Source organism: Hahella sp. NBU794 (assembly GCF_050749805.1).
GTDB lineage: Bacteria > Pseudomonadota > Gammaproteobacteria > Pseudomonadales > Oleiphilaceae > Hahella.
Window position 1 is genome coordinate 918,377 of record NZ_CP192738.1, and the last position, 57,671, is coordinate 976,047.

The 57,671-nt window shown below is 51.8% G+C and carries 45 protein-coding genes (2 of these 45 running past the window's edge); 25 read left to right on the forward strand and 20 right to left on the reverse strand.

The annotated features are described in order from the left end of the window. Positions 1–1,031, forward strand: partial view of a DNA repair ATPase gene (locus tag ACQYWX_RS04110; RefSeq protein ID WP_431687980.1) — the end only. Its footprint begins 4,222 nt before the window's first position; the window shows 1,031 of its 5,253 coding nt (coding positions 4,223–5,253); its start codon lies beyond the left edge, outside the window; the stop codon is at positions 1,029–1,031. A gap of 61 nt (positions 1,032–1,092) precedes the next feature. On the opposite strand, the gene ACQYWX_RS04115 is transcribed toward ACQYWX_RS04110, so the two are convergent. From ACQYWX_RS04115 to ACQYWX_RS04140, 6 genes are all read right to left on the reverse strand, one after another. Beyond that, the gene (locus tag ACQYWX_RS04115) at positions 1,093–1,644 is read right to left on the reverse strand and encodes a zf-TFIIB domain-containing protein (RefSeq protein WP_279504322.1); all 552 of its coding nucleotides are present in this window, start codon (positions 1,642–1,644) and stop codon (positions 1,093–1,095) included. Positions 1,645–2,811: 1,167 nt separating this feature from the next. Next, on the reverse strand, positions 2,812–3,183 hold the full coding sequence (locus ACQYWX_RS04120) for a hypothetical protein (protein ID WP_431687981.1): 372 nt from the start codon (positions 3,181–3,183) through the stop codon (positions 2,812–2,814). A 117-nt stretch (positions 3,184–3,300) separates the two neighbouring features. Then, positions 3,301–4,965 carry a pyridoxal-dependent aspartate 1-decarboxylase PanP gene (gene panP, locus ACQYWX_RS04125; RefSeq protein ID WP_431687982.1) on the reverse strand — a complete coding sequence of 555 codons (1,665 nt, stop codon included), beginning with the start codon at positions 4,963–4,965 and terminating at the stop codon, positions 3,301–3,303. Between the two features lie 229 nt (positions 4,966–5,194). After that, complete coding sequence (locus tag ACQYWX_RS04130) at positions 5,195–5,476, reverse strand: DUF503 domain-containing protein (RefSeq protein WP_279504324.1); 282 nt, start codon at positions 5,474–5,476, stop codon at positions 5,195–5,197. Positions 5,477–5,505: 29 nt separating this feature from the next. Next, entirely contained in the window at positions 5,506–6,567 is a 1,062-nt protein-coding gene (locus ACQYWX_RS04135; protein WP_431687983.1) for a DsbA family protein, read from the reverse strand. Between the two features lie 212 nt (positions 6,568–6,779). After that, on the reverse strand, positions 6,780–7,433 hold the full coding sequence (locus ACQYWX_RS04140) for a TetR/AcrR family transcriptional regulator (protein ID WP_279504327.1): 654 nt from the start codon (positions 7,431–7,433) through the stop codon (positions 6,780–6,782). Between the two features lie 298 nt (positions 7,434–7,731). Between ACQYWX_RS04140 and ACQYWX_RS04145 the strand changes: the two genes are divergently transcribed. The 3 genes from ACQYWX_RS04145 to ACQYWX_RS04155 all read left to right on the forward strand — a co-directional run bounded on the left by ACQYWX_RS04145 (position 7,732) and on the right by ACQYWX_RS04155 (position 13,077). Beyond that, a complete protein-coding gene (locus ACQYWX_RS04145) occupies positions 7,732–11,475 on the forward strand; it encodes a DUF1631 family protein (protein ID WP_431687984.1) in 3,744 nt (1,247 codons plus the stop codon). 273 nt (positions 11,476–11,748) lie between these two features. Further along, complete coding sequence (locus ACQYWX_RS04150; protein WP_279504329.1) at positions 11,749–12,018, forward strand: hypothetical protein; 270 nt, start codon at positions 11,749–11,751, stop codon at positions 12,016–12,018. Positions 12,019–12,282: 264 nt separating this feature from the next. Then, positions 12,283–13,077 carry a DUF3592 domain-containing protein gene (locus ACQYWX_RS04155; RefSeq protein WP_279504330.1) on the forward strand — a complete coding sequence of 265 codons (795 nt, stop codon included), beginning with the start codon at positions 12,283–12,285 and terminating at the stop codon, positions 13,075–13,077. A 79-nt stretch (positions 13,078–13,156) separates the two neighbouring features. On the opposite strand, the gene ACQYWX_RS04160 is transcribed toward ACQYWX_RS04155, so the two are convergent. Beyond that, positions 13,157–15,343, reverse strand: a complete 2,187-nt coding sequence (locus ACQYWX_RS04160; RefSeq protein WP_431687985.1) for an FAD-dependent oxidoreductase — start codon at positions 15,341–15,343, stop codon at positions 13,157–13,159. A gap of 184 nt (positions 15,344–15,527) precedes the next feature. On the opposite strand from ACQYWX_RS04160, the gene hemB reads away from it, so the two are divergent. From hemB to ACQYWX_RS04175, 3 genes are read left to right on the forward strand one after another with little or no spacing between them, the layout of a single operon-like run. Further along, complete coding sequence (hemB, locus tag ACQYWX_RS04165) at positions 15,528–16,535, forward strand: porphobilinogen synthase (protein ID WP_431687986.1); 1,008 nt, start codon at positions 15,528–15,530, stop codon at positions 16,533–16,535. Positions 16,536–16,563: 28 nt separating this feature from the next. Further along, complete coding sequence (gene ppk1 / locus ACQYWX_RS04170) at positions 16,564–18,702, forward strand: polyphosphate kinase 1 (RefSeq protein WP_279504334.1); 2,139 nt, start codon at positions 16,564–16,566, stop codon at positions 18,700–18,702. Positions 18,703–18,735: 33 nt separating this feature from the next. After that, positions 18,736–19,770, forward strand: coding sequence for an AI-2E family transporter (locus ACQYWX_RS04175; RefSeq protein WP_431687987.1), 1,035 nt, complete (start codon positions 18,736–18,738; stop codon positions 19,768–19,770). 11 nt (positions 19,771–19,781) lie between these two features. On the opposite strand, the gene ACQYWX_RS04180 is transcribed toward ACQYWX_RS04175, so the two are convergent. The 4 genes from ACQYWX_RS04180 to ACQYWX_RS04195 form a co-directional block, all read right to left on the reverse strand. Further along, a complete protein-coding gene (locus ACQYWX_RS04180) occupies positions 19,782–20,336 on the reverse strand; it encodes a hypothetical protein (protein WP_216736511.1) in 555 nt (184 codons plus the stop codon). Between the two features lie 236 nt (positions 20,337–20,572). Next, on the reverse strand, positions 20,573–20,830 hold the full coding sequence (locus tag ACQYWX_RS04185; RefSeq protein WP_127968577.1) for a YfhL family 4Fe-4S dicluster ferredoxin: 258 nt from the start codon (positions 20,828–20,830) through the stop codon (positions 20,573–20,575). Between the two features lie 112 nt (positions 20,831–20,942). After that, the gene (coaD, locus tag ACQYWX_RS04190; protein ID WP_279504342.1) at positions 20,943–21,428 is read right to left on the reverse strand and encodes a pantetheine-phosphate adenylyltransferase; all 486 of its coding nucleotides are present in this window, start codon (positions 21,426–21,428) and stop codon (positions 20,943–20,945) included. A 157-nt stretch (positions 21,429–21,585) separates the two neighbouring features. Continuing rightward, positions 21,586–23,031 (reverse strand): coniferyl aldehyde dehydrogenase, encoded by a 1,446-nt coding sequence (locus ACQYWX_RS04195; RefSeq protein ID WP_431687988.1) that lies wholly within the window; start codon positions 23,029–23,031, stop codon positions 21,586–21,588. A 161-nt stretch (positions 23,032–23,192) separates the two neighbouring features. Between ACQYWX_RS04195 and ACQYWX_RS04200 the strand changes: the two genes are divergently transcribed. After that, entirely contained in the window at positions 23,193–23,852 is a 660-nt protein-coding gene (locus ACQYWX_RS04200) for a TetR/AcrR family transcriptional regulator (protein ID WP_216736514.1), read from the forward strand. A 19-nt stretch (positions 23,853–23,871) separates the two neighbouring features. On the opposite strand, the gene yihA is transcribed toward ACQYWX_RS04200, so the two are convergent. Further along, positions 23,872–24,540, reverse strand: a complete 669-nt coding sequence (yihA, locus tag ACQYWX_RS04205) for a ribosome biogenesis GTP-binding protein YihA/YsxC (RefSeq protein ID WP_431687989.1) — start codon at positions 24,538–24,540, stop codon at positions 23,872–23,874. A gap of 282 nt (positions 24,541–24,822) precedes the next feature. Between yihA and ACQYWX_RS04210 the strand changes: the two genes are divergently transcribed. The 3 genes from ACQYWX_RS04210 (at position 24,823) to ACQYWX_RS04220 (ending at position 27,155) form a co-directional block, all read left to right on the forward strand. Then, on the forward strand, positions 24,823–25,428 hold the full coding sequence (locus ACQYWX_RS04210; RefSeq protein WP_279504348.1) for a c-type cytochrome: 606 nt from the start codon (positions 24,823–24,825) through the stop codon (positions 25,426–25,428). 223 nt (positions 25,429–25,651) lie between these two features. Next, a complete protein-coding gene (locus tag ACQYWX_RS04215) occupies positions 25,652–26,257 on the forward strand; it encodes a thiol:disulfide interchange protein DsbA/DsbL (RefSeq protein WP_431687990.1) in 606 nt (201 codons plus the stop codon). Between the two features lie 109 nt (positions 26,258–26,366). Beyond that, complete coding sequence (locus ACQYWX_RS04220; RefSeq protein WP_431687991.1) at positions 26,367–27,155, forward strand: endonuclease/exonuclease/phosphatase family protein; 789 nt, start codon at positions 26,367–26,369, stop codon at positions 27,153–27,155. A 74-nt stretch (positions 27,156–27,229) separates the two neighbouring features. On the opposite strand, the gene rpmG is transcribed toward ACQYWX_RS04220, so the two are convergent. The 3 genes from rpmG to radC all read right to left on the reverse strand — a co-directional run bounded on the left by rpmG (position 27,230) and on the right by radC (position 28,524). Continuing rightward, entirely contained in the window at positions 27,230–27,385 is a 156-nt protein-coding gene (gene rpmG, locus ACQYWX_RS04225; RefSeq protein WP_011394978.1) for a 50S ribosomal protein L33, read from the reverse strand. An 11-nt stretch (positions 27,386–27,396) separates the two neighbouring features. After that, positions 27,397–27,633, reverse strand: a complete 237-nt coding sequence (rpmB, locus tag ACQYWX_RS04230; protein ID WP_127968585.1) for a 50S ribosomal protein L28 — start codon at positions 27,631–27,633, stop codon at positions 27,397–27,399. A gap of 216 nt (positions 27,634–27,849) precedes the next feature. Then, positions 27,850–28,524, reverse strand: coding sequence for a RadC family protein (radC, locus tag ACQYWX_RS04235; protein WP_127968586.1), 675 nt, complete (start codon positions 28,522–28,524; stop codon positions 27,850–27,852). A 160-nt stretch (positions 28,525–28,684) separates the two neighbouring features. Between radC and coaBC the strand changes: the two genes are divergently transcribed. The 7 genes from coaBC to argA all read left to right on the forward strand — a co-directional run bounded on the left by coaBC (position 28,685) and on the right by argA (position 38,317). Further along, the gene (coaBC, locus tag ACQYWX_RS04240) at positions 28,685–29,905 is read left to right on the forward strand and encodes a bifunctional phosphopantothenoylcysteine decarboxylase/phosphopantothenate--cysteine ligase CoaBC (protein ID WP_431687992.1); all 1,221 of its coding nucleotides are present in this window, start codon (positions 28,685–28,687) and stop codon (positions 29,903–29,905) included. A gap of 16 nt (positions 29,906–29,921) precedes the next feature. Continuing rightward, positions 29,922–30,380 carry a dUTP diphosphatase gene (gene dut / locus ACQYWX_RS04245; protein WP_431687993.1) on the forward strand — a complete coding sequence of 153 codons (459 nt, stop codon included), beginning with the start codon at positions 29,922–29,924 and terminating at the stop codon, positions 30,378–30,380. Between the two features lie 150 nt (positions 30,381–30,530). Continuing rightward, a complete protein-coding gene (locus ACQYWX_RS04250; RefSeq protein ID WP_431687994.1) occupies positions 30,531–33,179 on the forward strand; it encodes a phosphomannomutase/phosphoglucomutase in 2,649 nt (882 codons plus the stop codon). Between the two features lie 68 nt (positions 33,180–33,247). Beyond that, positions 33,248–34,156: an acetylglutamate kinase gene (gene argB / locus ACQYWX_RS04255; RefSeq protein WP_011394984.1), complete on the forward strand. Its 909-nt coding sequence runs from the start codon at positions 33,248–33,250 to the stop codon at positions 34,154–34,156. A gap of 131 nt (positions 34,157–34,287) precedes the next feature. Further along, on the forward strand, positions 34,288–35,574 hold the full coding sequence (locus ACQYWX_RS04260) for a hypothetical protein (protein WP_431687995.1): 1,287 nt from the start codon (positions 34,288–34,290) through the stop codon (positions 35,572–35,574). A 57-nt stretch (positions 35,575–35,631) separates the two neighbouring features. Beyond that, positions 35,632–36,777, forward strand: a complete 1,146-nt coding sequence (argE, locus tag ACQYWX_RS04265) for an acetylornithine deacetylase (protein ID WP_431687996.1) — start codon at positions 35,632–35,634, stop codon at positions 36,775–36,777. A gap of 166 nt (positions 36,778–36,943) precedes the next feature. After that, positions 36,944–38,317, forward strand: a complete 1,374-nt coding sequence (gene argA, locus ACQYWX_RS04270; RefSeq protein ID WP_431689496.1) for an amino-acid N-acetyltransferase — start codon at positions 36,944–36,946, stop codon at positions 38,315–38,317. A 14-nt stretch (positions 38,318–38,331) separates the two neighbouring features. Here the strand turns inward: argA and ACQYWX_RS04275 are convergent, their stop codons facing one another. After that, positions 38,332–39,501: an aminopeptidase gene (locus ACQYWX_RS04275; protein WP_431687997.1), complete on the reverse strand. Its 1,170-nt coding sequence runs from the start codon at positions 39,499–39,501 to the stop codon at positions 38,332–38,334. A 121-nt stretch (positions 39,502–39,622) separates the two neighbouring features. On the opposite strand from ACQYWX_RS04275, the gene ACQYWX_RS04280 reads away from it, so the two are divergent. Next, complete coding sequence (locus tag ACQYWX_RS04280; RefSeq protein ID WP_431687998.1) at positions 39,623–43,504, forward strand: DUF1631 family protein; 3,882 nt, start codon at positions 39,623–39,625, stop codon at positions 43,502–43,504. A gap of 65 nt (positions 43,505–43,569) precedes the next feature. Here the strand turns inward: ACQYWX_RS04280 and ntrC are convergent, their stop codons facing one another. The 4 genes from ntrC to glnA all read right to left on the reverse strand — a co-directional run bounded on the left by ntrC (position 43,570) and on the right by glnA (position 48,376). Continuing rightward, a complete protein-coding gene (gene ntrC / locus ACQYWX_RS04285) occupies positions 43,570–45,006 on the reverse strand; it encodes a nitrogen regulation protein NR(I) (RefSeq protein ID WP_216736525.1) in 1,437 nt (478 codons plus the stop codon). Next, entirely contained in the window at positions 45,003–46,082 is a 1,080-nt protein-coding gene (gene glnL / locus ACQYWX_RS04290; RefSeq protein WP_431687999.1) for a nitrogen regulation protein NR(II), read from the reverse strand. The genes ntrC and glnL overlap by 4 nt, the downstream gene beginning before the upstream one ends. A 251-nt stretch (positions 46,083–46,333) precedes the next feature. After that, positions 46,334–46,861: a DUF4124 domain-containing protein gene (locus tag ACQYWX_RS04295; protein WP_431688000.1), complete on the reverse strand. Its 528-nt coding sequence runs from the start codon at positions 46,859–46,861 to the stop codon at positions 46,334–46,336. Positions 46,862–46,969: 108 nt separating this feature from the next. Next, on the reverse strand, positions 46,970–48,376 hold the full coding sequence (gene glnA / locus ACQYWX_RS04300) for a glutamate--ammonia ligase (protein ID WP_216736528.1): 1,407 nt from the start codon (positions 48,374–48,376) through the stop codon (positions 46,970–46,972). Positions 48,377–48,831: 455 nt separating this feature from the next. Here glnA and typA point away from each other — a divergent pair, with 455 nt between their 5' ends. The 6 genes from typA to glnE all read left to right on the forward strand — a co-directional run. Continuing rightward, entirely contained in the window at positions 48,832–50,649 is a 1,818-nt protein-coding gene (typA, locus tag ACQYWX_RS04305; protein WP_127968598.1) for a translational GTPase TypA, read from the forward strand. Positions 50,650–50,748: 99 nt separating this feature from the next. Next, entirely contained in the window at positions 50,749–51,708 is a 960-nt protein-coding gene (locus tag ACQYWX_RS04310; RefSeq protein WP_431688001.1) for an alpha/beta fold hydrolase, read from the forward strand. Positions 51,709–51,801: 93 nt separating this feature from the next. Beyond that, a complete protein-coding gene (gene dtd, locus ACQYWX_RS04315) occupies positions 51,802–52,242 on the forward strand; it encodes a D-aminoacyl-tRNA deacylase (protein WP_431688002.1) in 441 nt (146 codons plus the stop codon). A 747-nt stretch (positions 52,243–52,989) separates the two neighbouring features. Continuing rightward, positions 52,990–53,985: a porin gene (locus tag ACQYWX_RS04320; RefSeq protein WP_431688003.1), complete on the forward strand. Its 996-nt coding sequence runs from the start codon at positions 52,990–52,992 to the stop codon at positions 53,983–53,985. Positions 53,986–54,095: 110 nt separating this feature from the next. Further along, positions 54,096–55,025 carry a CYTH domain-containing protein gene (locus tag ACQYWX_RS04325; RefSeq protein ID WP_431688004.1) on the forward strand — a complete coding sequence of 310 codons (930 nt, stop codon included), beginning with the start codon at positions 54,096–54,098 and terminating at the stop codon, positions 55,023–55,025. Between the two features lie 118 nt (positions 55,026–55,143). Then, a protein-coding gene (gene glnE / locus ACQYWX_RS04330; RefSeq protein WP_431688005.1) for a bifunctional [glutamate--ammonia ligase]-adenylyl-L-tyrosine phosphorylase/[glutamate--ammonia-ligase] adenylyltransferase crosses the window boundary here: on the forward strand, positions 55,144–57,671 show its 5' portion. Its footprint extends 364 nt past the window's final position; only the first 2,528 of its 2,892 coding nucleotides appear in the window; it begins with the start codon at positions 55,144–55,146; its stop codon lies off the right edge, out of view.

The following is a 57,671-nucleotide window of genomic DNA, read 5'->3' on the forward strand; positions in this document are numbered from 1 at the left end:
CGGAGAGCGGTGAAACGTTCAAAGTGCCGGATATGCTCGCCAACCGGGCTGACATCTATAACCTTGGCGACGTTCTTGGCGGCATGGAAGACGCCTTTGCGATGAGCTATATCGAGAACGCGATGACGTCCAACCCCGTCTTGGCGCCGCTGGCGACCCGGGATATGGAGGATTTCTACAAGTTCATTGATGCTGCGAAGGGCCGTGAAGTCGCAGCGACGGATATGAAGCACACCTATAGTGGCGCTGAGTTCAAAGAAGTTGTCGATGTTTTGGACAAGCTGATGGATGTGCAAAAAGTCGTGTTGCGGGTTAATCAGGAATACATTCGCAGCAGCGCCCAGGCTGACGCTTACCGCTCCGAGCCAACATTTAAGTTGCAGGGAAGTTATCGCAACATGAATAAGTTGGCGGAAAAAATCACCTCGGTGATGACTGGGGATGAACTACAACAACTGTTGGAAGACCACTATCAAGGAGAGTCTCAGTTGTTAACCCAGGGGGCGGAAGAGAACTTGCTGAAGCTGGCGGAATTGCGTGGAACTCTGACGGCTGAGCAGCAAACCCGTTGGTCAGCGATCAAAGAAGAGTTCGCTAAAAATCGGGGCCTGAAGGACATGGATGCGTCACAGCAGGCGGTGCGCCAACTGCGCGAAATGACGGATGGATTGAGTCGTCTTACTGAGGTTGTCGGTCAAAGGAATGAACCTGCTTTGCCGGTGGAAGCGCCCAAGGATCATTCCGCTGATGTGGTCAAGCAACTGGCCAGAATGGTCAAGGCCATGAGCGAGTTGAAAGACGCTGCGCCAAAAGTGGATGTGGCGCCCAAAGTGGAAGTCTTCAACCAGCCCATGCCTGGACTGGATAAAATTCTCGCGACTCTGGCTGACACCATTCAAAACAGTATTTATCCCCTGGTAAAAACGATGGATGGTAAGCTGCAGTTGGACCTGGAGACCCATAAGCGCATGGCGGACTTGAACGCAAAAATAGAGAGTCTGCGACTTGAGCTGAAAAAACCGGAAGCTTAACAGGCGGGAAAGACGGATTCTGTTGATAAACAAAAGCGGGCGTTAAGCCCGCTTTTTTGTGCTATCGGTTGGCGGAGTAAGGATCTTTCGCCAGTAGATAAGCGATCATTGATTTCTGTTTGGACTGTTTGTCCAGCCACTCGCGAATTTCTCGTAGTTTGGCGTATTCTTCTTTGCCGAACTCTTCTTCATATAACGCTTCGAAGACATCGCGAGCTTTGCTTTCGCGAATCTTGCGCTGCCAGGGATCGGTGAAAATCGCATTCAACTTGGTGGCGAGTCCTTCCCGCTTCAGCAGTTCCCATTCGCCTTTATCCAACCACATGGCGAGAATTTCAGGGCTGAGGTCGAGTCGGTGATCAGTATTTTTTGAAATACGATATTTCAGCATCAGGCGACCGGTTTTGGGGCAGAGCAGCGCTTTTTTGGAGTCTTCCGCATTAACTGCGAGATCAAAGTCCACTTCGCTTAAAGAATGTTCCGAGTTTAACCAGCGAAGGTAATCCTGCAGATAAATCAGGGTTCCGCCGCAGCTATCGCAGATATGGCAGGCCAGTAAGTCTTCGAGGAAACCGGGCTTTAGTGCGCCTGAGTTACAGCTTGTGCATTTCATGGAATGGTCTTCCTATAGTAGAGGCTGTCTTGAGGAAAAGCATAAATTGGCGGCTTTTCACTCTGCGCCGCGACAGGATACGCGCGGACGCCTTTATATTGGAGCGCGGTTAAAAGAAGGGACTCAAATGCGATCTTTTGATCGTTCTGTATTCCTGAATGGCGCTCAAATACGAAACGGTATTGTATTAACTCAGGGCAGGAAACGACAGGGCCAAATGGCTAAACGTCGCTGGAATCGAAGCGTTCGGTCACCAGGGGAAAAGTATTATCAATAAGCCGGGAGGGAAAGCCGCCATGAAAGCGGAATATTGCGTTAGCCCTGACTTCGCCTGCAACTGGCGGATACTGCTGCCAGTGTTAGAGCAGGCGTAAAAGGGGCGCTGATCACAAAAACCTAATTGGTTTCGTTGTTCAGCACTAACGTTCTTTTCCTTTTCACAACAACCTTCGGCGTGTGGGCCGGGGCTGACCTGCCGCCATAATAATGGCCTCGGTCTTCTGTCCTTGCAGTACTTTCAATGGCGGATTTAGACTCGCGTATAAGTTGGCATACTTGAACCGGCGACAGGTGCTTGGGTACCTGGATAGGTCTCAGCTCCACAATTTCCCCGTTCCGTAGTTCAAATGCCATTTCGAAACCACTTATATGACGAGCTATATTGAGTTTTGAATCAATGTTCCATTCCATGTGATTCACGCTCCGTAGTTTTTCTGGTTATCTAGGGTGTTGCCGGTAGACGAGGCCGCCTCCATACGATTTAAGTGGGCCTTACCAAACCTGGAAGGCGTCCTTTGCTGGAAAGTCGAAGAGGGCGTGAGAGCCTTCCACGATACTCCAAACAAGACCTGGATGATCCCGCAAGGGGGCGTCCACGAACTGGCCGGAACGGCTAGTATAGACACTTACGCGGCGAATAATAACAACGACTGTGTAACAGGATGTATCCCGGCAAAAGCGGCGCCAGGATAATTAGGTGAGCGGCGTTCAGTTTTACTGTGACGCGCCAATGATTTGTACGACGGGAAAATCGTCGATATGGCTGTTATCTTAGCAGGAATATCTTCTTTGTGTGTGTGGCTAATGTAAAAACATGTCAAAACCCGTCGCCGCCAGATTTGCCTGCGCCGGGCGGCAGTGGCTGCTAATCGCCGCGTCGGGGCATGGTTAAAAATAGACGTCGTCAGGATTGAATCGGTAGTCGCCCATGTTTTGCTTACGCTCTTGACGCAGCTTACGTACTTGCGCCTGAGCTTGCAGGCCCCAGATGCTGACGGTGTTCTCAAGCAGATCAAAATTGATGTTCAGCAGTGACCCCGCTATTGCGTTCATCGCGGCGCGGGCTTGCATGAAGCTGTGATAGGGACCTTGCAGTTTCACCTTTACTGCGGGTTTGCTTTCCTGCCCCGCCAGTGCGATCAGGGTGTAAGTGGCGTCGCCTGTATCTTTGATAAATAACTCTACCCGTTGCCGGTCATTGCCCGAGAGGGCGCAGAATTTGGCGTCGTCAGCAAGAGGGGAACGGTAATCCAGACGCATAAGCTTCTCCCATAGTGATACTGCCGGGAAGCCTTTAATGTGCACTGAATTATTAGCGGGCGCAATGACCTTGATCGAATTTTGCGCTGTTTTACCGTTTTTCAGGAATGCGGCGTCTCAGGACGCCGCTGCTTTGGCCTTTGAAATGGCGCAGAGATGTCTCAGTTCATCCATGCGATCAGTGAGAAGATCCTCTGCGGCGATAGCCCGTTGCTCCTCAAGAATGTCCTGCAGAATTTCCGCTGTCGTCAGCGGATTCGCCAGCACTACCCTGAAGACGACGCAGGCCTGCCCATCATAAGCGGCGGGATTGAGCCGCGTACGGGAAACGAACGCTTTGCCCCGCGCCCGCTGGGTTTTCTGAATGCCTTTGGTGATTCGGCTCAGGCAGTCGTTAATGGCCTGCTGGCGTTCTTCATCGGCCAACTCCAGGGCCTGCCTCACCCAGGCGGGACAATAACGATAGGTGAGTATGTTAAGTTCTGGCTCACTGATGAGTTCGAAGTCGTCGGCCTGATTGATCATCGACGCGAAGGCTTTGGCTTTTTCGATGCCGAGGTCGATCAGAATCTCGTAACCCGTGCGACCAATGATTTTCAAGCCGGACTGGATGAGCATGGCCATGCCGGGCCGCGAACCTTCCAGTGTTTTACTGCCGAGGTCGCGAGACCCCTGACGAATGATGTACTGGGCGTGATGCTCAATGGCGTTGCTGGTGGATGGGTTCTTGAACACGACCAACCCAGCGCCCATTGGCACATAAAGCTGTTTATGGGCGTCCATAGTGACGGAGTCCGCCAACTCGATGCCCTTCAGTAAATGCCTGTAATTATTGGAGAATAAAGTGGGACCGCCCCAGGCTGCGTCAACATGGAAGTAGGTGTTGAACTCTTTGGCGATGGCGGCCATTTCTTCCAGCGGGTCAATGTTACCGGTTTCCGTTGTGCCGGCGATGCCTACCAGACTGATAATGCGCACTTTGGCGTCCCGCAGCTCTTCGCAGGTGGCGCGCAAGGCTTGCAGGTCGATTTTGTTATTGGGGCCGGTCGGGATGGCGATGATATTGTCGCTGCCCAGACCGAGCAGATCGGCGGACTTACTGAGAGAATAGTGACCTCGCTTGGAGACCAGCACCGCCGCGCCTTCATAACCGTAGTGCTTCAGGGCCTTGAACATGCCTTCACGGCGTACGCCTTTGAAGACGGAGTCGGTAGGAAAGCACAGGTTCCTCGCTACCCAGAGCGCGGTGATGTTGGCCACCGTACCGCCAGAGCACATACTGCCCAGCGCCGCGCTGCTATTGTGCATCCACTCTTGGTAATAGGCGTCGTCTCTGTCATAGACAAGCCGATGCATCATCCCAATAACCTGACGCTCTAACGGCGTAAATGCCTTAGAGGTCTCCGTTTTCACCAGATTCTGGTTCAGCGCGATCATGATTTTCGACAGCGGCAGCATGAAATAAGGCAGCGCCGACGTCATATGACCAATAAAACTGGGGGAGGCTGTGTGCACGGACTGGGAAACGAGCTTATCCAGTAGGAACTGGGTTTGCTCGGAGACGAACACGGGCTCTTCCGGAATGCGGGACTCGGCGAAGTCTTTTTCCATTTCGCTGAGATCTTTTTCCACCGCCACAATGTGATCCTGTAGGAATCCGGCCAGATTCTGTGAGATTTTCTGGTCGATTCGACCCAGTGTGGAATTCGGCGCCTCGGGAATGGTGAACACCCGATACATGGTTTCCAAACTGGCTTTGGCGATTTTTTTGGTCTTCGACATAGGACCCCGCTACCGCTTAATGGCGCTTTCGGGACGCGCGGAGTCGCCCCCGCGTGTCCAGCAACAATATTCCTGGGCTCTGGTCTGGCCGCAGGGGGCGGACCGAGCCGACGCGCAAGTATAGAGGTTGTCAAATACAAGCGCCAGTCGCCCGATATTACACCAGTTAGCTGCTGTTTTGCATCAATCCGGCATCCAGTCGAGCCCACCGATATGGGGCTCGGTCGCCTTACAACGGCTCTTGTTCGAAAAGCGTAATGCGCGCGTCCAAACTTTGCGCCAGTGTTTGCTCAAGTTGCGACAGGTGTCTGTCCGCTGTCGCCCGGTTAGGCGCCAGCAGAATTAACGTCCACTCGCCAGTTTGCAAGGCGTCTGTCTGTCCGGACTCGATAATCGCCAAGTGCGGTTGTCGCCCCAGTTTCTCGCGAACGCCGCTGGTGCGCTGGCGTTTTTCTTTTAGCGACGCGCACCCTTGTAGCTGAAACTCTAACCTGATGACGAAACCGTGCATGACGCGACCCGTATAATCTTGTTATTGCCTCAGCCTGCGCGGGAGCGCGCCACGGCTGCATTGACGGCTTCTTCCAACGCGGCTTCCAGGTTATCTCCATGGAATGGGAGGCCATTGATGAAGATTGCAGGCGTGCCGCGCAATCCCAGCGCCATCGCCTGATTTTGTTCTTTTTCCACGAACTGCACGGCTTCTGGGCTGGAGGCGCACTCTTCGATTTTAGCTCCGTCAAGACCAAGATTTTCAGCAACGCCAGCCACGGAGGCCTCGTTTAGTTTACCTTCATAGTCAAAGAAGGCGTCATGGAACTCCCAGTATTTGTCCTGCTTGCCGGCGCAGTAGGCGACCTGAGCCAGATACACGGACGTTTTTCCGGTCACCGGAAAGTCCACCATGGTCCAGCGTACGCTATCGCTTTGTTTCTCAAGTATTTTTCGTAAGGTATGCGAAGCGTGCTTGCAATGAGGACAACGAAAATCCGCAAACTCAACAATACTGACGGGAGCCTGGGCGGCGCCACGGACGGGGTAGCCTTCCAGTTGCAGGTCCGCAATGGGAGCATTGGGCTCAACCAAGTGCAAACTCAGCTGTCCCTGCTTCTTCAGGCTTGCGATGAGGTCTTGTTCTGCGCGTTGCAGGCGGTCTTTTTGCAGGGCGTCCTTGATCGCGTCTTTGATTTCGTAGAAAGGGCGCTGAATTTGCTGTTTGTTGGCTTCAAAAAACTGTGAGACTTCTTCGTCAGTGACAGGCTTGATTTCAATCAGCTCATTACGAATCTGCTCTTTGGAAACATTCCGCGCCTTCGCCAGGTTTTGAAAATGCACCTGAAGCGCAGCGTTTTCCAGAATTTGTGACTTACGTTCAAAAACCTGCTGCTCAAGCTCGAACAACGCGGCGGCCTCGGCATACGGCAGTTGCTCAGGCGTATATTCCTCGCCCTGTAGTGTGAACAACGAATCGCCTGCCGTTGGGGCTGACAGGGCGCCTTGAGAGAAACGGGCCGAGTGCAGTAGCGTGGCGATCAAGAGACCAAGCGCAAACATAATTACGCCGATATAAAGAGCGGGAACCGGTTTTTTCTGAGTAGCCATGAGCGTTTTTGGTGGGGTCTAGTCTAATTGGTTGATATTAATATGCCATCGATTGCGATAAATAATTGTTGATCCGCGTCAGGACCTTACTTGAGAGCCATGGCATTCTGACAGACCTGTCAGGCCTGCGCCAGTAGCGTTCCGGCTTGTTTTAGGCGATCATTGCGCCCCTCCAAGGGCATTGTTTAAAACATGACGGAGAGTTTTTGTTATCAGCGCTTTGGAATAGGCCCGACTGCATTAATGCAGAATTCTGCAATATCCATGACGATCGGGTGGTCTGCGGTGATGGGCGGTTGCATGTCGCTGCTTAGGCCGGGGACGTAGGACTTGATCTGTTCGGCGAGGGGGCCGATCAGGGATTCCGCCAAAGCGCCAACCAGCGCTGCGCCGCTGACCTCCGGGTTCTGTGGACGTAGCGCCGCTGACTTGACGCCTTCCGCTATGGTTTGGCTGAAGAGTTCTGCGTAAGCCTGGCGGTAGTTCAGACGTTCTTGGTCCAGCACCGGGTCCACGGGCTCTGCTATGAGCGCATAGGCCAGGCGTCTGCCGCGCAAGGCCCGGCGCGCGAAGGTGGCGATTGCAAGACGCAGACGGACATCAATGCCGCCCGGCGCGTTGAGAGAGGCGGCGACCTGATCCACTTCGCGTTGGGTGACATGGCGAAAGACTTCGGCGCAGAGCGTGGATTTGTCCGGAAAGTAGCGATACACAGTTCCTGTGGCGACGCCGGCGCGAGCGGCGATAGCCGCTACAGAGGCTCCTTTGAAGCCGGCTTCGGAAATGAGTTCCTCCGCGGCTTTGAACAGGCGCAATTTGATGGTTTCTTTGCGCGCCCGCACTTTCTCTGTTTCTCGGTAAGCCATGGGGCGATTGACGCGGTCTGTTGCAGTAAGGGAAAAGTAAGTGCGTGAAAGTATTACGAAGTTTCAATAAATATAAAAGAGGTTTCCTTCCCTGATGAGTTGTTCCCCGCAGTAAGCCGCGACGGATTTTCCCATGCGGCGTCAGATTGACGCTCCATCGGAAAATCCGTCGCCCAGGAATGTCCGGTGATAATCGACTTCTGTAAATTCGGCGGCCCAAGGGGCTGGCGGTTGCTGAATCGTGGGCGATGACTAAACTGATTTAAGGGAACCTTCATATGACGCCCGTATTGTTTTGATGCAAAACAACAAACGCCAACACCCCCGTTATTCGCTGCAACATGAGGCGCTTATCGTGGCCAAAGGGTTCACCCCTGCTTCCTGCGGGGTGGCCAACATTTGTGCTGGCGGTATGTTGTTGTCCGATATTGATTCGGAGAAGCTGGCCCATCATTTGAGGGAAAAGCCCGACTGCCGGGTGGAAGTACATATTTTCTGCCAATACAACGGTAGTGAGCATCATCTCCGGTTGCTGGCCGACACCCGCAGGGTGGAGGGGCGTAAAGTGGGGATTGAGTTTCTGCAGTCCCAGCCGCAGCTGGTGGAAATGATGCTCAAGATCCGGCAAAGCGCGCCCAACATGCCTTCCTATACTACCCGCAGCAAACGACAGAAGCTGAAGGAATGGTTTGAGAATGCGGCGGAACGCCTCATCGGCAACATGCTGGAAACATTCTTCACCAATATCGAAACTGAGTTGAATACCCGCATCGCCTCCAGCGCGGTGTTGCGTGACATCAATGCGTTTCGGGACGCGAAAGTCCTGTTTACCCAGGGACGCAAAAAATTCAAAAAAGATTTCATCGAGCACTGGCATCAGGAACTGGATTTACTCTTTGGCGCCCGGCCTATGGGTGAATGGACGTCCAGCGAGCTGGAGTTAGTGGATAAGACGCAGTTCGAGGACTGGCTGGAAGTGCAGATGGTGGCGACCGCAGTGGCGAACCGACAGCGCACCCGTCTGTTCATGTTGAACCAGATGCTCAGTCAGGTATCCGGTAAGGATATTGATGACCGCTGGAACCCGATTGGACCGGCGGTGCTTTGTCAGTGCCTGCATTACGCTGTGAACTCTCTGCAGACGCCGGATCCAGCGAAGCCGGTGCTTTATCTGGCGTTTGAACGTTTGCTTTCGCGAGAGCTGGGAGATTCTTCCGACGAATTTATTGACATGTTCAAGTCGCATGGTCTTAAAGCCGTGCCCTTGGATCAGATGCGCACTAACTGGTCGGAAGGCCGCGCTAAACAGCGCTCGCCGGAACCAAAAGTCATCGAAGGCGCCGCTTCGGATCTGGATAGCTTGGATTTCTCTCAGGACGCCCCTGTCGCTTCTGCGCCTTTGCATCCCAGAATGCGCGCGCCTCGCGGCAGCATCCTCAGTCTGGTCAGGATGCAGCGTGGAGGGTATACGCCTTCACGAGGCGTGTCAGAGCCCGGTGCGGACTACGAGTATGGCGCAACCCAGCTTCTGCAGGATTTACAGCAAAACCAGCGCGAACTCTTAGGTTCTCTGGCGCAGCAGGATGGAACCATCCGGGAAGTGGTCGAAATTATGGCGGAAGGCGGGCGTGTGCATATGCCTTCCGATTCGCAGGAAGTCTGGGACCGCGTTGATCTGGTTGACCGTATTTTCGCGCCCCTTTCCTCGCGTAATATGCCGACAGAATTGAAAGGGCTGATCAACCAGCTGCGTATGCCGTTGCTGTTTTTGCTGCTGAAAGACAGCTCTTTCCTGGATGACAGCCGCCATCCCGCCCGCAGCGTGCTCAACCATTTTATGGCTCTGGCTTCCGCAGACCGGGTATCCAGCAAGAGCCTGGAAAAAGTACTCAATGAAGTCATTGATGAGCTTTCCGCTGGCCGGTTGGATGCGGCGTTGCTGGAGTCGGTCTCCACCCGGCTGGAGCAACTGGTGGAGCGGCAGGAGCGCGCCTTTGTTCGCAATGCAGAGCGCATTGCTAAAACCTGTGAAGGGCGCGATAGGCTGAAGCGGGCGCGGAAAGCGGTCTCTCGACGCATCAGCACTTTATTGGCGGGCGCCCAAGTGGCGGACGTTGTACTGGAGTTGCTGGCGGCGGGATGGGAAAACTTTATGGTGCTGGCGCTGCTGAAAGAAGGCGGCGATAGCGACAGCGTAGCGGACTACTTCGCCGTTATTGAGCAGTTGCACGACTGGCTTGGTAAAGATAACGACAGCGAGGACCTGGCGTTTGAGCGCGAGCTTGAAGGTCCCGCTATGCTGGATTTGATTGAAAAAGAACTGGCCAGCAGCCCGGACCCCCAGAAGGCCTCCGCCGTTTGCAAAAAGTTACGCGCCATATTTGCAGATGATTTGGCGGTTACTTACACTTTGGTCGCCGCTTACCCCACTACCGAGGAAGCCGATGAAATCGGCGCTGAGAGCGATTCTGACCTGGCGGAACGCTGGCAGGAAAGGGCGCACCAGTTGCAGGTGGGGGATTGGGTGGAAATGTGCGAGGCGGATACTTCTCAACGCATGCGTCTGGTGTGGGTTGGTGAGGATGCTTATAAATTTGTCTTTCTAACCCCCCAGGGTTTACATGAGGTGCACTTGGACTATAGCGATTTGGTGACAAAGATGGATCGGGGGCAGCTTGCGCGTGTGCAAGAGGGAGAAGTACCTTTTGTCGACCAAAGCCTTTACTCAATCGTCCAGGACCTCTACCACAAGATGGCCATTCAGGCCGTTCACGACCCACTTACCGGGTGCATGCACCGGCACGAATTCGAAAAGCAACTGCAGTATCTCTCCACCTGGGTGAAAAACAACGACGAAACTGCGGCGCTGATCGTTTTTGATATTGATCAGTTTGGCGCAATCAACAGCAACTACGGCAACGCCATTGGCGACCGGCTACTGCGCGACTTCAGCCTACTGGTCGATAGCTGGCTGGATGAGTTGCGTATTGAACTTAAGTTGGGACGTATCGGCGGCAATGAGTTCGCCCTTTTAGTTTCTCCCGCAAGCCAGGATGTCGCGTTGGACGCGGCGGAGCGAGTCTGCAAGCAGTTTTCCAAACATCGTTTTGAAGCTGGGGAAGGGCACTTCTCCGCAGCGCTCAGTGTCGGCGTTGTCATGATTAATGGCTCCAGCACTGACGCCAGCGCCTTATTGAATCACGCCAGTCTGGCGTGCCGCTCCGCCAAGCGCGCGGGCGGCAGCCGGGTAAAACTGTTCCTGGAAGAGGACCGCGATCAGGTATTCCAGCAGGAAGTCCTGCACTGGGTTTCCCGGATAGATCAGGCGATAGACGATTGCGATCTGTGGTTACGCGCACAGCGTATTCAGTCGATGGATAAATCCAGCGATGAGCATTTCTATGAAATTTTGCTGGGTCTGAACGATCAGAACGGCAAACCGATTTCTCCAGCCGCCTTTATCGAGGCGGGAGAGCGTTATAAGCGCTCCATATACATTGATCGCTGGGTGGTGGATAACGTACTGGCCTGGATGCGCGCCAATCCCGCCAAGCTGGAAAACATGGGCGGTTTCACCATCAACCTGTCAGGACATTCGCTCAGTGACGACGGCTTCCTGGAGTTTCTTGAAGGCCACTTCCGTAAAGGCGGTTTTCCTGCGCAGAAAGTGTGTTTCGAAATCACTGAAACCGCTGCGGTCGCCAGTCTGCATTACACCGCTGACTTTATCCGTGAGCTGAAACGCACGGGCTGCCGCTTCGCCCTGGATGATTTCGGTACGGGCTTCTCTTCCTACGCCTATTTGCAAAGTTTGCCCGTAGACTTTCTTAAGATTGACGGTGTGTTTGTCCGCGATATACACGAGAACATGACCAACTACGCTATGGTGCGCTCCATTAATGAGCTGGGACGTTTCATGGGCATGGCGACAATCGCCGAGTGCGTGGAGAGCGTGGAAGTGCTCGAAGCCTTGAGTGAAATTGGCGTGGACTGGGTGCAAGGATATATCGTTGGTAAACCGGTTCCATTGTTGGATCTTTAACCCCCGCCTTACTACATTTTCTTCTTAGTTTGCGGTATCCCCCCTATATTTTGTGTTCTGCGCTTTTGTGACGGGATGTGAGGTTTTGCGTTATGACGACTGGCCTCAATCCCTTGTCCGCCAATGCTTACAGAAAATCACAGTTTGATACAAAATTCTTCTCATAGAACATTTGCAGAGTTTCATGGCTCAACTATAAATAGGTTGAAAATTCCCAGAGGACATAACAACAAAGGATAGCGACCACCTACTCTGTCTTTTGGAGGTAACCCCATGAGCGACATTGATAACGACGACTTTGAGGAACTGGAGCCGACCTACGATTCCGGCGCGGCTGATTCTGATGATGAGGGCCCTGCTGTTAAACAGGCGGCGGATTCAGAGTCTCAGTCGCTTGCTATAAAAAACAAGATTCGGGAGCAATTGCATAGCGATATTGAAGCCTTCCTTCAACGTGGAGGTCAGGTGCAAACCATCGCTAACGATGTGCGCGCGGATCCGCCTCGAAAACCGGATATGCAGTACGGCAGCAACCCTATTTAACGATATTGTTGTGTGGCGAAATGAGGCCCGTTTCGATGCCAGGTAGGCGTCGGACGGGTGACTCGGCGATTACGGGTTTTGCTATTAAGTCTTTGTTCTGATTGTCAATAATATTCCCCCTCCTTGCTTTTCTTTAATTCCTTGCCTGAGACCTGCGTCACGCTATTGCTGTGAGATTTTTCCTTCTTTATACTCTCCCTTCGCAGCGTGCACTCATCAAATAATAAATTGCGTTGAAAACAAGATAATAATAAGGAAAACACAATGGACGTCCTGATTCTGCTTATGGGCCTTACGCTCATTACTGCAGGGTGGGTCCTGATATGGGAGTTCACCCGGTTTCTCCACTGCGCTTACGCCGTTCAAGGGCGCGTCGTCTCGCTTGAGCCCGGTTATGGCATGCGTAAAAAAATCGCGCAGCCAGGCAAAGCGTCATATAGCTTTTTTCCTGTTATCGAATATCAATGGCAAGGCGATAGAATTCGCTTCACTTCTCTTGACGATAAATGTATCGCTGGTCTGCAGATTGGCGACCAAGTTCAACTCTCGTTCTCCCGCTCTCGTCGCAAGCACACTCGTATCGGCCGTCTAGTGGCGCTGATGATCGCCTCAATGACCATGCTGGTCGCCGGTATTCTTGGTGGCGCTATGCTGTTAGGGCAACAGGTGGACGTGTTGCATATCCTACTGGGGTCGGTGGTGCTGGCAATTTGCCTGTTTATCATTGTGCTCTACCTGCGTCAGCAGGATGAAACCGCTGCGGACAGTGTTCATCACGTGCGCCGTCGCGTGCTTAACTGCGTGTTTTTGCAGGAGCCCACCAATGTATGTCATTGGCGCGCTTTATTTACCAATCGCAGACAGCGTCGCCGCATTTGGGCGTCCCGGGTGCTGGGTGGAGGCTGTCTGGCGACGGGAGCATTTCTGTTCGCGGCCGCTTTTTTCCTTGGCGGCGCTGGATTGGCCCCGCAATTATCGGGCGGCGAGTTCACAGCGGATGCCGAGTTTGTTCAACCTGCGACAAGCCGCGTCGTGCAGCATACGGTGATTAGAAACTAGCTCTTATAGGGGCGCTAACTGAGTTGGAGGAGGGCGGCTCTTTCTCGGTTTGCCGAGCGCCGCCCAAACTGCCTCCGCACTAAGCTTCGTTGTTGCTTTGCCCTAATGCAGAGTTCATATCGGTGTCGCTCTTGCGCCTCCAGCGGTGCCATTTCTCCAGCCATTGCAACGCTTTTTGCGGCGCGTGCGCGCGTTTCCACTCGCCAGCGGCGTATTTATTGGTTTCTGACAAAGTCGGGTAGATGTGGATAACCCCCAGGATTTTGTTGAGGCCAATGCCATGCTTCATTGCGGTGATGTACTCCGTAATCAGCTCGCCCGCATGGTAACCGACGATAGTGGCGCCGAGGATTTTGTCTTTTCCGGGGACGGTCAATACTTTAATAAATCCATGCGCTTCACTGTCGGCGATGGCGCGGTCCAGGTCGTCAATGCCATAACGGGTGACTTCGTAGGGAATATTGCGAGCGATAGCGTCCTGCTCATTCAATCCAACGCGCGCGACCTCGGGGTCAGTGAAAGTCGCCCAGGGGATCACCCGGTAGTCTGCTCTGAATTTTCGAAAGACGCCAAACAGGCTGTTTACCGCTGCGTACCAGGCCTGGTGGGCGGCAGTGTGGGTAAATTGATAAGGGCCTGCGACATCGCCTGCTGCGTAGATCGTCGGTATTTCTGTCTGTAAGTACTCATTTACTCTTAGCGTTCCGTCTTTATTGACGTTTAGCTGTAGTTTTTCCAGCCCTAGATTGCTGGTGTTGGCTTTGCGCCCGACCGCCAGCAGCACTTTATCGAAGGCGAGTTCTATTTCCTCTCCGTCCTTTTCACAGACCAACAAGCTGTTTCCAGAGGCGTCTCGCTTGAATGCTTTTGCGCTATAGCCCAAGCGCAAGTCAACGCCCTCGTTACGAAAACGCGCCTCCACCGCTGCGGATACATCCGCATCTTCTCTTGGCATCAGTCGGGGGGACATGTCCAGTTGCGTGACCTTGACGCCCAGGCGATGAAACGCCTGGGTGAGTTCGCAGCCAATAGGCCCTCCGCCGATGATCAGTAGACGCTCTGGCTTGTTGCGCAGGCTCCAGATTGTATCGGAGGTGTAATACTCCACTGAGTCCAGGCCCGGAATTGTCGGGATAAAAGGGCGAGCTCCGGTTGCGATGACGATATTGCGAGTAGTTAAAACCTGCCCGTTCACCTTTACCCGGTAAGGATCGAGGATAGTCGCTTCGCCTTCGAGGCACTCAACACCCAGGTCGGTGTAACGCTGCACGGAGTCGTGAGGTTCAACTTGCTTGATCACGGACTGCACGCGCTCCATGACAGCGGCGAAATCCACGGTAGGGTTACTGGTTTGCACGCCAAACTCGCCAGCGCGTTCGACATAATTGGCGATCTTTGCTGACCTGATTAACGCTTTGCTGGGCACGCATCCTGTGTTCAGGCAGTCTCCACCCATTTTGTGCTTTTCAATAAGGGTGACTCTGGCCTTTACCGCCGCAGCGATGTAGGACGTCACCAGACCCGCCGCGCCGGCGCCAATAACCACCAGATTACGATCAAAGTGAGCGGGCTTATCTACTCCCGCCAAGGCTTTGCGTGCTTTCAGCGCGTCCAGGATGCGGCGGGCGATAAAAGGAAATATTCCCAGCAGTACGAAAGATGCAATCAGTCCTGGAGTCAAAATACCTGAAGCGGATTGCACTTGTCCGAGTTGAGTGCCTGCGTTGACGTACACAATGGTGCCGGGGAGCATGCCTAATTGACTGACCCAGAAGAAAGTGCGGGTTTTAATTGGCGTCAGCCCCATGACAAGATTAATGACGAAAAACGGAAATAGCGGCACCAACCGGAGCCCAAACAAGTACATCGCCCCCTCTCGCTCGACGCCGGCGTTAATAGCTTGCAGCGAGTCGCCGAATCTGCCCTGCACCCAGTCGCGCAGGGAAAGACGAGAAACTAAAAAGGCGATGGTGGAGCCGATTACGCTGGCGAATGACACCAGTAAGGTCCCTTCGAACAGTCCAAAAACAGCGCCGCCAACCAGGGTCAAAACAGTCGCCGCCGGCAAAGACAGACCTGTAACCACTACATAGACGAGAAAATATATGGCGGCGGCGGTGAAGGGGTTGGCTGTAGTGTAGGCGGATATCGCCTCCCGTTGCTCCGCAAAATACTCGAGGCTGAAGTAGCGGTTGAGATCGAACAGGAAAAATGCGCCGATCAGCAACGCCAACAGCAATAACAGGCCAAGTCTTTTTGCTTTCATGTCTTATTTCCGAAACCCAAAGGCGTTAAAAAGTCAGTGATGAAATAGACCTCGTACTGAGGAGAATAGTTCAATTTATCTTGCCTGAAATCCCTTCTCTGAGGTGAGGAAATGGCGTGGCGCTCATGAAAACAAAGGCTTATCATGATGCGATAAATTTTCTGACAGCATAGAGGGCGATTACGTGGCATTTACCCCCCGTCAATATCCGGCTGTGCGCATGAGACGCATGCGTTACGATAACTTTTCTCGTCGACTGATGCGCGAAACCACGCTTACCGTCGATGATCTGATCTACCCGATGTTTGTTCTTCCCGGCCAGGAGAAAGCGCAGAAAATCGACTCTATGCCTGGGATTGAGCGGGTCAACGTCGAGGATTTGTTGCGTGAGGCGGAGGAACTGGTGGGCCTGGGGATTCCCGCTATCGCTTTGTTTCCTGTGATCCCGGCTGCTGGCAAAAGCGAGAACGCGGCGGAGGCCCATAATCCTGAAGGACTGGTCCCGACAGCGGTACGCGCGCTTAAAAGCCGTTTTCCCGAATTGGGCGTGATCACCGACGTGGCCCTGGACCCTTACACTACACATGGGCAGGACGGCCTGATTAACGACAAAGGTTATGTGCTCAATGATGAGACTGTAGAAGTACTTGTCAAACAAGGCCTTACCCATGCTGAAGCGGGCGCGGACGTCGTAGCTCCGTCGGATATGATGGACGGACGCATCGGCGAGTTGCGCGGCGCTTTGGAAAAACAAAGCTATATTAATACAAGGATACTCGCTTATTCGGCGAAGTATGCGTCCGCTTATTATGGGCCATTCCGTGACGCGGTCGGCTCGGCGGCCAATCTGGGGAAAAGCGATAAATACAGCTATCAGATGGACCCCGCCAACAGCGATGAGGCCATGCAGGAAATCGCACTGGATTTGGCCGAAGGCGCTGACATGATCATGGTCAAGCCTGGTATGCCCTACCTCGATATAGTGCGTCGAGCCAAATCCGAATTTCAGGTTCCGACATTTGTATATCAGGTCAGCGGCGAATACGCCATGCATATGGCGGCGGCCCAGCAGGGCTGGCTGAACGAGACCGCGGTGATGATGGAGTCGCTGACGTGCATCAAGCGCGCCGGCTCCGATGGGATTTTGACCTATTTCGCCAAGAAGGCGGCGCAACATTTAAAACAGACATAACCAACAAACGCTTAAGGATTACAGTTTCATGAGTACCGATTCGACAACGGTTGCCGTTAACGATGTGTTAGAAGGGGAGGCAGACTCCTCGCAGGTCCCTGTGATAGACCTGAACAGTTCCGAGTATTTCTTCAACCGTGAACTGAGCCATCTGCAGTTTAACGCCCGAGTGTTGAATCAGGTCTTGGATTCTTCTCACCCGCTGCTGATGAGGCTGATGTTCTCATGCATCTTCAGCAGCAACATGGACGAATTTTTCGAGATTCGTGTGGCGGGCCTTAAGCAGCAGATCAAGTATGGACGGGAAACGGTCGGCGCTGATGGTATGTCGCCGGCGCAGACGTTACAGCACATCGCCGAGCAGGCGCACAAGCTGGTAGAGCAGCAATACAGTGAGCTGAACGATGTGATGATTCCCGCTCTGGAGCAGGAGAACATCTTCTTTCTGCGCCGCGCGGACTGGACGCCGACTCAACGGGATTGGGTGGCCCAGTATTTCGAGCGCGAATTGCTGCCAGTCATCAACCCCATTGGACTGGACCCCAGCCATCCCTTTCCCCGTCTGGTCAATAAAAGCCTGAACTTTATCGTTGAGCTGGACGGCAAAGACGCTTTTGGCCGTGAGACAGGTATGGCGATCGTCCCGGCTCCGCGTTCATTACCAAGATTGGTGCGGTTACCAGACGAAGTCTGCGAAGGCGGCGATAACCTGATTTTCCTTTCTTCCGTTATTCACGCTCATGCCGACGACTTGTTCCCTGGTATGACGGTGAAGGGCATGTACCAGTTCCGCATTACTCGTAACGCGGACTTGGTGCTGGAAGAAGACGATATGGAAGACTTGGCGCAGGCATTGCGCGGGGAGCTGCTCAGCCGTCGTTTTGGCGATGCGGTGCGGTTGGAGGTGGCGGATAACTGCCCTGAGGAGCTGGTGCAGTTTCTGTTGCAAGAGTTTGGTCTGACGGAGACGGAGTGTTATCGCGTTGCGGGCCCGGTAAACCTGACGCGTTTGCTTGCCGTAAATGACTTCGTTAACCGGCCTGATCTGCAATACCCCGGATTCACCCCAGGGTTGCCCAAAGAAATGCGGCATAAAGAAAACCTGTTCGAGGTCGTCGCCAAGCAGGATATTCTGCTGCTGCATCCATTTCAGAGTTTTACGCCGGTCATCGACCTGCTGCGTCAGGCTGCGAAAGACCCCAATGTGCTGGCGATTCGCCAGACGCTGTATCGCTCCGGCAGCCAGTCTGAAATAGTCGCGGCTTTGGCTGATGCGGCTCGTCGAGGCAAGGAAGTGACGGCGGTTATCGAGCTGCGCGCCCGTTTCGACGAGGCGGAAAACCTGGAGCTGGCGAGTCGCCTGCAGGAGGCGGGGGTGATTGTGGTATACGGCGTGGTGGGCTTTAAAACTCACGCCAAAATGATTTTGATCGTCCGTCGCGAGGAAGGCCAGTTGCGGCGCTATGTGCACCTCGGCACCGGCAACTACCATGCCAGCAACGCCAGACTTTACACGGACTACAGCTTGCTGACCGCGGAGAACGCCCTGTGTGAGGATGTGCATAGGATATTCCTGCAGCTGACCGGAATGGGCAAAGCGCTCAAAATCAGGAAGCTGTTCCACGCGCCGTTCACGTTGCATGACAAGTTGCTTGGACTGATCAGCCGTGAGGCGGAGAACGCAAAAGCGGGCAAAGAGGCGTATATCCTCGCCAAGTTCAATGCGTTGACCGAACCCAAAGTCATCACTGCCCTGTATGAAGCGTCCCAGGCCGGGGTGCGTATTGATCTGCTTATTCGCGGCATTTGCTGCTTGCGTCCGGGGATTCCCGGCGTGTCTGAAAATATTCAGGTGCGTTCGGTTGTCGGACGTTTTCTGGAACATACGCGCGCCTTTTATTTCCACAATCATGGCAAATACGAAGTGTATGCTTCCAGCGCGGACTGGATGGTGCGCAATCTGTTGAATCGGGTGGAGACCTGTTTCCCCATCGAGCGAAAAGAGTTAGCGGAGCGCATCAAAAGCGAGCTGGACGCCTATTTGCGGGATAACTCCAACGCTTGGCTTCTGCAGCCGGATGGCTCCTATGAGCGCAAGGTGATGGAAGAGGGTGAAGAGCGCTTCAACGCCCAGAACTTTTTGCTTACTCAGCTGGCTTCCGTCTAGGAAGCCCTCTCCGTAATTTCCAGGAGCACTTTTATGTCTCAGCAGGCAGGATTTTCTGCAGGCGCGCGATTTTTAATTACCCTGGCGGCGTTTATCGTTGTCGCCGCCGGAATTAAACAGGCGGAGTCTATTGTCTCTGTTTTTCTCCTTTCCGCTTTTTTCGCCATTTTGTGCACGCCGCCATTTGTCTTCCTTCAGTCCAAGGGCGTACCCGCCTGGCTTTCATTAATACTGGTGCTGGTGGGAATCACCTGTGCGCAATTGCTGGTAGTGAGCGTCATTGCTTCGTCGTTGGCGGACTTTAAGGAAAACCTGGATTTTTATCAGGAGCGCCTGCAGGGGATTAGCGGGGAGTTTATTAATTGGTTGAACTCAATGGGGATACATATCTCGCAGGGAGTTGTGAAGAATTACTTCAACCCTGGCTCGCTGCTCAAGACCGCCGTGAATATGCTGGGAGGACTAGGGGGCGTGTTGTCCAACGCGTTTCTCATCGTTTTGACCGTAATTTTTATGGTGTTTGAGGCTACGGTGCTGCCCAATAAGCTGCATCGCGCCTTTGAGGGACGCATGGCTTTCGAGCGTATGGACTTGTTTCTCGACAACGTAAAACGTTACATGTCGATAAAGACCATCATCAGTCTGGTGACGGGATTAACAGTTTGGATCATGTTGTTGGCGTTGGGAGTGGATTATGCGCTGCTATGGGCGGTGCTGGCGTTGCTGTTCAACTTTATCCCTAATATTGGGTCGATCATCGCGGCGATCCCCGCTGTGCTGCTGGCTTTGATCCAACTGGGACCGGGTCATGCGGCCATCGCCGGCGCGGGCTATGTCGTGATCAATGTGGTGATGGGGAATATTATCGAGCCCAAGTTCATGGGGCGTGGATTGGGCCTGTCTACGCTGGTGGTGTTTCTGTCATTGGTATTCTGGGGATGGATACTGGGGCCGGTGGGGATGCTGCTGTCCGTTCCGTTAACCATGATGCTGAAGATTGCGTTGGACTCCAGCGAAGAAACCCGCTGGATGTCCATTCTGATGGGGTCTGAAAGCGAAGGCGAATGAACCAGGCCTGTTCAGCCGCCGGGCTCAATAAGCACACCGCCTGTGTTCAGGCGCTGTAGTTCACGCTGGCGCTCCTGACTAAACTGGAGCGCGCGGTCCATTTTTTCATTATAGAGTTCCAGCCACGTGCGAGATCCCGGCACCATGCGCGCCAGATCGTACATCCCTTCTTTGACGCCGCGAATAAACTCCTGGTAGCTCGCTTCCTGCTTCAGCAACAGGCGCTGAAAAGCGGGGGCGCTGCCGTTTGCAATGGAGGTTTTAATAGTGGGAATCTCGGCATTCAGGGCTGCGACCTGCTCGCGGGTCGCCTGGAGTTCCTGTCGCAACTCCTGCACTTTGTTTTGCAGGTCTGCTATCTCCGCCGTTTTTGCGGAATCGCCTCCGCTGTCCATAGCGCTGATAATGGAGACGGTGATAGTGACGGATAAGGTCACGACGATCAGCATGGCGAGTAACAGCAAGAAAAAGCGGTTCAGCGACATGCTTTTCTCAAGCAGCGTCAGCCGTTGTGCTTCGGTCATTTGTTCGTCTTCCGCTTCTTTTTCTCGCTCACGGGTAGCCATGATCTATCTCCAGCAAAAATACAATGATGAGACGGCTTCGCCGTTTGGAAATACATTTCCAGTTTATAAGTTTAGCTCACATTGCTTAAAGATGTCGTGAACTAATAAAGGTAAGTCCTTTATATCAGGTAAAAACAAGTAAAAGAGAGTGAGGATATATTGCCGAACTTATATAGAAAGGGGATGAGTAGATAAAGGTGGGGACGGACAGTTATGCGTCCGTCCCGGCAAGCATATTAGGCGGGCGTGTTGCCTGTCAGTTTGTAATATTTCGTCATCAGCTCCTCTTCGGTTTCCACCTTGTTAGGGTCCAGAGGAATACAGTCGACAGGGCATACCTGCTGGCACTGTGGTTCGTCATAGTGGCCGACGCACTCAGTGCATTTGTTGGGGTCGATAATATATATTTCTTCGCCCGGCGAAATCGCTTCATTCGGGCATTCCGGCTCGCATACATCACAGTTGATGCAGTCGTCCGTAATCATTAGCGCCATAAGGTACCTCATGCTTGTCGGACAGGGTGGCCGCCGCCACTCTTTTATCGCCCTATCCGACTATACAGTGCTCTAGAAACATGCCGATTGTATCAAAAACACAACCCTGGAATCACTTGCGCAATGCGAATTGTTGTTGCAAGGCCTTAGAGACGATTGGATCTACAAACTCCGTCACATCGCCGCCCAGCACAGCGATTTCTCTGATAAGCGTAGAGGAGATGTAGGAGAGGTGGTTGGCAGGGGTCAGAAAGAGGCTTTCCACGTTCGGAGCCAGCTTGCGGTTCATGTCGGCGAGCTGGAACTCATACTCAAAATCGGACACGGCGCGCAGCCCGCGGAGAATGATATTGGCCTGGTTTTGTTGTACGAAATCCGCTAACAGGTTGCTGAACCCTTTTACATCTACGTTGGAGAACGGCTTGACGACCTGACGCACCAGGTCCACCCGCTCTTCCAGTGAAAACAGAGGATTCTTTTTCGGGCTGGCTGCAACGGCCACCACTACTTTATCGAAGATGCGCGAAGCGCGGGCGATCAAGTCTTTATGACCATTGGTGATAGGGTCAAAGGTGCCTGGGTAGATAACGGTATTCATAGACGGAATATTCCGGCGTCAGCTAAAGGGGTGTTATGGGGTTAAGTGGGCGCGTAGCCTGTACGGCGCGCAATTCGCGTATAGGCTACGCGCCCTGAAGGCGCGGCGCAAGTTGAGTCGCTGGAGGCGTCTATCGGCGAGCGTTCGGCTGCTCCTGCTAACGCAGGAACAGCTTGTATACCAATTGATGCAGCAGTGTGCCATGAGGGGGAAAGATGATTTTTCCGCTGTGGAAGCGCTGCTTTGTATGCACGGCTTTGTGGTTGGAGAAGGTGAGAAAGCCTTCCTTGCCGTGATAGTGCCCCATGCCAGACTCGCCGATGCCGCCAAACGGCAGGTCGTCCTGGGCGAAGTGTACGAGGGTATCGTTGATGCAGACGCCGCCTGCGTGAGTACGCTCCAGCAAATGTTTCTGCTCGCTTTTCTTGTAGCCGAAGTAATAGAGCGCCAAAGGGCGAGGACGGTTGTTAATGTAGCGAATGGCGTCATCGATGGAGTGGTAGGGAACTATCGGCAACAGAGGTCCGAATATTTCCTCCTGCAACACTTTCATCTCTGGCGTGGCGTTGATAATCAGCGTCAATGGGAGTTTGCGGGTGCCGCGGCTGAAATCTTCATTGGCCGGATTCAATTCAATCAATGTAGCGCCTTTGTCCTCCGCATCTTTTAAATAGCCGCAAAGACGTTTGTGTTGGCGATCGTTGATAATCGCGGTGTAGTCCGGGTTGTCCTTCAATGTTGCATACAGCTTGCGAAACTTTTCCCTGAAGGCGTCTATAAAAGGCTCGACCTTATCCTCAGGACACAAGACATAATCCGGCGCAATGCAGGTTTGGCCGGCGTTAAAGGCTTTGCCAAATGCTATGCGCTCGGCTGCGTCAGTAATCGGAAGGTTTTTCGAGATGACAGCGGGAGACTTGCCGCCCAGTTCAAGCGTCACGGGCGTCAGGTTTTCCGCCGCGGCGCGCATGACCATGCGTCCGACAGTAGTGGAGCCAGTGAATATCAGGTGGTCAAATGGCTGGCGAGAGAACTCGGCGGCGACATCCGCTTCGCCAACGATTACGGAAACCAGATCCTCGCTAAAGGTGTTGGCCATGAGGTCCTGGAATACCTGGGAAGTGCGCGGCGTATACTCGGACATTTTTATCATCGCCCGATTGCCTGCCGCTAATGCAGTAATAAGAGGACCAACCGCCAGGTTGAGAGGATAATTCCAGGGAACGATAACGCCTACCACACCCAGCGCCTGATAGTGGACTGAATTTTCGGAACCGAAAAACAGTAAGCCAACTTGCCGGCGAGAAGGCTTCATCCAGGATTTAAGGTGCTTAAGCGTATAGTTGATGCCTTGAATGGCGGGCATAAACTCCGCTAAAAGCGTTTCGTCGCGAGAACGGGAGGAAAAGTCTTCATTAATGGCGTCAAGCAGCGCCTCTTGGTTGTTCAGCAACGCTTTTTTCAAGCGAATTAAGGTGTCGCGCCGCACTTCGTAACTGGGATTGGGGTCGTGGTCAAACGCGCGCTTTTGCGCTTGAAACGCCCGGTGCAGGTGTTGAATTTCTTTCTTGCTAGTTGTGATCGTGAGAACGTCCGCCGCCATTATCGCCTCCTGGGCGTCTTGCCCCATGGTGCTGATTTTTGTTTTTCTACGCTTGCATCAGTGGTTATATTTTTAGAGTATATACTCTAGGTGTCAAGGCCTGGATGTGTAGAAGGAACTATTCATAATGAAAGCCGCCGGTTTGGATCAGAGCAGTCGTAATGAACACTAGAGAAAAGATAATTTTAGCCAGTCTGGATTTATTTAATGAGCGCGGAGAACGCAACATCACTACTAATCATATCGCCTCTCATTTGGGCATTTCTCCGGGCAATCTCTATTATCACTTTCGCAATAAAACGGACATTATTTACGAGATTTTTTTACAGTATCAACTGCTGGTCGACCACTATCTACAAGCCCCGGAGGGACGGCCACTGACTGTTGAGGATCAGTTTGATTATCTTGAGTCAGTATTCGATGGCTTGTGGAGCTACCGTTTTTTCCATCGGGATCTGGAGCATTATCTTGAGTCAGATGAGCGCTTGAAGGCTGACTATCGTAAATTCACGCAGCGCTGTATCGGCAGTGTGGTGAATATCATCCGGGGAATGGAGCTGTCTGGTATTTTAAGGCCGGTTTCCGACCACTTGCGTCGATCTCTGGCTTTAAATGTCTGGCTGGTGGTGACGAACTGGATGTCGTTTCTAAAAACTGCCGCAGGAGAAGAGAGCGCCTTGATCCGTAAAGACACTCTCAAACATGGGATATATCAGGTTATTTGTCTGGAAGCGCCGTATCTGCAACCCGCGTTTTATGATCAAGTGACCGGATTACAGCAGAATTACTCCCCCAGCGTTCTCAATGACCTGGGTCTATGAGTCGCTGGTCGTGAGATGTTTATGCCTGGGGCTCAGCGGTTTCCTCAATATCTAAAGCCGTGTCGTCAGGCGGGATAAAAAAGCGGTCCATAAACGCGTGGGCTTCTTCAACTCCCGTTTTGCTGACGGAGGAAAAGAGCTGCGCTTCGACAGGGAACTTCCAATTCTTCTTCAGCTCTTTTCTTACCTCTTGAAGCGCACTTTTGGCGGGGCCGAACTTGAGTTTGTCTGCTTTCGTCAGCAACACCAGTGTCGGCAGTCCCCGCGCTTCGCACCAGTCAAGCATGCTGCAGTCAAAGGGGCTGAGAGGATGTCGGATATCCATGACCAGGATCAAAGCGTTTAGCGTCAATCTGTGTTCTAAATAGCGCTGCAAATTGCTCCGCCACTTTTCAAGCATGGCTTTCGGTACTTTGGCGTAGCCATAACCTGGAAGATCGACCAGTCGGCAGCCTTCGCTATTCAGGGTAAAGAAGTTAATAAGCTGGGTGCGGCCCGGCGTCTTGGATGTCTTCGCCAGTTTCCCGTTTTGGGTGATCGCGTTCAGAGCGCTGGATTTTCCTGCATTAGAGCGTCCGGCGAAGGCGACCTCTACGCCCATATCAGGCGGACACTGCTGCAACTGTTCTGCGCTCATAAGGAAGCGGGCGCTTTGATATGAGACGGGGCGTTTGGTGGTTTGGGTCATACCTTTAATGCTTGCAAATATCGAAAAATGAGTGGATGCAGCATCGCTTTGAGGCTGCGTTTTTGAATGACGATGTCGCGTTGTTTATTCGTTCATGTTTTGAGTGTTTTATGTATAATACCAGACCGTTTTAAGGGCGTGGAAAGATAATCCAGTTCTTTTCACGTAATTGCAGCATGCGCGAATTGGTAAAATAAGATACTGATTGTGCTTGGGGTATCTTGGATCAAAGCGCCTCAACAATGTAATTGCAAATTAAATAGGTAGCTGATGGGGTCAACAATGAGAATTTTCGTAACTGGTTTGGTGCTGGCGATGGGTATGGTTGGCCTGGCGCACGCTGAGGGAGACCCTAAGGCGGGACAGACCAAATCTGCAGTTTGCGCGGCCTGCCATGGTGCTGACGGTAACAGCGCCGTTCCCAACTTCCCCAAACTGGCGGGGCAGGGGGAAAGATATCTGATTAAACAGATTCACGATATCAAGTCCGGAAATCGCGCAGTGCCGGAAATGGCTGGATTGACAGATAACCTGTCGGACCAGGATATCGAGGATATCGCCGCATACTTCGCCAGTCAGCCTGCAACAGTCGGCTCCGCCAGTGAGGCTTCTCTAGAGAAGGGCGAGTCGCTTTATCGCGCAGGTAACGCCGCCAAAGGCATCCCCGCCTGTTCCGGTTGCCATTCTCCCAATGGTGCAGGCAACTTCCCAGCAGGATTTCCTCGTCTAAGCGGCCAGCATTCTGACTATGTCGCCAAGCAATTACAGAACTTCCGTTCTGGCGACCGATCCAATGATGGCGAGACCCGCATCATGCGCGACATCGCCGCCAATATGAGCGATGCAGAGATCAAAGCATTAGCTAACTATATTCTGGGCCTGCACTAATCGCAGCCTGGAATATACCAGTTCGAAAAAGGCGGCTTTGGCCGCCTTTTTTGTTATGCGCAGCTTGCAGCCATATTAATTGTTTGTCATAAGCTAGGCTCTGGAGTTGCATAATGAATGCTAAGAGGTAAAACTTTTTTCCTTACAGCATGCCTGCAAATATTTTCTAATCAACGGAGCTCGGAGATCGTAAATGCGGAAGTTCGCCAGGATTCTATTAATAATGACTTTGGGTCTGGTTGCTCTGGCGGCCAGGGCTGAGACTTATGTTGAAGGACAGCACTATAAGACGTTGCCGGCGCAGATTCCGGTGCGCGACGCTTCTAAGATCGAAGTGGTGGAGTTGTTTTGGTACGGCTGTCCTCACTGTTACAAGTTTGATCCTCTGGTTAACGCCTGGAAAAAGAGTTTGCCGGAAGATGTAAGCTTCTTCCGTTCGCCAGCGGCTTTCAATAAGATCTGGAAGGCTCATGCCCAGGCTTTCTACACGGCGGAAGCATTGGACGTTTCAGAAAAAATGCATCAGCCGCTGTTCGACGCGCTGGCGAGAGATCACCAGTCCATCAACTCCGAAGATGACTTGGCTAAATTCTTCGCTGAGTATGGCGTGGAAGAAGCACAGTTTAAAAAGGCCTATAATTCTTTCAGTGTGAAGTCCAAAGTTGAGCAAGCCGCTTCACGTGCGCTTTCTGCCCGTGCGACAGGGGTGCCTGCGTTGGTGGTCAATGGTAAATACCGTATAGACGCTATTCGTGGCGGTACTTACGAGGATATGCTGAAGGTTGCCGACTTCCTGATAGATAAAGAGCGTCAGGCAAAAGGTTCTTGAGAGGGCGCTAACTAAACTAACGTAGTAGGAGTGCTGGGGCGTGTATCAAAAGTTCAGAGATAAGTTTGGCGCCCTACTACCCCGTCGCTCTCCAGTCATGGAGGGCGACATGAATGCAGCTGAAGAGTTTCCCCATCACAGACATATCCGTCTTCTCAGTTTTAATATCCAGGTAGGCATTTCGACTGCGGCATATCGTCATTATGTAACGCGTAGCTGGCAGCATGTTTTGCCTAGTCAGTCTCGTAATAAAAACCTTGATCGTATCGCTGCTTTGCTGAGCCAGTATGATGTGGTAGCGCTGCAGGAGTGCGATGGCGGCAGTATTCGTAGCGGCTTTGTCAATCAGGTGGAATATCTGGCTGAGAAGAGCGGGCATCCGTACTGGTTTCAACAGTTGAATCGAAATCTTGGGCGTATTGCTCAGCACAGTAATGGGCTGTTGAGTCGTTATCGGCCGAACTCGGTTACGCAACATAAGTTGCCTGGCGTTATTCCTGGACGGGGCGCGATTATCGCAACTTATGGCGATCCCACTAATCCTCTTGTTGTGGTGATGTTGCACCTGTCATTGGGTGAAAAGGCGCAATGTCAGCAATTGGAGCATGTCTGCGAGTTAATTGACGGATATGAGCATGTTGTTTTGATGGGGGATCTGAACAACCATGCGGAACAGTTGCTAAGCTCTACGGCGCTGGGGCGTACGACTCTGGTGTCTTTACCTGAGCGAGTGAATACCTTTCCGAGCTGGCGTCCTGAGCGGTCTCTTGATCATATTATGGTTAGCCCTGGGTTGCAGATCAGAAACGCTGGTGTGGTATGTTTTCCCGTGTCTGACCACCTCCCTGTTGCGGTAGATGTGGCGTTGCCAGTAGAGTATGGAAAAGGAAAGGCATAAAAAAACCCGACTAGGCCGGGCTTTCATCAGCCAAGCTGAAAGGGCTTGGCCGTTATCTTGAAGAAGTAAGATGCTTACTTGATCTTGGCTTCTTTATAAGCAACGTGCTTGCGAACAACAGGATCAAATTTTTTGATCTCCATTTTCTCAGGCATAGTGCGCTTATTTTTAGTAGTAGTGTAGAAATGGCCGGTTCCAGCTGAAGAAACCAATCTGATCTTCTCGCGCATAATATAGCTCCTTAAACCTTGCCGCCACGTGCGCGAATATCGCTCAGCACTTTATCAATGCCGACTTTATCGATGATTCGCATACCTTTAGTAGAAACACGCAACTTAACGAAGCGCTTTTCATTCTCGACCCAGAAACGATGAGTTTGCAGATTCGGAAGAAAACGGCGCTTGGTTTTGTTGTTTGCGTGAGAAACATTGTTACCAGTTATTGGGCCTTTGCCCGTAACCTGACAAACTCTAGACATTTGACTCGCCTCCAACCAAACGTTGGTACTGAAAAATTCCTGCTTCTGGGTGGAGAATTTCCCGCTTTACCCAGACCCGTAAAAATGAGCACGACTTTATAGCAGAAAGAGGCTTTCAAGGCAAAATATTTTGCATTTTTTGCACAATTTCCAGAGGGCTTGGCGCATCTCTTTATGCTTTTCAGTCGCAAGCGCTTCTTTATATGGGCGGAGAGTTTAAATCCAACCCCGCTCCGCCAGAGAAACGACTTCTCCGTCGCCGACAATCATATGGTCCAGAACTCGCACGTCAACCAATCTCAGCGCTTTGCGGAGAGTTTCTGTGATTTCCTTGTCGCTAAGACTCGGCTCTGCGACGCCGGACGGATGATTGTGAGCGAATATTATAGCCGCCGCGTTGTGTTTTAGCACTCTGCGCACCACTTCTCGTGGGTGCACGCTGGCGGAGTCGATAGTTCCGCGGAATAACTCTTCGTAGGCGATGACGCGATGTTGGTTGTCCAGAAATAGGGCGGCGAAAACTTCATAAGGATAATGTCGCAGGTGGGCGCTCAGATATTCCCGCGTCAGTTCGGGGCTGGTGAGATTATGGCTTCGCTGCATTTTTTCCTGCAGGTAGCGCTTGGCGAGTTCCGTCGCCGCCTGCAATTGACTGTATTTTGCTTCGCCTAAACCAGGAACCTGGGTGAATTCATCCAAGCTGGCGTCCAGTAAGGGGCGAAGCCCGCCGAACTGGTTAATGGTGTCGCGAGCAAGATCCACCGCGCTGCGGCCGCGAGAGCCGGTTCGGAAGAATATAGCGAGAAGTTCGGTTTCACTTAATTTGCTGGCGCCATGGGCGATAAGCTTTTCGCGAGGACGGTCGGCCTTTGGCCAATCGGAGATAGGCATACAAAATCCCTTTACTGATTTGTTCATCCATTAAATACATCTTTGCTTTGATATGCTGCGGCAATCAAAACGGCCGCTATTATATACAAATGCGATGAAAAAAAAACGGACTGGTGCTATCTTAGCCCCAGTCAAAACGGGGACAGAGTGAAGTAACGCGATGCTTACCGGCAGAAAAGTTTTACTGGCGATCACGGGTGGAATCGCCGCCTATAAATGCGCTGAACTAACCCGATTGTTGGTAAAAAGCGGCGCTGAAATACAAGTGTTGATGACGTCAGGCGCAAAAGCGTTTATCACCCCGTTAACCTTCCAGGCGCTATCAGGCAGACCCGTTAGAGACAGTCTTTTGGACCCAGAAGCCGAGATGGGGATGGGGCATATCGAATTGGCACGCTGGGCGGACTTAATCATTGTTGCGCCTGCATCCGCGGATGCTATCGCCCGAGTCGCGGGCGGATTAGCGGATGATTTACTCGCCACTGTGCTGCTCGCCAGTGAAGCGCCGTTGGCGGTGGCTCCTGCGATGAACCAAGCCATGTGGCGCAATCCAATGACTCAGGCGAATGTGCAAAAACTGGTTTCGCTGCGACCTCGTACCTTTATTTGGGGGCCCGATGCGGGTGAGCAAGCCTGTGGTGACTTGGGTCCCGGGCGGATGTTGGAGCCGGCTGCTATGCTTGCTTTGACGGAAGCGTTTTTCGCCTTGGGAGATCAGCTCAGGAACTGCAATGTCGTGATTACCGCCGGGCCGACCCGTGAACGTATTGACCCGGTGCGTTACATCAGTAACGACAGCTCAGGAAAAATGGGGTATGCCTTGGCGGAGGCTGCGGCCGGGATGGGGGCTCAGGTCACTTTGATCTCCGGTCCGGTTGCCTTGGCTAAGCCCGGCGGAGTGAAGGTCGTTAATGTGGAAGGCGCATTGGAAATGCATACGGAAGCCTTGGCTGCGGTGCAGGCGGGTGCTGATATCTTCATTTCCGCAGCGGCGGTCGCGGATTATCGGCCTGTAGCTACGGCTGACCAAAAAATGAAAAAGTCCGCTGAACAGCTACAGATTACATTGACGCGCAACCCTGACATTCTCGCGGATATCGCCGCCTTGCAAAACGCTCCATTTACGGTTGGCTTTGCTGCGGAAACCCAGAAAGTGGAAGAGTACGCGCGGGGCAAGTTGGAGCGTAAAAATATTAATCTGATCGTCGCGAATGATGTTTCTCGCAAAGACATCGGTTTTAACAGCGATGAAAACGAAGTTTCTCTCATCAGCCGCGATGAGGTGATTCCAATAGCTAAACAATCCAAGCAGGCGCTGGCGGGACAATTAATGTCTCATATCGTCCAGCAATATCGAAAAACACTATCTACTGATAATTGAATTTGGTCTGAGTTTCATGAAACAAGCATTACTCGTGAAGGTTCTGGATAAACGTCTGGGCAAGGAAATCCCACTACCCGCATACGCAACTGACGGCTCCGCTGGTCTGGATTTGCGCGCCTGTCTGGCGGAACCTGTCACGCTTCAACCAGGGGAGACTACGCTTATACCCACGGGAATGGCGATTCATCTTTCTGACCCCGGATTGGCGGCTATGCTACTGCCCCGTTCAGGCTTGGGACATAAGCACGGAATCGTCCTGGGGAATCTGGTTGGTCTGATTGACTCGGACTATCAAGGCGAGGTCATGGTCTCATGTTGGAACAGAGGGAAGGATGCATTCACTATTAATGTTGGCGAACGTATAGCGCAGATGGTGATTGTGCCTGTGGTGCAGGTTGGTTTTGAGATTGTTGACGATTTTAATGATAGCTCTCGTGGCGCAGGCGGCTTTGGTTCAACGGGAACTAAATAAGCATTTGCTCGTTTTGATAACCGCCGCAACTAAGCGGCGTAGGCCGAGTTGCAGTAAATGTGTATTCTTTACATGACGTTAGCTTCAGTGTGCGAAGGGCGTGCTGAGGCCATGTGGCGAAATGCGAACAAAAGGTAAATTGGCTTATCAATGAAACCGATGAAAAAGAAGCAGGCGGAGACTAACGGCAAAGCGAACGGTAACGGCGCAAAGAAGCCCAAGCCGGCCCCAGCGAATAAAAGCAAACAGACGGAAACCAAAGGGCTTGCCGGTCCGGGGCTTTTTGCCGGATTGAGCGCAGCCTTGGCGGCGGTTTGCGTCGTCATCACCGCTTTTGTATTAAAAGCCACGGTATTGCAGCCCTTGGTGGATGAAGTCAATGCCGCGACCCAGAAGAGTAATCTGGATGCGGCGGTGTCCGTCATTAATAACCGTCTGAAATTTATCGAGGATCAGGTTGCAGTCTTGGCGGGCAGTGTGGACGCCGCCAGATTTGTGGATGATCAAGTGCGTGCGCAAGTTACAGGTATCGCCACTAAAACGTTGCCTGCCGCAGTGCGGGCGGTGGCGTTTCAGAAGGGAAGAGGCGTGCGCGACACGGAATCTCCGGTGCCGGTGAGCTTCGCCAGCCTGGATATGGTGCGTAATGTAGAGCAAGGCAAGGCGGTGCGCCTGGAAGCCTTCGTATCAAACGAAAAATGGTTTATTCAGGTCGTAAAGCCGGTGCAAACAGATTCCAACGTGATTGTGGGCACGGTTTTAGTGATGTTCAGCACTGAGATTCTTGAGCCGACCTGGCGCCAGACTGGCGGCGGGAAGTATCAGTTGTTGCAGTCCGTTGGCGGACAGCAACGAGTGGTGATAGAACATGGCCAAGGCTCAGGCGACAAGCTTGTGGGCGGTACGGCGCTGCCGCAATGGCAAGTGGCGTATTACCCTAACGAGACCGCCCGCTTTTCATATAGCGACCAGATGTTGTGGATCGTCGCGCTCGCTATTGCTTTATTGGCAGCGGGATTGGCGGCTGCGCCCGTGTTTTTGCTTACGAAGAAGGTGCGCAAGGATATTTCCGCAGTTACTGCATTTGGCCAAGCCTGCATCATGGGAGAAAAGCCGAGTTCACCCAAGATCTCTTTGCTTGCGTTCCATTCTATGGTCGTGTTGCTGGATCAGGCGCGTCAGACAGTTGTGAAGCGCTCAATCCCCACTAAATCCAAAGCCACGGCTGCTGACTCAGGGGCTGAGGCGGCTCCGGCTAAGAAAGCGCCTCAGCCTGCCAAAGAGGAGGCTGCGCCGCTGTTTAATGATGATGCGCTGGATATCAGCATGCTGGGAGAGGACGACGATCTGCTGGGGTTACACGATGACGAGCCTGCCTCCGACTTTGGCGAGGGCGCGTCAATGGAGGTGAATGAATCCCAGGTCGTGAATGTCTCCGATACCATATTCCGGGCCTATGATATTCGCGGAGTAGTGGGCGATACCCTGGACGCTAAAGTGGTGTATGAGATCGGGCGAGCGCTGGGCTCTGAAGCGCGCCAGAAAAATGTGACGGATATGTGTCTGGGCTATGACGGCCGTGAATCCAGTCCCGCCTTGGCGAAGGCGCTGGCGCAAGGGATTATGGCGACCGGCGTTAATGTCATTAATGTGGGGCTGGTGCCCACACCAGTGCTTTATTTTGCTGCGCATCATACGCAAACGCTCTCTGGCGCGATGGTGACTGGCAGCCATAATCCCGCCGAATATAACGGCGTTAAGATGATGTTGGCGGGAGATACATTGGCGCAGGCGGAGATTCAGAAGCTGCTGCAGCGGATACGTACGCAGAACTATATTAAAGGGCAGGGGGAGCTGAGAAATCAGGATATCCGCCAGAATTATATCGACGCTATCGTCAATGATATTGCTGTTGCTGCGCCGCTTAAAGTGGTGTTGGATGCGGGTAATGGCGTTGCTGGCGATATTGCGCCCAAGCTGATTGAAGAACTGGGCTGCGAAGTAACGCCGCTGTTCTGCGAGGTGGATGGCAACTTTCCAAATCACCACCCAGACCCAGGCAAGCCGGAGAACCTGCAGGCGCTTATCGCGAAGGTGAAGGAAGTGGGCGCGGATATCGGCGTGGCCTTTGATGGCGATGGCGACCGCATAGGCGTGGTTACGGCGAAAGGCAAGATTATCTGGCCGGACCGTCTGTTGATGTTGTTCGCCAAGGATGTCGTTTCCCGTAATCCCGGCGCTGATGTTATTTTCGACGTGAAATGCAGCCGCCGACTGAACTCCCTTATTTCCAGCTATGGCGGCCGTCCGATCATGTGGCGGACCGGACACTCCCTGATCAAGGCCAAGATGAAAGAGACGGGCGCATTGTTGGCGGGAGAGATGAGCGGCCATATTTTCTTCAAGGAGCGCTGGTTCGGTTTTGACGATGGCATATACAGCGCCGCTCGTCTGTTGGAAATTCTTGGTATCGATGAGCGCAACGCAGACGCTGTGTTTGACGAGTTCCCGGAAGATGTTTCCACCCCGGAAATCAATGTTGCGGTCAGTGACAGCAGCAAGTTTATGGTCATGGAAAAACTGTCTCAAAACGCATCCTGGGGCGACGGTAACGTGTCCAGTATTGATGGCGTGAGAGTTGAGTACGCTGATGGCTGGGGCCTGTGCAGGGCTTCCAATACCACGCCAGTGCTGGTGCTGCGCTTTGAAGCGGAGAGTCAGGAAGCGCTGGCGCGCATTCAAAAAGTTTTCCGCGACCAGTTGTTGGCCGTGGACCCTTCTTTGTCTATTCCTTTTTAAATCACAGCGGGTCCGGGATTGGGCTCGCTGAAACTGTGCATTGAGATTCGCAGGAGACTAACGGAATTATGCTTGATCGAGATAACGCCCTCCAGGTTGCGGCGGTATTGAGCAAAGCGCTGCCTTACATACAGCGCTTTGCGGGGAAAACCATTGTGATCAAATACGGCGGCAACGCCATGACGGATGAAGAGTTGAAAAACAGCTTCGCCCGAGATGTGGTCATGATGAAACTGGTAGGGATCAATCCTATCGTTGTGCATGGCGGCGGCCCGCAGATCGGAGATTTGCTGCAGCGACTAAATATCAAATCCAGTTTTATAAACGGACTGCGTGTCACGGACAGTGAAACCATGGATGTGGTGGAAATGGTGCTGGGCGGTTCGGTTAACAAAGACATCGTCGCCCTGATCAACCGCAATGGCGGTAAAGCTATCGGTTTGACTGGTAAAGACGCCAACTTCATTACTGCGCGAAAACTGGAAGTCACCCGCGCCACGCCTGATATGCAAAAACCGGAGATCATCGACATTGGTCATGTCGGGGAAGTAACGGGCGTACGCAAAGATATCATCACCATGCTCACTGACAGCGATTGCATCCCTGTCATTGCGCCTATTGGCGTCGGGCAGGATGGCGCCTCCTACAATATCAACGCTGACCTGGTCGCAGGTAAAGTTGCTGAAGTACTGCAGGCGGAAAAGCTGATGCTGCTTACCAATATTGCCGGCCTGATGAATAAGGAAGGCAAAGTGTTGACTGGCCTGAGCACAAAGCAAGTCGACGAACTGATCGCTGACGGCACTATTCACGGTGGAATGCTGCCCAAGATCGAATGCGCCCTGTCAGCGGTGAAAAATGGCGTGCATAGCGCCCATATCATCGACGGCCGGGTTCCCCACGCCACGCTACTGGAAATCTTTACCGATGAAGGCGTAGGCACCTTGATAACCCGCAAAGGCTGCGACGACGCCTGATCTAGCGCCAAACCGCAGAAAAGCCTTCAGGCTGAGGCCCGGTTCACACCGGGCCTGTTTGTTTTTGCGGACTAGGCTGCTTTAATTAAGTCGCGCATTGATTAGTAAGCAAATATTCGGATGCTGACCTCATGAAGAAATTTATAGTCACTACTTTTTTAGTTGTATTAGGGGCCTATGGGGCGTTCAAAGGATTGGTCTGGTATCAGACGGATCAGGCTATCGCTAAATTTAAAGAAGCGACGGCGCTTCATATGGCGGTGGATTACGGCTGGATCAGCTCCAACCTGGAAGGCGAGATAATTATTAAGGATATTAAAGTTACCCCTTATCAGTTAAGGGAGACTATTCCTATTCAGGAAATTAGTCTGAAGTTTCCATCAGTATTCGCCATGCTGGATTATTACTCACCGTTAAATCGGCGTTCTCCGCACAGCCCAAATGCTAGTGCGCCAGATGCTTTTGAAATTACGGTGACTAATGCAAACTTCCCAACGGTTGATACTTGGGAAAACTATAAATCTCCGGAAGACGGCTCGCATAATTTCAACGATCTTTTGGCGATCAATTGTGGCGACGTAGAAGAGATTGAGTTTAAAGAGTTAAGAGAGCTGGGTTATGACCGTTTAAGAGTCGATGCATCCTGGGGATATCGCAATGAACCAGTATCTGCGAATAGTAGTATTTTCTTTAATATTGATATCCAGGGAATGAATAACATTCAAGGACAGATTGACTTCGATGGGGCTTTATCTATGCCTTCTAGTGAAGGCGGTAAATTTCCACGGGTGAAATATCTTTCTTATGTGCATCAGGATGCGTCTTTCAATAAACGCCTAAGTTCATTTTGTACCCGAAAGACGGGAGACTCTCCAGCGCAATTTATACAAGGTAGCGTTGATAAGACGGTTCAGCGGATGGCGGAAGCCGGCATTACTTTAAACCAAGACTTGATTGGAGCATACGCTGATTACTTGAAAGACGGCAGGGTGTTTGAGGTTATTGTGAACCCCGTTGATGAGCTGGACTACAGCTTGCTGGCCTTTATGGACATGAGCTCCATCGTAGATGCGCTGGGGCTGCAACTCCGCATGAACCAAGTCATGATCCCGGATTTGAGCGCAACCATCGATCAGGCTAAGTTGAAGGCGTTTCTGTCGCCGCCGCCTGTGGTTGTGGAAGCTCCCAAACCGCCGCCGCCCAAGGTTGAAAAGGCTTATCGTCAAGTCGAAGTGGAAGAGCTTGATGCATATGTGGGGTATCCCGTTAGGCTGAAGGAAAATTCCGGTAAGTTGATCGAAGGCAGCATCGAAAAAGTGCTGGAATACCAGATAGACGTAGCTGTGCCATTGCAGACGGGGTCGGTGAGCTTCCATATCAAGAAGCGCGATATTGCAGAGATTAAGGTATATAAATAGCCATAACGCGGCTGCCTGAAGGGGGCCGTTATTAACATTCAAGCCTGAGGAGTGCGCATGCCCGAACTGCCGAAGCTGGAAACCATGATCCGCGAGCTAGTCGCCATTCCTTCCGTGAGCAGCACATTGCCGCGATGGGATCAAAGTAACCGCCCTGTGGTGGAGCGATTGGCGCAATGGTGCGAAACCCTGGGGATGGATGTTGCGTTATTGCCAGTGAACGAAGCAGGCGATAAATGGAATTTAGTCGCCAAGGCCGGGCAGGGCGAAGGTGGTTTAGTGCTGGCGGGGCACACGGATACAGTGCCCTATGACGATGGCGCCTGGAATAGCGATCCGTTCAAGCTGAGTGAAAGGGATGGCAAGTGGTACGGCTTGGGCGTTTGCGATATGAAAGGTTTTTTCGCTCTGGCGCTGGCCGCCTTGGCGGCAGCCCTGCCGTATCTACGCAAGCCGGTGACATTGATCGCTACTGCGGATGAAGAAAGCTCAATGGATGGCGCGCGACGGCTCATGCAGGCGGCCAAAAATTACGGCGACTATGTCGTCATCGGTGAGCCGACCGGTATGCGACCCATTCGGCAGCACAAAGGCATTTTGATGGACGCCATCAAAGTAGAGGGCCGTTCTGGCCATTCGTCGCAACCCGCGTTGGGACGCAATGCGCTGGAGGCGATGACGGATGTGATGATCAGTTTGAGAGAGTTGCGCTCGTCATGGGTGGAGCAATACAGCAATCCTGGTTTTGAGATCCCTTATCCAACCTTAAATCTGGGGTGCATCCATGGCGGCGACAACCCCAACAGAATCTGTAAAAGTTGCGAACTGCAGTACGACGTGCGCTTAATGCCGGGAATGCCCATGGAGATGGTGCGTGACAGTATACGCAGCCAATTGCGTAGCATTGCGGAAAAGCATGAAGTAGATATTCAGTTACGTCCTCTGTTTGACGGCGTAGACAGTTTCCAGGAACGTGAAGACAGTCGCTTGGTTCGCATATGCGAAGAGCTGACGGGCAAAGCCTCCGGAACCGTAGCGTTTGCGACGGAAGCCCCGTTTTTCAAGCAGTTGGGAGCGGAAACGGTTGTCCTGGGTCCTGGAGACATTGATCAGGCGCACCAGCCTGATGAATACGTGTCTCTGGATCGAATTCCCCCTATGATGAAACTGCTGGAAGAGCTTATACGACGTCTGTGTCTATAGTGCTTAGTGCTCCGAATAAGTTATTTCCCCGGACTTTTCAAATCTGCAAATTGCCTTATGCTAAGCGGCAGTCGCTTCTGCTGGAGAGTGAGTTGAGCTTCAGTATGAGCGTATGGCTGGATTAACCGCCTGGGATACGCCCAGGAAAGAATTGAGACTGGCGACTATGAATGAATTAAATCAGGAAAAACCTCCCTCCCTCGGTGCGCAATCCGGCGGCGCCGTGCAACGCGATCCAGCGCAGCAGGTTTACTGGTTCCGACATTCTTCGCCTTATATTAACGCCTATCGTGGCAGGACCGTCGTTATTCTTCTTACTGGCGAAGCGCTGGCGCATGCTGGAATAAATACAATTGTGCAGGATATCTCTCTGCTCAACAGTCTGGGCCTGCGTCTGGTTGTGGCTTTCGGCGCCAGACCGCAGATTGAGGCCAGACTGCAGGAGTCCGACCTGCAATCCCACCATCATCATGGCGTGCGTATTACTGATGGGGAGGCGTTGCCCTGCGTGTGTGAAGCGGTTGGACGTTTGCGCACGGAGTTGGAAGCCAAGCTGTCCATGGGGCTGGTGAACTCACCCATGCACGGCGCTGCGTTGCAGGTGATCAGCGGCAACTTTGTCATCGCCAAACCTGTGGGGGTGGTGGATGGGGTTGACCACTGTCATACGGGTTTTGTGCGTAAAGTGCAGGCGGAGCCCATTCACAAGTTATTGGCGATGGGGCAGATCGTCCTGTTGCCTACCTTAGGATATTCGCCGACTGGAGAAGTCTTCAATCTCTCTTGTGAAGATGTAGCGGCTTCCGCTGCAGTGGCGTTGAAGGCGGATAAACTGATCGTCTTTGGCCCTAAACGCGGGCTGACTGGGCCGGATGGCGGCGTTCTGCGTGATTTGTCAGTGAATGATGCATTGCAGCATTTGCAAAATTTATCCTCCGACACAGAAGAATACCGGCAACTTTCTTCAGTTTGTCGCGCTTTACAAAATGGCGTGCGGCGAGCGCATCTGATCAGCTATGCGGAAGACGGCGCCTTACTGCAAGAAATGTTTACGCGTGATGGCGTAGGCAGCTTAATCACCGATGATTCCTATGATGAGATTCGCCCTGCAACCATTGACGATGTCGGCGGCATATTGGCGCTGATCCGGCCTCTGGAGGAGCAGGGCATACTGGTAAGGCGGTCTCGCGAGCTGTTGGAGCAGGAAATTGGTAACTTCATCGTAGATGATCGCGACGGCGCTATCATTGGCTGCGCCGCCCTTTATCAGTTCGAAGATGAGCGCTGCGTGGAGCTGGCCTGTGTCGCGGTCAGAAACAGCTACCGCAAGCAGGGCCGTGGCGACCAACTGTTAGCCTACGCTGAGCGGCGCGCCAAATCCGCCAATATGAGCAAACTCTTTGTTCTGACCACGCAAACAGCCCACTGGTTTATCGAACGGGGTTTTCAGTTAGGGCAGGTAGCGGATTTGCCGGTGAAAAAGCAAAGCATGTATAACCTGCAACGCAACTCGAAGGTGTTTGTGAAAAATCTGGACTAGGCGCTCGCCGCCCTCTATTTATCTGTCTTGCTCTCATGTGAACTGGCCACGCTTGACTGCGCCAGTTCATTCAGTTTTCTCAATACCTCCGTGCGTTCCTCTTTAGTCAGGTCAGTCAAGGATTCCGACCACTGATAAAATGCATTGAGGTCGCCCAGCTCGCGGATTTTGTAGCGCAATCCAGGCGTCCATTGGTGGTAATTAGCGACGGTCAGTAACTTGGCGTTGTTGATTGGCGCGTTGAACCAACGCTCATAGCCTGAAGATATCTTGCGCTGTTGCGCCAGCTCTGCGTACCGGGTGCGTAATGTCTCAATAATTTCCGTCTTGCGGGTGCGCTTGTCTTCCGCAGATATGTCTTCTTTATAAAGCGCTTCCAGTTCACCAATCGTTTGTTTCACCAAGGCGACGAACTGTTCCCGGCTCTGGGCGCGTTCGGCGTAGCGCGCGTTAATGGCGTTTGCAGAGTAGGCGCTGAGAAGTAGTGGAGTATTCTGAGAGGAGGTGCTGGAAGTGTATTGGATATATCTCTGCACTCCTTCCTGCTCGACGGCGGTCGCCCAACTCTCATTGAAAGCGGTGTCTCCCTTTATATACAGCCTGCGATGCGCCAATTCATGGAAAAGCAGCCCAGCTAAGTCCACTGGGTCATACCATATAAAGGTGTTCAGGACCGGGTCGTCGAACCAGCCCAAGGTTGAGTAGGCCGGGACGCCGCCTACATGGGTGTCGAACGCTTCACTCGCCAATGCTTCAGCAGCCTCATGGGCGGGCTGCTCGGCGAAGTAACCCTGGTAGGCGACGCAGCCTGCGACGGGGTAACACCAGGTTTTACTGCGCATAGAAAATTCTGGCGCGGCAAAAACGTTCCAAACGACATAGGGACGCTCAAGGTCAGCATATTCGCTATAGGCTTCCTCCACGGGAAGATGCAAAGAGGCGGCGGCGAATTCTCTGACCTGGATGACATACTCAAGCCGTTCCCGGAGGTTGGCGGGCGTCGCGTCTTCCTGCACGATCTCTTCAATGGGGCGCTTTTTCTGCAGAATCTCCCACTGTCCCTGAATCGCCTGCAGCATAAACCCCGTAGATTGACAGCCTCCCAGAACCAGCAACCCCATCAGTAACAGAGGTAAAAGTTTTATAACTGGAGATAAAGGAAAGGTTTTTTTTAGTAAAGCCATCGGCGAACTCTTTCTCCAAAAATTTATTGGCTGTCTATACTGGTAATAGCGCTCTGATGCGGGCGGAGCGATAACGGCGACCGGCGCCTTCTTAGTTAATAAACTTAACCAACAGAAACCCATGTCCGAAATCAGCGGCAGAGAACAGGAGCGGCGTGCGAGTCAACGGCGCCCCATACAGTTGAGCGCATCTCTCGACTTTAAGGGATTGAGCGGCCTGTCATGCACCATTGCGGATTTCTGCCCGGAAGGCGTTTATGTCACTTATCCCACAGAGACGGCTCAACGCCTCAAGCATAGCGGCTTTACCGCCGGTCAGCGCGTACAAGTGAGTTTTATCGATCCTTTCGTGAATCGCAACCATGAGCTGAAGGTGAATGTGGTAAGGGCTATCGACGGCGCTATGGGAGGAAGTTTCGCGGAAGGCAATATGGCGGCGGTGACTGCTTTACTGCGCATTTGTGGCGCCGAGAACATTGGGCCTGGCGCTCCCAAGAGCTCCACAGACTCCGCCTCGCTGTTGATGAGGCAGTGCGAGCGGGTCATTCATCAGCATTTGACGCCCCTGTTTGATACTTATCTGCGCGCCTTGCCGAAAAGCTTCGACGAGGCCATTAATACTGCGCCTACGGATAACCAACGCTCGCAACTTGCCGACGCCGCTATTGCCCTGGCGAAGCAGAACGAAATTTTTTCCAGCCAGTTTTTCAAACATGTTGGTCAAGCGTTGACGCCCCGAGCAGAGAGCTCCGCTAAAAAGGAAGAAGAGCGGACGGACTTATCATTAATAGATAAGTCCGAGTTTGAAGACTGGCTCACGCTGAAAGTCATGGTCACAAAGGCGGAAACCACCTATCGGGCTGTGCTGGTGCAGTTGAAGATGCGCCTGGACGCCGCCGGAGTGGTTTGCAACAAGGGATATAACAATGCAGTGGGGCCGCCGCTTTTATGTTACGCCTTGCGTGACACCTTAATTCAACTGCATTTACCTCTGCCAGCGGAACGCTTGTGTCTGAGAGTGTTTGAGCGCACGGTGTTGGCCGAACTCGGGCCCGTGTACGCGGAACTCAATGACCTGTTGGTTCGGCGGGGAGTGCTGCCCAATCTCGATTTGTCGAAATACATGAGCACTCCAGAGGGGGAAAAGAAGGCGGCGGAAGAGGAAAGTGCAAAGAAACCGCCAGCAGAGAGCAAACAGGACTCGTTCAGTGCGGAGGATAAAGAGCGCGCTGAGCAATTGCGTCAAAAGTTGATGGGCTCAAACCAAGAGGAGTCCAAACAGCCAGCCAAGCCCGTCACTGCCCCAGACTCAAACCCTCCGCCCTCAGGAGCGCAGGGCGAAAGGGATATGCACGGCTACCTGGCGGATGCGGAAACCAGCTTCGCGGCGGTGAACAAGCTGTTTGAAATTCTGGAAAGCAATCGCGCCTTGTTGAAGCAAAAAGAGCAGCAGGCTCCTCCATTTCCAAAAGCATCCGAAGCGCCTCAGTTTCGCAATGAAGAAATATTATTTAACTTGCAGTCGGTACAGCAGGCTCCGCCTGGGGATGGCGTCAGTCTAGAAGAATCTGGGCTGCGTGAGCGCCTGTTCAGCGTGCTGCAGAATAATGAAGCAGGTTTGAAATCCTTTGGAGCGGAGCAGGACAAAGCACTGGATGTGGTGGATCGCTTTTTCGCCAGCCTTTTGAAAAACCAGAAGTTGAGCGGAATCGCCAAGATGCAGATCAAAGGGCTGGAGCTGCCGGTTCTGCGCCTGCTGATGCGCAACCCTGACTTCTTGGAGCAGAATGAAAATACGGCGCATAAGGTCATTAACCGTATTGCGCAGATCGGCGTCAAAGGGGGGCGGAGCAGTCAAACGGCCCTGGAGCGTATCAACACGCTCATTCATCGTATTCAGGTGGATCACGAACGAGATCCGGGCGTATTTGATGAAGCGCTGGCGGAACTGGATGAATTGCTGGAGCGGCAGAATTTACTCTATCGGCGGAATGTGGAAAGAGTCACCGCGGCGGCGGAAGGGCAGCAGAAAGTCGAGGAAGCCAAGCAGGCGGTGATTGACGAGATAGAGCAACGCATCGCCGGCAAGAAGGTGCCTAGAGCAGTGGCGACGCTGCTGAATGGCGGCTGGCGGGATTTGTTGTCGCTGACCTATATTCGACAAGGCGCCTCTAGTCAGGCTTGGTATGACTATCTGAGCGTTCTGGATACGCTGATCCATGTCGGCGATGACCCCAGTTTTGAATTCAACTTGCCGGAACTGCTGCGCATTATTCAGGACGGCCTTTCCGCTATCTCCTCCAATCATATGCCGTCCGGCCATATCCGCGACGAGCTTAAACGCCTTCTCGTACGTAGCGTCGAGGCGGCGCCTGAAATGGTGACCATGCCGGATAATCGTGACGAAAGCAGTGATCCGGGCGTGCAGTTGCTGGGCGAAGCCAGGCAAAGAGGGCTGCAACGCTGGCTGATGCGGGCGCAAAAACTGAAGGTAGGGGATTGGCTGCGATTAGAGCGAGACGAGAAGGAGGCTGAGTTTATCCGGCTGGTCTGGGTCGGCCGCAGCTTTTCACGTTATGTGTTCGTGAACCATCAGGGCATGAAGGTGATAGACCTGGACGCGCTGACGCTGGCGGCCTACCTGCAGAAAGGCATCGCCGCGCCGGATGAGTCGGTGGATACCCCTGTGGTCGATCAAGGTCTGGACGCCATGGTGCAGGATCTTTATGAGCAGCTTAGCCACGCGTCCTCACATGATGAATTGACGGGGCTGATCCAGCGTAAGGAGTTCGAGCGTCAGGCGTTGGTGAAACTTTCTCAATCCAGTGATGGCGATAAGTTTGTCGGGCTGCTGGTCAGTCTTGGGCAGTTCCGCCTGATCAACGAGTCAGCCGGTATTGAGGCGGGCGATCAGGCGTTGAAGGATATCGCAGGCTTATTGAAGGCGCTTTTTACGCCGAAGACGCTGGTATGCCGGTTTGGCGGCGATGAATTCATGTTGCTAGTGGAAGGCGAGGCGACGGCGGCGGTGGAGAAAATCACCACAGCGCTACGCCAATATCAGCTGCAGTGGGAAAGCAACGTCTTCTCTGTCTCCGCGAGTATTGGTTACGTCGAGGTCAGTGGTGGCGTGCTGGATGTGCCTCATATGATGCAGGCTGTTGAAGAGGCTGCTCGTCGAGCCAAGAGCAAAGGAGGCAATCGAGTTGAGGAGTTTGATGTCGATCAGGCCCTGATTGCCAGACGAGACGCAATCGCTTCAAAAGTCGCGAGTTTGGGTAAAGAGCTGGAGAACGAGCGGGTACTGTTGCGTTGTCAGAAAATCATACCGCTGCACCCCGCCGCCAAGATGGGCGCCCAGTACGAGATACTGCTCAGTATATATGATGACAATGGCAACCTGATTCCAGCCGGAGACTTTGTTCGCGCAGCGGAAACGTATAAGCGGATGCAGGCGGTGGATCGCTGGGTGGTTGGACATATGCTGGACTGGATGTCGAAGAATCGACAGCAGATTGAAACCATGGGCGGGGTCAGCATTAACCTCTCCGGTCACTCTCTGAATGATGAGGGGTTGTTGGAGTTTATCTTTGAACGGTTGACCAAATACGACTGCCCTATGGACAAAATGTGCTTCGAAATCACAGAAGCGGCGGCGATCTCGAATCTCTGCGATGTCTCCGAATTTATCGTGGAGCTACAAGAATATGGCTGCCGTTTTTGCCTGGGTGATTTCGGCACCGCCATGGCCTCCTATCAATATCTCAAACAGTTGCCCGTAGACCTGATTAAGGTGGACGGCTCTTTTGTTAAAGACGTGGCGACCGATCAAAATGATCAGACGATGATTCGCTCCATGACGGAAATGGCGCACTACTTAGGACGTGAAATTATCGCTCCGCAGGTAGAAACCAAAGAGTCATTGGAGATGCTGCAAAAGCTGGGCGTCGATTACGTGCAAGGTTTTTATATAGAGAGGCCGAAATCCCTTGCGAATTTCTAGGAGAACGTGGGAGCAGGGGCGTGAACGCCCCTTATGTTTCGTCTGTAGTGAGACCCGGGATTGACTTAGTCGTCGTCCTCGCTCTCGTCATGTCCCGCCATTCCAAGTTCTTTGATTTTTCTGGTTAGCGTATTGCGTCCCCAGCCAAGTAGCAGCGCCGCGTCGCGTTTTCTTCCTGCCGTCTGCTTCAGTGCGCTTTCTATCATGATGCGCTCAAAAGTGGGCACCGCTGTATCCAGTAGTCCACTTTTGCCTTTCTTCAGTTCCTGTTCGGCCCAGGTGCGTAGTGATTCCTGCCAATCCTGGGTTGGGCTGCGGTGGTTGGATTGTTCCTGCAGTTCCGGGGGAAGGTCGGAAACGTGGATTTCCCGGCCAGAGGCCATCACCGTGAGCCAGCGACAGGTATTTTCCAGCTGTCTTACGTTACCAGGCCACGCGAGCGAACACATGTACTCTTCCGCCTCGGTTTTCAGCACCTTAGGCTCGACATTCAGCTCTTCCGCCGCTTTTTTCAGGAAATGCCCGGCGAGTTTGGGGATATCTTCCCGGCGCTCGCTCAGCTTGGGCAGATGCACTCGAATGACGTTCAGGCGGTGAAAAAGATCTTCCCGAAAGCGTCCCTCCTGCACCAGCTTTTCCAGGTTTTGATGCGTGGCGGCGATAATGCGCACATCCACTTTGATGGGGGTGGCTCCGCCGACCCGGTAGAACTCGCTGTCCGCTAGCACACGTAGCAGGCGCGTCTGGGTATCCGGTGGCATGTCTCCGATCTCATCTAGAAACAGCGCGCCGCCGTTGGCCTGCTCGAAACGTCCCTGACGCTGTCCGCCAGCTCCGGTAAAAGAGCCTTTTTCATGGCCGAATAACTCAGATTCGATCAGGTCTTTCGGTATCGCCGCCATATTGAGAGCGATAAACGGTTTGCCTGCCCTGGGGCTGTGCTGATGCAAAGCGCGCGCGACCAGCTCCTTACCAGTGCCGGATTCGCCGTTGATTAACACCGTGATATTACTGTGAGAAAGCCTGCCAATGGCTCTGAATACCTCCTGCATGGCGGGAGCTTCACCGATGATCTCTGTGTCCTGACTCAAGGAGCTTCCCTCGGGAGCGCGGCTGGTGGCCATCTGTTCCTGCGCATGAGCCACGGCGCGTTTTACCAGAGAAACGGCGTCGTCCACATCAAAAGGCTTGGGAAGGTATTCGAAAGCGCCGCTTTGATAGGAAGACACTGCGCTATCCAGGTCCGAATGCGCAGTCATGATAATGACTGGCAGGTGCGGGTAGCTGGTGTGAATCTGTCCCAGCAGACTTAGTCCGTCAATGCCAGGCATGCGAATGTCGCTGATAATCGCATCCGGTTGCTCCCGTTCCAGACGATGCAGAACGCCGTCTCCAGATTCAAATGACCGGGTATTCAGATGCGCCTGCTCCAGGGCTTTTTCTAAGACCCATCGAATTGAACGATCATCATCAATGATCCATACGTTGGGTGATGCGCTCATGATAGTGGCTCCAGTGGAATAAATATGATGAAGTTCGTACTGCCGGGCTGGCTTTCACATTCAACCAGCCCTTTATGTTGTCCGATGATGCTTTGTGTTATGGAAAGCCCCAGACCCGTCCCCTGAGCGCGGCCACTCACCATTGGATAGAAAATGTTATTCAGGAATTCGGATGGGATGCCGGGACCGTTGTCGATGACGTCTACTCTTACCACCAAGCGATGTCGCGTATGACCGATCGTGAACTGCCTGAGCGGGCGTGTGCGTAGTAATATTTGTGGGCGGTCAGACCCAGGGGGCGTGTAGTCCTCAAAGGCTTGCATGGCGTTGCGGCAAATATTAAGGAAGGCTTGAATGAGCTGTTCTTTGTCACCGGCGAATTCGGGGATGCTGGGGTCGTAATCACGAATAAGCTTTATCTTGCCGGCGCTTTCTACTTCGATGAGGCTGTAAACCCGCTCCAGCACTTCATGGATGTTGGTCGGCTCTTGTTTAAAGCTGCGATTGGGGCCAAGCATGCGGTCAACCAGATTACGCAGCCTATCCGCCTCATCAATGATGATGCGGGTATAGTCATGCAGACCTTCTTCCTTTAGTTCTTTGTCCAAAAGCTGCGCCGCTCCACGGATGCCGCCCAGGGGGTTTTTGATTTCATGGGCGAGCCCGCGAATCAATATGCGGGAAGTTTCCTGCTTGGAGAGTAGCTCCTCCTCTCGACTGATGCGCAAAAGGCGATCACGGGGTTGAATCTCCATGATGACGTAGACGTCGTTGACGATATTCACGGGAGAAACTGTGTAATCAACCAGAAGGCGGCTCCCGGAGGGCAACAGAAACTCCGCCTCTCTTTGGGTGTAGGTCTGGCCTGTGCGCAGGCACTCTTCCAGGCCCGTCAGCGTGGAGCTGCCTTCTATCAATAAATCCTTGATGGTGGCCCCATGGGCTCTTTGCTCGCTGGTTTCCAGCAACACTTCTGCGGATGAATTACTGAATGCAATCCGCTGCTGGGGGTCAATGACCAGCACGGAAGTGGTCAGATTTTCGAGTAAGCGAGTCTGAAAAACGATGGGTAGCATAATGTTGACCTATTTTTGCATTGAGAATGCAATATCCAAACCAGAACTGCGGTAAAGCGGTGCGAATTACCGGGTTCTCTGCACAGGCGTGGGGCGGATCGCCCAAATGTGAGCTATGCCCTTAGGAAGCGCTCCAGAAGCGGGCTTTGACGGAACCTAAGTCTGCGGCCATGTGCATGATCGTGGCGCATCATGCACAAAGTGGATGCGCCAGGTTTTAATTGTGCGCCATTTTGGTGCGGTGCGTCGGACTAGTTTTTTACGCTGGGACGATGAATGGTGAACTGTACTGGGGTTGCGCTCTGAACGACCCCTGAATTATCAACGACATCAAGAGAAACGGAATGGGTTCCCCGATTGACGCCTTTCAGCTCAAGGAAATTATCCTTGGTTGTTCCAATAGGAGCTCCATCCAGGGAAACGCGGTAGCTGTGGTTGGGATAAAGGGTGGGATCTGAGGTGAACAAGACCGTCAGGTCGCCATTGCCGGAATGAAAAGCGCTGTCATTGCTGGGAAAGGTGATGTTCAGCGTTGCGTAATAGCTTGACGGTGCAGGTTCCGGCTCATCGCCGCTACTAGGCGGGATCTCCGACATTTTAGGCATAGTTATCGTTGCGGTTGGGCCGACCTCGACCTTCTCCGCGCCTTCTCTCTCCTGGTCTGAATATTCCACATTGCCTTGTGCGTCAACCCAGCGATAGATTTCAGCGCAGACCAAACCTGAGTAAGAAGAAAAAAGCGCAGAAGAAAGAAGGATATAAGCGAACCGAGATTTCATAACTTCAACCCAATTGACCAGTTACTTGAACTGTAGCAGAAGCGGAACCAAAAAAAACCCCGCAGAGCGCGGGGTTTTCGAGTCTGTCGTAGTTAACTACGCAGCGGATTATACAGAGTAGTACATCTCAAATTCGACTGGGTGAGTGGTCATGTCCAGACGCTCTACTTCTTTACGCTTCAACTCAATGTAAGCTTCGATCATGTCTTTAGTGAACACGTCGCCTTTAGTCAGGAACTCGAAGTCTTTTTCTGCGTAATCCAGCGCCTGTGACAGAGAGCTACAAACAGTTGGGATGTTCATTGCTTCTTCTTTTGGCAGATCGTACAGATCCTTGTCCATCGCGTCGCCAGGGTGGATCTTGTTCTGGATGCCGTCCAGGCCCGCCATCAACATGGCCGCGAACGCCAGGTAAGGGTTAGCGGATGGGTCTGGGAAGCGAACTTCGATCCGGCGCGCTTTCGGGTTAGTCACGAAAGGAATACGGATGGACGCAGAACGGTTGCGTGCGGAGTAAGCCAGCATAACCGGCGCTTCAAAACCAGGAACCAGACGCTTGTATGCGTTGGTTGAAGGGTTAGTGAAGGCGTTCAGTACGCGAGCGTGCTTGATGATGCCGCCGATATAGTACAAAGCCACGTCGCTCAGGCCTGCATAGCCGTCGCCAGAGAAGATATTCTTGCCGTCTTTGGACAGGGACTGGTGACAGTGCATGCCAGAACCGTTGTCGCCAACCAAAGGCTTGGGCATAAAGGTTGCGGTCTTGCCGTAAGCATGCGCTACGTTGTGTACGCAGTACTTCAGAATTTGCACTTCGTCCGCTTTGCGGGTCAGAGTATTGGCGCCGACGCCGATTTCGCACTGGCCTGCGGTACCCACTTCGTGGTGGTGCACTTCGATGGTCAAGCCCATGGATTCCATCGCTGCGCACATCGCGCCGCGCAGGTCATGCAGAGAGTCGACCGGAGGTACAGGGAAGTAGCCGCCTTTTACGCCAGGACGGTGACCAACGTTGTTTTTCTCGAAGTCGTCGCCAGATACCCAGGCGGCTTCTTCAGAGTAGATTTCATACATGGCGCCGTTGATGTCGGACTTCCATTTTACGCTGTCGAAAATGAAGAACTCGGGCTCTGGTCCGAACAGCACGGTATCCGCGATGCCTGTGGACTTCAGGTACTCTTCCGCGCGCTGGGCGATAGAGCGTGGGTCGCGATTGTAACCCTGCATGGTGGTAGGTTCGATGATGTTACAGGTCAGGTTCAGAGTGGTTTCTTCTGTGAACGGGTCGATAACCGCTGTTTCATCGTCCGCCAGCAGGATCATGTCTGATTCGTTGATGCCTTTCCAACCAGCGATGGAGGAACCGTCAAACATTTTGCCTTCTTGAAAGAATTCCGGAGAGATTTCGCTAGCTGGGATAGTTACGTGCTGCTCTTTACCCTTGGTGTCGGTAAAGCGCATGTCAACCCATTTAACTTCGTGCTCTTTAATAAGATTCAGAGTTTTCTCTGACATTCCAGTTACTCCGTAAGATTTTATTTATGTTGAGGTGAAACCGAAACACTGCAGTAGTGTATCCTCGCCACCATGAAACAGACCCGTGGAGGGGAGAGCGTTCCGGGAAGTCTAACGAGCGCAAAAATACTATCACGCCTCATGGTCAGTTGCTTCTGGTTTTCCTGATTAGCAATTTATTTGCCAAGAGATTTTTGACTTATAACAAATTGTTTTTAAAAGGGTTTGTGAAAGCCCGTTCGGAATGGCCCGATCAAGTCACCCATGGCGCTGCACAGAATTGGTGCGCAAAAGCAAGCTCTCGGGCGCTTTTGGTGCGTCGTGCACCATTTTGGTATCAGGCTAAGGATAGATAAATTTTCGGGAGGGTGTATAAAGATGTATAAAAAAGATTCAGGCGTCAGCTATAATGTCGCGCCCTCAGCCCATGACTGTTTATTTTGCAGGTGTTTTTTGTGATCGAGAAATTAAGAAATATTGCTATCATTGCCCACGTTGACCACGGTAAAACCACACTGGTCGACAAACTCCTTCAGCAGTCGGGCACTTTAGGCCGCAAGGACATGGACGCTGAACGCGTTATGGACTCCAATGATCAGGAACGTGAACGCGGTATTACTATATTGGCGAAAAATACCGCCATCAAGTGGAATGATTACCGAATTAATATCGTAGATACACCTGGACACGCTGACTTCGGCGGCGAAGTTGAACGTGTTCTGTCTATGGTTGACTCTGTTCTCCTGCTCGTTGATGCAGTTGACGGCCCGATGCCGCAAACTCGTTTCGTTACTCAAAAAGCCTTTGCTCGTGGGCTGAAGCCTATTGTTGTCGTCAATAAGGTGGATCGCCCTGGCGCTCGCCCTGATTGGGTCGTCGGTGAAGTGATGGATCTTTTTGACCGCCTGGGTGCGACAGAAGAACAGCTGGACTTCCCTGTTATTTACGCTTCTGCGTTGAATGGCATTGCAGGGCTTGAGCCAGATGCGTTGCAACAAGACATGACGCCTCTGTTTGAAATGGTGGTTGATAAGGTGCCCGCGCCGTCTGTCGATGTTAATGGCCCCTTCCAAATGCAGATCAGCGCCCTCGATTACAACAGCTACGTTGGCGTAATCGGAATCGGACGCGTTTCGCGCGGTAAAGTAAAAACCAATACGCCTGTTGTCGTGGTTGATCGCGATGGCGGCAAACGTAATGGTCGCGTATTGACAGTAATGGGCTATCACGGCCTGCAGCGTGTGGATGTGCCTGAAGCGGAAGCTGGGGACATTATCTGTATTACAGGTCTGGATGAGCTGAATATCTCCGATACGCTATGTAGCCCTGAGCGCCCAGAAGCGCTGCCAGCGTTGATCGTGGACGAGCCGACAGTCAGTATGACGTTTCAGGTTAACGATTCGCCATTCGCTGGTAAAGAAGGTAAGTACGTTACCAGTAGAAATATCAAGGAGCGTTTGGAGAAAGAGTTGCTGTACAACGTAGCGTTGCGTGTAGAGCAAGGCGACACTCCTGATAAATTCATCGTATCCGGTCGCGGCGAGTTGCACTTGTCCGTATTGATCGAAACCATGCGTCGCGAAGGCTTTGAATTAGGCGTTTCCCGTCCAGAAGTTATCGTGAGAGAAATTGACGGACAGAAAGTTGAGCCTTACGAGCAGGTTATCATCGACGTGGAAGATGAACACCAGGGATCGATCATGGAAGTAATGGGCCTGCGTCGTGGTGAGCTGGTTAACATGATTCCAGATGGGAAAGGACGTACACGTCTAGAATTTGTTGTACCTTCTCGCGGCTTGATCGGCTTCCGTTCTCAGTTCCTCACCATGACCTCGGGCACAGGCATTCTGACCCACATCTTTGATCATTATGGTCCTGTGAAAGAAGGTGTGAACGTCGAGCGTAACAATGGCGTTCTTATCTCCAACGTAGCGGGTAAAGTATTGGCGTACGCGCTGTTTAACCTGCAGGATCGTGGCCGTCTGTTCGTAGACCCCAACATCGAAGTCTACGAAGGCATGATTATCGGTTTACATAGCAGAGATAACGATTTGGTTGTTAATCCAACCAAAGCCAAGCAGCTGACCAATATTCGCGCAGCAGGTACGGACGAAAATATTCTTCTGACTCCGCCGATTCGTTTCTCTCTGGAGCAGGCGTTAGAGTTTGTCGAAGATGATGAGCTGGTTGAAGTGACGCCTAGCAACATCAGGATTCGCAAGAAGTTGCTGAAAGAGCATGAGCGTAAGCGCGCTGACCGTGCTAAGGACTAAAATCCAAAAGTAGTTGGATAAAGTGATCTAGAAAGTTTTCGGCTTTTCCGCAGAGTGCTATAGTTCTTTCGAGTTAAAGGACAATGCTGGAAAAGCCGAATGCTCACCTTATACCCAGAACTAAAGCCCCATAAAGAACACTTCCTTCCCGTAGATAACATTCACACAATTTATATTGAGGAGTCCGGCAATAAAGACGGGCTGCCAGTATTGTTTGTGCATGATGGGCCAGGATATGGCTCAGACCCTTTCTGCCGACGTCTGTTGGACTCTGAGCGCTTTCGCATCATCATGATCGACCAGAGAGGCTGCGGAAAATCCACACCACTGGCTGAGACTGCTCATAACCGTCCTGATATTCTGATCCAAGATATTGAGCGGGTGAGGCAGCACCTGAGTATTGATAAATGGATGCTGGTTGGGATGGGATGGGGAGGCTTTTTGTCGCAACAATATGCCGGCGCCCACCCCGAGGCTGTATTGGGAGTGGTGATTTCGGGTTTCTTTGTTGCCGATGAGGCGGGCATCTCATGGATGCTGGCGGAAGGCGCACCCAGAATGTTTCCTGATATTTGGCACGAAGTGATGAAGGATTGTCCGCGGGAAAACGTTGTGGAAGTGCTTAGTTATTTCTCAAAGTATCTGAATGGATCGAATGAGCTGCTTCAGATACAGGCTGCAAAACAGTGGGCCGCATGGGTGGCGAAGATCTCCACCCTTCATCCTTGTCAGGACTTGGTGGATAGACTGACTCATCCTCATCAGGCTATTGCCTTGGCGAAATTAGGCTGCAAGTTCTATCAGGAGCTAAGCGACAGACCTGCAAGCTCAAATTCTCATTTCAAAGACCTCCCGGGCATTATTGTTCATGGTCGCTATGACGCCATATCTCCATTGGCGAGAGCGTTTGATTTGCACCAAAACTGGGCGGGAAGCGATTTGTACATCATCCGGGACGCCGGCCATTCAGTAAGAGATCCCGCAATGGTTGATGCGCTGATCAAATCTATCGGCTCTATGGCGGATAGGATTGGTGGCGTATCAAAACTTAATGGCTAGTCCTATTGACAGTTAAGTAATAGGCAGTTTTAATGCCGCAAATGTTTAAAAAGGCTGTAACAGTTCCTTAAGAATTAAGCGCGAGCGTAATAAATGATCGGATTGATTCAACGCGTTGCGCATGCTTCAGTGAAAGCAGGTGGAGAGATAACTGGCTCAATCGGCGAAGGTATTCTCGTTTTGTTGGCGGTTGAACCAAATGACACCGAGCGTTCAGCGGAAAGACTGTTAGATAGAATCGTAGGCTACCGCATTTTTGCTGATGCGAATGGCAAAATGAATCTAAGCCTTAAAGATATAGGCGGGGAATTATTGGTTGTATCGCAGTTCACGTTGGCGGCGGATACAAAAAAAGGAATGAGGCCAAGTTTTTCTTCCGCAGCTTCGCCTGAATTAGGCGAGAGGCTTTATGACTATTTTGTTGATAAGGCGTCAAAAGTAGTAAGCAATGTTCAGACGGGGCGGTTTGGCGCAGACATGGAGGTGACGCTTGCTAATGTCGGACCAACAACCTTTTCGTTGCGTGTTGAGTAAAAGGATATTGAAATTTACGGAGCTTATGTTTGAAGCTTGTACTACATAACCCAGAGATTGGGGTGTTGTTGAGTTTCGGAAATCCACTATGGGAAGCATGGCCCAATAATATATTTCCTTTGTTATAGTACTGGTGCGCTTTTATGTACGTTTGTTTAAGCAGAGAAAGCTGCATCAATATCAGGCCGTTGAGGTGAGTGTAACTCTACTGGTTTAACTGCTTGATTATAAAAAGTTTTGATTTTTTTAGGGGAAGCTCCCTTAGTCTCTGTAAGGCTTAAAAGTAGGATTTTTGTTACAAAAAAAAATGCCATATAGGCACTTTTTGGTTGCAAAAACGACAACGTTGTATTACATATGGTTATTAATTTTCTTGTTTAGGAAAGTTATATAACCCGTTGTTTGTAAGGATTTTTTGCCTCTCTGCAAAATAGAGCTGTCAAGGTTTTGATAGTAAGTTGTTGATAGAGTGGGAATTTAAGCCTTTTTGGCTGGCCTTCAGTGAAGAAATGTAGACCTCTGTGAAGAGGCCTGGTTTGCGAAAATCTATCAACATTTAAGAACTGATGGTGTTCGGCGAAAAAGGAGGCTTTGATATAGACAAAACATCGGATTGAAAAATGTCATTAAGTTGACATAATCACGAACTATAAATTGGCGAAAATTTTTTGCCTAAATAAAGAAAAATGTGGCTTTTAACCATCAACCTTCGAAAGAAGTTGATTTAACACACAAAAGGAAGACGAAATGAAAAAGACTTTGATCGCTTCAGCTGTTGCCGCTGCAACGATTTCTTCTACAGCTTTCGCTGCTGATTCAATGGCGAACATGCCTACCTTTTACGGTAACATTCAGTTGGCGTATGTCCACTCTTCTTCAGAAACTGGTAGTACTGAAACTACTACCAATGAGTTTATCGATAACGGCTCTACTCTGGGTGTTAAGCATGAGCATGAAATTGCTCCTGGTCTGACGGGCTTTTTGAAAGCTGAGTGGGACTTTGATGCCGATGATAAGTCCGGAGATGATGGCTTTGAGTTAGACGAAGCCTATATCGGTGTTAAAGGTGACTTCGGTTCCGCTCAAATTGGTTCTGATGATACTGTATACGAATGGTGGGATGTCATCGATATCTCTGAGGCTGTAGGTATTTCTGGTGAAATGGCCACTTATAATCATACTTCTGGTGCTTTTGGTGGTGTGGCTGAAGGTGACAATTTCCAATATGTATCACCAGTAATCGCTGGCGGTTTGACTGTTGGTGTTACAATTCCTGTTGTAAATAGCGATAAGTCTCACGCTGCAGCACTTGGCGCCAAGTTTAAAACTGACATGTTTGAAGCTATTTTCGGCTATGCAATGGGCCGCGAAGAAGATGGTGTTGATACTGGTGACAGCATTGGTTTAGGTGGTCGTGTGTTCTTGGGTGACCTGACCTTGGGTCTGCAGTACGAAACTCGCTCAGCAGATTCTGTGGGTGGCGCGGATGTGAAAGCCAGTGAAGCTGATGGCTACGGTTTGATTGCAATTTATGCAATGGGCGCTTCCCAATTTGCTGCAGGCTATCAAGCGTATGAGAACGATGCTGATGCTGAAGCAGACAAATTCTATCTGCAGGCACTGCATAACATCTCTGACAACATGTATGCATACGTTGAGTATACTAACGGTTCTGTAGAGACTAAAGGCTCTCCAGATACTGATACAGAAGAGTTCGCAATCGGCGCAACTTACACTTTCTAATTCTAGCTTTTAGCTGATTAGAAAATTTAAAAACCGGCTTCGGCCGGTTTTTTTGTGTCTTATTTTTATGCAGATATTAAAAATATTTTGTTTTTACTGAGCTTCAGGTTATGAAAGAAATTGAGTTAAAACTTATGTTCCCCTCAAGCAAGCATCATGCTGTGCTATCTACCCTGAAGAATAGATTTGGCTCGCCAGAATATAAGGCTGTTTTGCGTAATATTTACTTTGATACGCCAGATTTGCGGCTTAAAGCATTGAGAGCTGGGCTTCGAATACGTAATGCGGGTTCTGGGTGGGAGCAAACGCTGAAGGCAAAAGGAGGAAGTGTTGCGGGCCTTCATTCAAGAAATGAGTGGAACTGGTCTATAAATTCAGAAAGATTAGACTTAGAAAAGTTACAAGATATTGATGCCTTAAGCGGGGTCAATCTTGCTTCGCTAATCCCAATATTTACAACAACATTTGAACGCTTGACATGGAATATCGCTCGCGAAGGGGCTGAAGTGGAGTTGGTGCTTGATGTTGGTAAAGTGACGTCAGGTGTTGAGTGTACCCCAATTGCAGAGATTGAGATTGAATATAAAAAGGGAGAGTTTGGGCTTCTGTTTGACGTTGCTGAGGAGATTGTAGAACTGGCTCCATGTTGGGTAAGCGATGAGACAAAGGCTTCCAAGGGGTACAAGCTCCTAAGTCTCCCTATTAATGATCCCGGTGTTCAACTGGAGCATGGCGATGTACTTATGGCAGAGCTAATTAAAAAGCTTGCTAAATTAAAGGGAAGCGCAGGCTCAAAGTTAACCGGCTGGGAAGAATATGTCGGAACAATCACGGCTATACCTGTCGCAGCTTCAAATATACTTGAAAACTGTGATTGTCACAGGTTGGATGAGTTGGTTAATGGTGAAACGTTGGCTGTTATAGACTGGTATAAGCGCTCTAACGATATGAATTTCAATGAGATGTTAGAAAACTCCACTGCTGCAGGTAAAATTGGGGTGCTAGTAACCAAGGCGCTAGCAATTAAATCTATCGGGTAGTTGTCCCCAAATTTGATGTGCTTACATGTTCTATTTTCCTGTCTCTTAAATCGTCTAAATAGTTGTTGGCGCGTGCTATCCTTTCACAATGCGTGATAGTTAAAAGGAGCACAGACTAATGGCCGCGCCAAGCGAGCTTGATTTATATCCGTCAGCAATTCATCCAACGATTCGGAAGTATTGGGGAGAGTTTGCTACTCTGCCTACCGAGATATTCGGCGCGTTTTCTCCTTTCTATCCCGATATTCTTCGTGCTTTTGCAGTTAGTGACTTCCTCGCATTAATCATTCTCAGGGAGCCTGAGCTGGTTCTCAGTTTCTTGCAGTCTTCGCAATACCAAAAAGATTATCAGTTTGTCGATTTCAGAGCGTTATTGGCCCAAGAGTTGTCTGAGGCTCACAAAGAGGATGACTTGCTTCGAATATTGAGGCAGTTTCGTCGACGAATGATGTTTCGAGTTATATGGCGAGATTTGGTGTGCTTAGTGGATTATCAAGTCACGGCCCGTGAAGTTTCATGGCTTGCGGAAACTTGTATCGATGAGGCTTTGAGTTGGATTTATCGTGACTTAAGTCAGCAGTTTGGTGAGCCTCATTCTGAAGCTGGCGATAAGCAGCAGCTGGTCGTTCTTGCTATGGGGAAATTGGGGGCGAGCGAGCTCAATGTGTCATCCGATATTGATCTGATCTTTACTTTTCCAGAGAGAGGGGAGACTCAAGGTGCTCCGCGCTCTTTAGATAATCAGGCGTTTTTCACTCGATTAGGGCAGAGGTTAATACAGGCGTTAGATAAAACGACAGCCGATGGCTTTGTGTTTAGGGTTGATATGAGGTTGAGGCCCTATGGGCAGAGCGGCGCTCTGGCTCTCAGTTTTGCGGCTATGGAGGCCTATTATCAGGAGCAAGGTCGGGATTGGGAGCGCTATGCGATGATCAAAGCTCGGGCCGTTGCCGGTGATATTGAAGCCGGAGAAGAGCTGCTAACCTCCCTTAAGCCGTTCGTTTATCGCAAATATATCGACTTTGGCGCCATACAGGCGCTGAGGGCGATGAAGGAGATGATCGAAAGGGAAGTTCAGCGTAAGGGACAGGATGGCAATATCAAGGTGGGTAGAGGGGGCATCAGAGAGATTGAGTTTATCGTTCAGGTGTTCCAGCTAATGCGCGGCGGCAGAGATGTCAGGCTACAGCAGCGGAATCTTTTGTCGACGCTTGAGTGTCTTGAAGATGAAGGACTTTTACCTGTCGCCGCGGCTGCGGAATTACGGGAAGCCTACATTTTTCTGCGTAATATTGAGCACGCTATTCAGGGGCTTGATGATAAGCAGACCCAAGAGATACCGACTGATGAAGTAGAGAGAGAGCGGGTGGCGGTGGGAATGGGCTTCCCGGGTTGGGGGGAATGCCGGGGTCAGCTGGACAAGCTCAGAGACTGCGTAACAGAGCATTTCGCCGACATTATTGCTGAGCGCAGGGAAGCTCCTTTAGAGCGTCCAGATACGGTCGAGTGGCGGGCTCTTTGGGCTGGCCGATTAACTCTGGATGAGGCGCAAGACCTATTGTCTCGGTCTGGATGTGAACAGGCGATAGAAATCTATGAGTCAGTAAAACAGCTCCGCCAGAGCTCCAGAGTGCAGCACATGCAAATGCAGGGAAGGGAGCGTTTAGATGAGTTTATGCCTAATCTGCTTCAGTCTTTGGCGGAAAGCAGGGCTTCGCACGAAACGTGCAGACGACTCCTGGCTTTAGTTGAAGCAGTTTTGCGGAGAAGCGCTTATTTGGCGCTATTGAATGAGAACCCAGGTGCGCTGAGCGAACTTATTCGATTGTTTGCAGAAAGCGCCTGGATCTCGACACAAATTGTAACTACCCCCTTGCTGCTGGATGAGTTGTTACATACCGGCAGTCTTTACACTCCGCCTGATACCTCTTCGCTGCGTGATGAACTCCGTCAGCAAATGCTGCGCATTCCCAATGATGGTCTGGAAGAGCAAATGGAGGCGTTGAGGTACTTCAAAAAGGCTCACGTGTTACGGGTGGCTGCCTCCGATCTGCGTGAGACTCTTCCCCTTATGAAGGTGAGTGATTACCTGACTTTCATCGCTGAAACCATTGTTGAGCAGGTGGTGGATGAGGCCTGGGAAACTATGGTGAAGAAATACGGCGAGCCAGGCTACGAAGACGCTGCGCCAAATGATATGCGATTTGCAGTCATCGGTTATGGAAAGCTTGGTGGAATTGAAATGAGTTACGGTTCGGACTTGGACCTAGTGTTCCTGCACGGCGCTTCAGGAGATTTAAGTACGAATGGTGAAACCAGTATCGCCAATCAAGTCTTTTTTACCCGCCTTGGGCAGAGAATTATCCATCTACTAACGACGAAAACCGCTTCTGGAGATATATATGAAGTGGATATGCGTCTGAGACCTTCTGGAAACTCGGGATTGCTGGTCAGCTCTGTCAGCGCATTTCAGCAATACCAGGAGAAAAGTGCGTGGACATGGGAGCACCAGGCTTTAGTCCGATCGAGAGCGGTAGCTGGGTGTCCCAGTATTCGCGCAGAGTTTGAAAAAGTAAGGAAAGAAATTCTTACGCAATCTCGTGACCCAGTAAAATTACGCGCAGAAGTGATAGAGATGAGAGAGAA

Coding starts and splice junctions, on each gene's coding strand:
- ACQYWX_RS04115 (WP_279504322.1), bottom strand. CDS start 1,644: ATGAAATGCACAAGCTGTAACTCAGGCGCACTAAAGCCCGGTTTCCTC.
- ACQYWX_RS04120 (WP_431687981.1), bottom strand. CDS start 3,183: ATGCGTCTGGATTACCGTTCCCCTCTTGCTGACGACGCCAAATTCTGC.
- panP (WP_431687982.1), bottom strand. CDS start 4,965: ATGTCGAAGACCAAAAAAATCGCCAAAGCCAGTTTGGAAACCATGTAT.
- ACQYWX_RS04130 (WP_279504324.1), bottom strand. CDS start 5,476: ATGCACGGTTTCGTCATCAGGTTAGAGTTTCAGCTACAAGGGTGCGCG.
- ACQYWX_RS04135 (WP_431687983.1), bottom strand. CDS start 6,567: ATGGCTACTCAGAAAAAACCGGTTCCCGCTCTTTATATCGGCGTAATT.
- ACQYWX_RS04140 (WP_279504327.1), bottom strand. CDS start 7,433: ATGGCTTACCGAGAAACAGAGAAAGTGCGGGCGCGCAAAGAAACCATC.
- ACQYWX_RS04145 (WP_431687984.1), top strand. CDS start 7,732: ATGCAAAACAACAAACGCCAACACCCCCGTTATTCGCTGCAACATGAG.
- ACQYWX_RS04150 (WP_279504329.1), top strand. CDS start 11,749: ATGAGCGACATTGATAACGACGACTTTGAGGAACTGGAGCCGACCTAC.
- ACQYWX_RS04155 (WP_279504330.1), top strand. CDS start 12,283: ATGGACGTCCTGATTCTGCTTATGGGCCTTACGCTCATTACTGCAGGG.
- ACQYWX_RS04160 (WP_431687985.1), bottom strand. CDS start 15,343: ATGAAAGCAAAAAGACTTGGCCTGTTATTGCTGTTGGCGTTGCTGATC.
- ppk1 (WP_279504334.1), top strand. CDS start 16,564: ATGAGTACCGATTCGACAACGGTTGCCGTTAACGATGTGTTAGAAGGG.
- ACQYWX_RS04175 (WP_431687987.1), top strand. CDS start 18,736: ATGTCTCAGCAGGCAGGATTTTCTGCAGGCGCGCGATTTTTAATTACC.
- ACQYWX_RS04180 (WP_216736511.1), bottom strand. CDS start 20,336: ATGGCTACCCGTGAGCGAGAAAAAGAAGCGGAAGACGAACAAATGACC.
- ACQYWX_RS04185 (WP_127968577.1), bottom strand. CDS start 20,830: ATGGCGCTAATGATTACGGACGACTGCATCAACTGTGATGTATGCGAG.
- coaD (WP_279504342.1), bottom strand. CDS start 21,428: ATGAATACCGTTATCTACCCAGGCACCTTTGACCCTATCACCAATGGT.
- ACQYWX_RS04195 (WP_431687988.1), bottom strand. CDS start 23,031: ATGGCGGCGGACGTTCTCACGATCACAACTAGCAAGAAAGAAATTCAA.
- ACQYWX_RS04200 (WP_216736514.1), top strand. CDS start 23,193: ATGAACACTAGAGAAAAGATAATTTTAGCCAGTCTGGATTTATTTAAT.
- yihA (WP_431687989.1), bottom strand. CDS start 24,540: ATGACCCAAACCACCAAACGCCCCGTCTCATATCAAAGCGCCCGCTTC.
- ACQYWX_RS04210 (WP_279504348.1), top strand. CDS start 24,823: ATGAGAATTTTCGTAACTGGTTTGGTGCTGGCGATGGGTATGGTTGGC.
- ACQYWX_RS04215 (WP_431687990.1), top strand. CDS start 25,652: ATGACTTTGGGTCTGGTTGCTCTGGCGGCCAGGGCTGAGACTTATGTT.
- ACQYWX_RS04220 (WP_431687991.1), top strand. CDS start 26,367: ATGAATGCAGCTGAAGAGTTTCCCCATCACAGACATATCCGTCTTCTC.
- rpmG (WP_011394978.1), bottom strand. CDS start 27,385: ATGCGCGAGAAGATCAGATTGGTTTCTTCAGCTGGAACCGGCCATTTC.
- rpmB (WP_127968585.1), bottom strand. CDS start 27,633: ATGTCTAGAGTTTGTCAGGTTACGGGCAAAGGCCCAATAACTGGTAAC.
- radC (WP_127968586.1), bottom strand. CDS start 28,524: ATGCCTATCTCCGATTGGCCAAAGGCCGACCGTCCTCGCGAAAAGCTT.
- coaBC (WP_431687992.1), top strand. CDS start 28,685: ATGCTTACCGGCAGAAAAGTTTTACTGGCGATCACGGGTGGAATCGCC.
- dut (WP_431687993.1), top strand. CDS start 29,922: ATGAAACAAGCATTACTCGTGAAGGTTCTGGATAAACGTCTGGGCAAG.
- ACQYWX_RS04250 (WP_431687994.1), top strand. CDS start 30,531: ATGAAACCGATGAAAAAGAAGCAGGCGGAGACTAACGGCAAAGCGAAC.
- argB (WP_011394984.1), top strand. CDS start 33,248: ATGCTTGATCGAGATAACGCCCTCCAGGTTGCGGCGGTATTGAGCAAA.
- ACQYWX_RS04260 (WP_431687995.1), top strand. CDS start 34,288: ATGAAGAAATTTATAGTCACTACTTTTTTAGTTGTATTAGGGGCCTAT.
- argE (WP_431687996.1), top strand. CDS start 35,632: ATGCCCGAACTGCCGAAGCTGGAAACCATGATCCGCGAGCTAGTCGCC.
- argA (WP_431689496.1), top strand. CDS start 36,944: ATGAATGAATTAAATCAGGAAAAACCTCCCTCCCTCGGTGCGCAATCC.
- ACQYWX_RS04275 (WP_431687997.1), bottom strand. CDS start 39,501: ATGGCTTTACTAAAAAAAACCTTTCCTTTATCTCCAGTTATAAAACTT.
- ACQYWX_RS04280 (WP_431687998.1), top strand. CDS start 39,623: ATGTCCGAAATCAGCGGCAGAGAACAGGAGCGGCGTGCGAGTCAACGG.
- ntrC (WP_216736525.1), bottom strand. CDS start 45,006: ATGAGCGCATCACCCAACGTATGGATCATTGATGATGATCGTTCAATT.
- glnL (WP_431687999.1), bottom strand. CDS start 46,082: ATGCTACCCATCGTTTTTCAGACTCGCTTACTCGAAAATCTGACCACT.
- ACQYWX_RS04295 (WP_431688000.1), bottom strand. CDS start 46,861: ATGAAATCTCGGTTCGCTTATATCCTTCTTTCTTCTGCGCTTTTTTCT.
- glnA (WP_216736528.1), bottom strand. CDS start 48,376: ATGTCAGAGAAAACTCTGAATCTTATTAAAGAGCACGAAGTTAAATGG.
- ACQYWX_RS04310 (WP_431688001.1), top strand. CDS start 50,749: ATGCTCACCTTATACCCAGAACTAAAGCCCCATAAAGAACACTTCCTT.
- dtd (WP_431688002.1), top strand. CDS start 51,802: ATGATCGGATTGATTCAACGCGTTGCGCATGCTTCAGTGAAAGCAGGT.
- ACQYWX_RS04320 (WP_431688003.1), top strand. CDS start 52,990: ATGAAAAAGACTTTGATCGCTTCAGCTGTTGCCGCTGCAACGATTTCT.
- ACQYWX_RS04325 (WP_431688004.1), top strand. CDS start 54,096: ATGAAAGAAATTGAGTTAAAACTTATGTTCCCCTCAAGCAAGCATCAT.